Origin of the sequence: Clostridium sp. (assembly GCF_021372645.1) — a bacterium.
GTDB lineage: Bacteria > Bacillota > Clostridia > Clostridiales > Clostridiaceae > Clostridium.
The window spans coordinates 1-57,671 of the sequence record NZ_JAJFUC010000002.1 but is presented as its reverse complement, the minus strand read 5'-3'; the positions used below and the strand labels follow the sequence as shown (position 1 = coordinate 57,671).

Genomic DNA, 57,671 nt, shown 5'->3' with positions numbered 1-57,671 from the left:
ATTGTTTTTGTTTGCACTTTAATATTACTACAGAATGACCTCATTTTTTATATATTTTTATTTCTGTTTTTTGGTTAATCAACACTTATGGAAATAAACATGAGAAGAGTCATTATTTTTCGATTAGCAGATTTAAATATAAGATGGTACGTATTTATATCTTTGAGATAATATAATATTAAGCCTTACCTGTAAATGTTAGGTACAAGAGCACTACATTTAGTACTATTATCGATGTAGCTATTAGAACACCCAAGAATTGCACAGAGCGTTTATTAACTAAAATTCCCATTAAGTCTTTACGTTTAGCTATAGTCAACATTTGGATTATTGGGAATGGTAGAATAAAACTAAGTGCAACTTGACTTAAAACAAGAGCGTACATTGGATTAATTCCAAGTGCAATTATAACCAAGGCTGGAAGCATGGTTATAAGTCTTCTGGCATTTACAGGTATGCTCAAATTAACAAAACCCTTCATAATTGTTTGTCCTGCCAGTGTTCCAACTACAGAGGATGATAAACCTGATGCAAGTAATGCCATTCCAAAGGCGCCACTTGATAAAGATCCTAATAAAGGTTGTAGTGATTGATGAGCCTGTTCCATTGTATCTACTTCCATTCCGTTTTTATAAAATACTGCAGCGGATACTATAACCATTGCAGCATTAACAATAAAAGCAATATTCATAGCGATAGCGATATCTATCTTTTCCATTCTTAGATGTTTTAATTTTCCTTTATCTGATGAATCAGTACTTCTGTGCTGAACTAACTGCGAGTGAAAATATATTACATGAGGCATAACTGTTGCACCGAGCATCCCTACAGCAATTAATACAGCTTCTCCATCGGGTAGCATAGGAATTATTGTATGAATGCCTACTGCACTCCAATTTGGTTTAGCAAGAAATAATTCTATTATATATGCAATACCAATTACGGCAATAAGTATTGATATTATGATTTCAATAGTTTTCTGACCATACTTTTCCAAATAGCAAATTATAAATGTTATAAGTCCAGTAAGAAGTCCTGCATATATCATAGGTATATGAAACAATAAATATAATCCTAATGTTCCACCGAGGAACTCTGCCAAATCTGTTGCCATAGCGCCAATTTCAGCAACAATCCAAAATATCCAGTTTACGGACTTAGGGAATACCTTAGCGCACATTTCAGGGAGATTATGACCTGTAGCTATTCCGAGTTTTGCAGACATAGTCTGTAAGAATATCGCCATTAAGTTACTCCACAAAATTACCCAAATGAGTACATAGTTAAATTTTGACCCTCCACTAATATTAGTTGCAAAGTTACCTGGATCGATATATGCAACACTAACAACAAAAGCAGGTCCTAAAAACTTTAGTAATTCTTTTAATTTATTTGATTTTTTTATCAGATCATTTGTTTCTTTTTTCAAAGTAAGAAGTTTTTCTGAAGATACATCAATATCTCCTAAGCTTATTTCGTTTTTCATAAAATATATCACCTTTCATACTTAGTTCTTTTTAGCATACTTAAAATAGTTATTAATAGTTAAGATTGTTAGTCCAGACTAAATTTATTTTTCTAATTATAAGCTATGCAGTAATTAAAAAAAATGATACATTAAAGTAATTATTTAATTTACTGAAGCATATAATTTACTTAGCAGACTATAGCTTAAAGTAGGTGAGAATGTGACTAAAAATGATTTCTATACTTTATTGAGTTCAAAACCTACAGAAAGACTCTAAAGGGAGATAAATAAATTACTATTAGATTTAAAGATACTATTTATGAGTCTTTGTTTGAAAGCAAATATTATGTCAATCCTATAGACGTTTGTCACACCAACACCAATTACATATGTGAGTTTTATTTCTTTATAGAGAATCTTCATTAACCTTTGTTATCTAAGTTAAAAATTTGTGAATACAAGTAACTAAATTATCAAAATATTAACAACTTGCCTAATATTATAAGAATATGATAATATAATAATTGCTTTAGTATATTTTTAAAATTTCTAGTAAAATATAATAATATTCTAAAGAACTGGGATATTAAAATGGGAATTTTAACGAACAAATCAATAAATAGGAGGATATTATGAACATTTTCAAGAAAAAATCAGTAAATCAAATACTGGAAGGTGCACAGAAGACGGAATTAAAGAAAAATCTTAAAGCTAAGGACATTGCAGCATTTGGTATTGGCGCAGTGGTAGGAGTAGGTATCTTTGTTGCCACAGGGGAAGGGGCACATTTAGCAGGACCAGCAGTAATAATTTCATTCATTATCGCAGGTATAGTAGCTTGTCTTTGTGCGTTATGTTACTGTGAACTTTCAACCATGTTCCCAGTTGCAGGAAGTACGTATTCATATTCATACATAGTATTTGGTGAAATAATTGCAATGATAATTGGATGGTGCCTTACTGCAGAATACTTAGTTGCTTGTAGTGCTATTGCATCAGGATGGTCAGGCACTTTTGTTGGTATATTAAAGTCAATAGGAATAACACTACCGGAAGCATTTACTACATCACCAAGTAAAGGTGGGTTAGTAGATTTACCAGCTATATTAATAATAGCATTGATAACTTACATCTTATATTATGGTATGAAGGAAAGTGCGAAGATTAATAATATAATTGTAGGAATAAAAATAGCTATAATTATTATATTTGTAGTTCTTGGCGTATCACATATAAATCCATCTAACTATCAACCTTTTGCACCACATGGATTTAATGGGATTTTTGCAGCAACTGCAACTATATTCTTTTCTTTCATAGGCTTTGATGCTATATCTACAGCAGCAGAAGAAGCTGAAAATGCCAGTAGAGATATTCCGCTAGGACTTATAATTTGTTTAATAGTAGTCACAATACTTTATGTTTCTGTTGCATTTGTACTTACAGGGATGGTTCCTTATCAAGAAATAATTTCAGAAAATGCAGTACCAGGGTCTTTAGCAAGAGTAGGTATAAACTGGGGATCCGCGTTAGTTGGAACAGGAGCTGTACTTGGAATGATTTCTACAATCATGGTAGTGCTTTATGGTCAAGTTAGAATATTTATGGTTATGTCAAGAGATGGACTTTTACCAAAATTATTTTCAAAGGTACATTCTACACATAAAACACCATATATCTCAACTATAATTACTGGAAGTATGGCAGCAGTAATAGCAGGATTTTTACCACTAGATATTATTGTACAATTTTTAAGTATAGGAACATTATTAAGTTTCATAGCTGTTTCTGTTGCTGTTATAGTACTTAGAAAAACTATGCCAAATTTTAAGAGAATCTTTAAAACTCCTGGAGCACCATTTACTCCGGCGATAGCTGTAATATGTTGCATAGTTTTATTAAGTAGATTACAAATGAAAACTTGGATAGGTTTTTTAGTTTGGCTTATTATAGGAGTTTTAATATACGTTGTTTATGGAAGAAAACATAGTGTGCTTCAAAATGAAAAAAACTCAGATGATTCAGAGGAAGTTGTATAATAGAGTTTTTTTGAATATGCCTCCTTTGGAATGAAAATACATAAAAACATATTGATTAAAAAAACATAAATGATTTTTACATATTAAATTATAGAGTACAAGAAGTAATTAAGACTTATCTTAATTACTTCTTGTATTTATTTATAGAAAATTATATTGTTATGCCTCAAAAGCACCTATTGCAATAGAATTATCATTTGCAATTATCACAGTAACTAGATAGTCAAAAATTATTTATCATTAAGAAACCTGTAGATCCGCATAAAATGAAGGGTCTACCTGCTTAGTTTTAATTATGCTTAAACCTACATTTTTCGACACAGTGCAAATAATGTTTTTCGTAAGTAGTATGCTACTTACCTAAAAGGGTTAACTTTTTTTATAGAATTTTTGACTGTACAGTAAGTAACATATTAATACGAAAAAGTGAATAGAATTTTACTATGGGAAATAATACAGAGGTATTGAGTCCCATTTACTATTTACTTGATTAATTGTATAAAATCGTATTTTGAGAATTTTCTGGAAATAAAGTATAATGACAATAAGTAAATATGTACATCAATGTTATACTAGAAATTATATTAGTTATTTGCAAGCATGAAAAAAACATGCAGAGAGGAGTAAAAATGAATAGACTTGATATTACAACACCAAACAGGGCACAAACCGTGGTCGAAGGCCTTTATAAAGATTTAGAACGTCGAATTATTGCCAGCCCTCCAGGACTTTGTCCAGTTGACATGGCAGCTTCCTTTTTAAAACTGTGCCATGCACAAACTTGTGGAAAATGTGTCCCTTGCAGAGTTGGCTTAGCTCAATTAGAAAATTTGATTAATGATGTTTTAGATGGTAACGCAACACTAGATACCATTGATCTAATTGAAAAAACAGCAAGAGTGATTTCAAATTCTGCTGATTGTGCAATTGGGTATGAAGCAGCTAATATGGTGTTAAAAGGTGTTATAGGTTTTAAAAGTGATTATGTAGAACATATTATAAATGACAGATGTATTTGCAATTTGGATCAGCCTGTTCCATGTGTGGCATTATGTCCAGCAGGTGTAGATATTCCAGGTTATATTGCTTTGATATCAGAAGAAAGGTATGCTGATGCAGTTCGCCTTATTAGAAAAGATAATCCTTTTCCAACTGCTTGTGCTCTTATTTGTGAACATCCATGTGAGGCTAGATGTAGACGTAATATGATAGATGATTCAGTAAATATTCGCGGACTTAAACGTTATGCTGTTGATCATGCAGGAAAAGTGCCAGTACCAGTCTGTGCACCAGCCACTGGCAAGAATGTTGCCGTAATTGGAGGGGGGCCTGGTGGCTTAAGTGCAGCATATTTTCTTTCTCTTATGGGTCATCATGTAGTAATTTACGAAGAATACTCTAAACTAGGAGGGATGCTTCGATATGGTATTCCCAATTATCGTCTTCCAAGAGAAAAATTAGATGAAGATATTGAAGCTATTATTTCTACAGGTGTAGAAGTAAAGACTGGTATTACAGTCGGTACTGACATTTCTTTGATGGACCTTAAAAATAAATATGATGCACTTTATATTGCTATTGGTGCTCATACTGATAAAAAAATAGGTATAAAGGGAGAAGAGAGCAAAGGTGTCATTTCTGCAGTAGAAATGTTACGTGCTATTGGTGATAATAAACTACCTAATTTTATTGGGAAAACAGTTCTAGTAATTGGAGGCGGAAATGTGGCAATGGATGTTACAAGATCTGCGGTGCGTCTTGGCGCAAAAAAGGTATGTAATGTATATAGACGTAGAAAAGTTGATATGACAGCATTGCCAGATGAAGTAGAAGGTGCTATTGCTGAAGGTTGTGAAATATTAACACTTCAAGCACCCGTAAGAATTGAAAATGATAATGATGGAAATGTTACAGCATTATGGGTGAAGCCTCAAATAATTGGAAAGATTGATGCTGCAGGGCGTCCTACAGTAGTAGATTCGGAAGAAGAAGAAAATCGACTTCCTTGTGATGTGCTTATTATAGCAATTGGGCAAGGTATAGAATCTCAACACTTTGCTGAATATGGTGTACCCGTTAAAAGAGGAATTATTGAGGCACTAAGTTCTAGTGGTATTGAAAATAGCCCTGGAATATTTGCAGGTGGTGATTGTGTAACTGGTCCAGCTACTGTTATTCGCGCAATTGCTGCAGGTAAAGTAGCTGCAGCGAATATTGATAATTATCTAGGGTATAATCATATTATTAGTACAGATATAGAAATTCCAAATGCAAGGTTAGGTGATAGACCAGCATGTGGTAGAGTTAACATGCTAGAGCGAGATGCTATGGAGCGTAAAAATGATTTTGAACTTATAGAATATGGAATGACATGTTCAGAAGCACATCAAGAATCATTTAGATGTCTAAGATGTGATCACTTTGGATATGGAGTATTTAAGGGCGGGAGGATTAAAGAATGGTAAATTTTAAAATTGATAATATTGTAGTAGAAGTAAAAGAAGGTACTACCATTTTAGATGCAGCAGCACTTGCAGGTATTCCCATCCCAAGTCTTTGCTATTTGCGAGGAATAAATGAAATAGGCGCTTGTCGTGTTTGCGTTGTTGAAGTAAAAGGAAAAGATAAATTGCTTCCTGCTTGTAATAACATGGCAGAAGATAATATGGAGATATTCACAAATAGTCCTAGGGTTCGAGAAACTCGAAGAACAAATGTGGAACTTATTCTTTCACAACACGACTGTAATTGTGCATTCTGTATAAGAAGTGGTAATTGCAACTTACAAAAGATTGCTAATGATTTAGGAATAATAAAATTAAATTATGATAAGAATGTTCAACCATATATATGGAATGAGGATTTTCCATTAATACGTGATGCTGGAAAGTGTATTAAGTGTATGCGTTGTATTCAAGTTTGCGATAAAATACAAAGTCTCAATATTTGGGATGTTGCAAATACTGGTTCTAGAACAACGGTAGATGTTTCATATAATAGAAGAATAGAAAATTCAGATTGCTCTTTATGTGGACAATGTATTACTCACTGTCCTGTAGGAGCGCTTCGAGAGAGAGATGATACAGAAAAGGCTTTTTCAGCACTTGCAAATCCAGATAAAATTACAGTAGTACAAATAGCACCTGCTGTTAGAGCTGCGTGGGGGGAATCTCTTGGGCTTTCACAGGAAGAAGCAACAGTAGAACGTCTTGTAGCCGCACTAAGGAGAATGGGCTTTAACTATATTTTTGATACAAATTTTAGTGCAGACCTTACTATTATGGAAGAAGGTAGTGAATTTTTAGAAAAACTAAAGGATAGGAAAAATAATGTATTTCCTATGTTTACATCATGCTGTCCAGGTTGGGTACGTTTCTTAAAATCACAATATCCTGACATGGTAAATCAACTTTCAACAGCAAAATCACCACAACAAATGTTTGGTGCAGTAGCAAAGAGTTATTATGCTAAGCTTTTAAATGTAGATCCATCTATGATTTATTGTATTTCAATTATGCCATGTATTGCTAAAAAACATGAAAGTGAAATTTCTGGAATGAATGATGCAGGAGCAGGCCCTGATGTTGATTTGGTTCTTACAACACGGGAAGTTGATAGGATGATAAGAGCAGAACATATTATTCCTAAAGATTTAAAGGGCGAAGCATTTGATATGCCTTTTGGAGTTGGTTCAGGCGCAGGTGCAATTTTTGGTGCTACTGGTGGAGTTATGGAAGCAGCTCTTAGATCAGCATTCTTTTTAGCTACAGGTACAAATCCAGATCCAGATTCATTTAAGGAAGTAAGAGGCATGAATGGATGGAAGGAAAAAACTTTTGAAATTACAGGAATACCTATAAAAGTGGCAATAGTAAGTGGGCTTGGAAATACTAGAAAGTTAATTAAATCAATAAGAGCAGGAAAGGTTAACTATGATTTTGTAGAAGTCATGGCATGTCCAGGAGGATGCTCAGGTGGTGGTGGACAGCCAATTTCAGATGGTTTGGAACTAGCAAAGGTACGTGCAGATAACTTATATGGACTTGATAAAAAGTCTACACTTAGATTTTCACATGAAAATCCTTCTGTTATAAAGCTATATACTGATTATATTGAAAAACCACTATCACATAAGTCACACAAATTGCTCCATACAAATCATAAATGCTGGGATATGCCTATATCTCCAAGAAGAGAAATAAATGATGATGAGGAATAATGTAGATATAAGAACACATATTTACAAATTCTAATTTTAGATAAATAATAATATTTAATAATCACCCAAGATTTTTAAAATCTGGGTGATTTCATTGAGAATTCAATGGAAAAAATAATGGATTTAATACTTATGAAGTTTTTTTGGATGTCATATATGCACTGTGGATTTTATGCTATTAAATATAATTAAAGCAATAATAATTCTCCTATAATGAAAATGATGCTAAAAACATCATTTTTTTTCTTGCATTTTTTCAACAATAATGATATTCTTAATTATATGATAAGTATTTTCAATTAGGAGGTATCGCATGAGTATTTGTAGTTTGAATCCAGGAGAGAAAGGAACAATTTCATCAATTAAAGGAGATTCAAAGTTAATAAAAAGATTATTTGCATTAGGATGTATAGAGGGGACAGAAGTTGAACTTAGGAGAAGAGCACCTCTAGGAGATCCAATAATTATAAATTTTAGAGGATTTGATTTGGCTATTAGGAAAAAGGATGCTAAGTATATATTGTTAGAAAAATAAGTAAATTACATCTATACCACTTATATATAAGTGTAACTCATAGGAAATTAACTAAAGCTAATTAAAGCGAGAATTATTAGCAGAATAGAGGAGACTTGAATTTATGATAAATGTAGCTTTACTAGGTAATCCCAATGTAGGAAAAACCACATTATATAATGCACTTACAGGCTCAAATCAGTATGTTGGTAATTGGCCAGGTGTAACTGTAGATAAAAAAGAAGGATTTCTTTTAGGAGATATTAAAATTGTAGATTTACCAGGAATATATGCTATGGATACTTTCTCAAATGAAGAAAAGGTATCTAAAAAGTTTTTAGAAGAAGGAAATGTAGATTTAATATTAAATATTGTAGATGCATCAAATCTTAATAGAAATTTATATCTTACAACACAACTTAAACAATTTAATATACCAATAATATTAGCTTTAAATATGATTGATGTCAGTGAAAGTAAAGGAATAGTTATTGATTATAAAAGATTATCTAAAGAATTAAATGTAGAAGTTATTCCTATTGTTGCAGGAAAAAATAAAGGCATTGATAAAATTGAAGAAAGACTACAAAAGGGAAATTTCAAATCACCTTTAGATTCAGATACGTACAACTTTTCTTCTGAAAAAGAAGCTTATGAATTTATTGAAAAAATATTAAGTACAAGTATTACTAGACAGGAAAAAAAGGAAACAACTATAACTGAGAAAATGGACAAGTGGGTATTACATCCGGTTTTTGCTTATCCAATTTTTATAATGCTAATGGCTTTAATGTTCGAACTAACATTCTCTTTGGTTGGACAACCTCTATCAGATTTATTGGACGGATTTTTAAATGATATCTTAATACCATTTGTAGGTAATCTCCTTTTAACAACATCTCCTTGGTTTAAATCTCTTATTGTAGATGGAATAATTTCTGGGGTTGGAGGAATAATAGTACTATTACCAATAATTTTGGTGTTGTTCATGTGTATAACCATATTAGAAGATAGTGGTTACATGGCGAGAGTAGCCTTTATGATGGATAAGTTAATGAGAAAAATGGGACTTTCAGGTAAGGCATTTATACCTATGATAATAGGCTTTGGATGTACAGTTCCAGCAATAATGACTTCTAGAACTTTAGAAAGTGAAAAGGATCGGAAACTTACAGCGCTACTTGTACCGTTTATGTCCTGTAATGCAAGATTACCTGTTTATACAGTTTTTGCAGCAGTATTTTTTGAATCGCATAGAGGTCTTGTAGTATCCTCACTATATTTACTTGGAATAATAGTTGCATTTTTACTTGGAATATTATTTAAAAATACATATTTTAAAAAGGATGAGGAACCTTTTATAATTGAAATTCCTGAATATAAAATGCCAAAGGTTTCTTCAATATATAAACAAACAAAAGATAAAGCTATGAGCTTTTTAAAGAAAGCTGCAACTATTATATTTGCAATGAGTGTGGTAGTATGGTTTTTATCAAACTTTAATATTCATGGTATGGTAAATGAAGTTAATAATAGTATACTAGCATCTATAGGTAGCGTAATAGCACCACTATTTACACCACTAGGTTTCGGAAATTGGCAATCAGCTGTATCAATTCTTTCAGGTTTACTTGCTAAAGAATCAGTTCTAGCATCAATGCAAGTAATTTTTGCTGGAGATCTATCAGTTATTTTACCAGAACATTTTACAACTATTTCAGCTTATGCTTTTTTAGTATTCATATTACTTTATACTCCATGTATATCTGTAATTGGAACTATGAAAAAGGAATATGGAATCAAGCTAACTTTATTTTCAGTATTTTTTCAATTGTTTGTTGCATGGATTGCTGCCTTCTTAGTATTTAATATAGGTAGCTTAATATTCTAATAAATAATTTAAGTACAAATTTTAGTATTTGCCTTAAAAATTCGATATTATAGGTAGGTGAAGCTTAAATGATAGAAGTAATAATTACAACTATAATAATCTTTTTTGCTGGATTTATAATAGTCAAGTCTTTAAGAAATTCTTCGAAAGGAAAATGTAACTGTGGATGTAATGGGTGCAAATCTCAAAAAATTTGCTCTGGGAAAAATAATAATACTATAAAATAGTATTTAATCAGAAATATATATAATTATAGAGTAAAAGTTCTAAAATTCTTTAAAACTTACAAACTTAAGAATTAGCTTGAAAAATTTGAGTTAATACAAAATCTCATTAAAAACGTTAGTTTTTTAGTGAGATTTTTTTTACACATAAATCGGAAAAGGCGTATCTATATTATGAATTTATTATTTTTGACAGATGATAAATCTATAGTATAATAACACAATGACTAAATTCAATCAAAAGATAAAATAATATTAATAATAGGAGTATAAAAAATGAATTACAAAACACACATAAATGGTGGAATATTAGTAGGGCTATATGTAAACTTACAAATGACAAATATGCCTATAGTATCGAAGGGGATACTATTAGGCGGAGCACTAGTTGGAAGTATATTCCCTGATATTGATCATAAAAATAGTTATATTGGACACAAAGCAAAAACAGTTTCTAAAGCAATAAATAAATTTGCTGGACATAGAAAACTGTTCCATGCACCACTTATATACTTGCTTTTATATTCAATAAGCCTTGGAATAATTACCCATAAGATACTTATAGTTGGTGTAAAGGGATTATTTTTAGGAGTGTTATCACATTTAATTTTAGATAGTTTTACCATTGGAGGATTGTCTTGGTTTTATCCTTTGAGTAAAAAGAGATTTTCTTTGAGTAAGATAAAAACAAATGGCAAGTTAGAAGATATATTATGCGGGATTTTAACTTGTGTAAACATTGTTATAGTTCTTGATATACTTCATATTACTTCAGTATTTACATTTACTCAAAAATAAAAGACCAATATTACTGTTACCATCAAGGCGGTGTCGCTGAAGCAATCAATATCTAAATATATATGGTCATTCGAATAAAAAATGTATTCTGAATTCATTAGTGCAACTTATATAGATACCAAAAGAGAGTAGATTTTATAAAATCTACTCTTTTTAATGCCTAGAAAAATATACAAATAACTTGATTTCAAAAGTAAAATTAAATTTTTTCTAATTCAATTCTATTTCGTAAAATTTAAAGTAGATTTATCAATATTTTTGATTTCTTTAATAGCTAATCCACAGTAGATTAAAGCAACTATATAGAAAATAACAGAAAATTCAGGTAAATCTATTTCAGATATATTCAATAAAGATTCTAGTAAAAGTGGTAGTGTCATTGCATAAAAACTTAAAGTGCAGGTTTTAGAATACTTCAATTTCACACCCATTATAGAACTAATATTTAAACATAGGGGGCCTAGTATTAAAAATCCTGAAATTAAATTTAGTAAAAATGAAAATATTGGCTCAAAGATTAAGAGTATTATTGGAAAAATAGTTTTCAAGATAGATAAAGCACTTTGTAAAGTTTTGTTTGTTAAATTAAATTCAGTAAAATCTGTAAACTTTAGAGTTTGTAGTGTACTATAATTTTGCCTAATAGTAATTTCATCTGAATTTATATAGATAGCATCACTATAAGGGTCTAAAATTGACTTACTTGTTTTTCCGCTTGTATCAACAATAAGTTGTTCACCATTGTGTTTATAGTAAATAGGCGAATCTGATTCTACAGATAATAAACCATTTTTAAGTTCAAAGTTTGGTGCACTATGTATAAAGATTGCTTGCATACTAGATACTTCAGAGTTGAATTTACCTATTGTATTTATATTAGTTATAGTAGAAAATATTAAAGTAACAAGAAAAATATATAAAATTGATTTTCCAAGTCCTTGTACTAAAAATTCTTTATAGGCAGCAAAATCAAAAAAACTATATGCAAATTTATGCATAAATCCTATTTTGTTTTTCAAAGAAAGACCTCCTTAAGTTAAATATAAAATTATCTGATACTTACTAATTATATCACATTGAATTAAAATGTGACAGAAAGTTTGCCTATTTAAATGAAACATGTTATCATTATTATTATTAATTGAATAATGGACAGTTCGTTAGACCATCCTGTCCTTAAACAAAACTAGGCAATTTAATTTTAAATTAAGTAAAAGATTTAAGGTTAATTTTGTTGTGCTAGTTTTAGTTATAATAAAATTGACCTTTTTTAATGCATAAAAATATACACCGATGAAAAAAGTGCGAAGCGCAACCAAGAACTTATTAAACAAACATAAGAACAATTCACATATAAAAAGTACGCATTGCTGAAAAAAGTGCAAAGCGCAACTGAGACCTTATTAAGCACAATAAAGAACTATTATAGCAATTAAGTAAGGAGAATACTATGTTTAAGATAAAGAGCGAAATACAATTTGATATGGCACATTATTTAAGTGGATATAAAGGCAAATGTTCTAATATTCATGGACACAGATATAAGCTAATTGCAAAGCTAAAATCAGAAACTTTACATGGGGAAGGTCAACTTCGTGGTATGGTTGATGACTTCTCAAATTTTAAAGATTCTTTAAAAGAAATTGCAGATATCTTTGATCATAAGCTAATTATTGAAGATAACGAAGAAGGAAAAGCTTTAGGAAAGAAACTAGAAGAACTACCAAATAATTTTGATATATATTTTGTAGGTTATAGACCAACAGCAGAAGAAATGTCTAGAGATATTTTTAATAGATTAAAGAATAAGGGCTTATCAGTATGTGAAGTGGAACTATTCGAAACTCCTAATAATAGTTGCATATATACAGAAGATTAATTGGAGGATTTGAGATGTTTAATATAGTAGAAAAATTTTTATCAGTAGATGGGGAAGGTCCTAGTTCTGGTGAGCTTGCGACTTTTATAAGATTTCAAGGTTGTAATTTAAGATGTTCTTGGTGTGATACTACTTATTCATGGAATAAGGATAGTACATCTGAAGTATTAACTGCTAAAGAAATTTATAATTATATAAATGAAAATAGAGTAACAAATGTTACTTTGACGGGTGGAGAACCACTTATTCAAGAAAATATAGATGAACTTTTAGAACTTTTGAATTCAGATGATAATTTAAAGATTCATATAGAAACTAATGGAGCTGTAGATATAGAATCATTTAAGAAAAGACATACACATAATAATCTTCATTACATAGTAGATTTTAAATTGCCAAGTAGTAATATGACAAATAAAATGAATTTAAATAATTTAAATATTGTTGAAAAAAGTGATGTTTACAAGTTTGTTGTAGGGAGTAATGAAGATTTACAAATGGCATATGAGATCATAATCAAATACCATTTGACTTCTAAATGCTTAGTTTATTTAAGTCCTGTTTCGGGAAATATAGATATGCAAGAAATTGTTGAGTTTATGAAAGATAAAAAGTTAAGCAAAGTGAGGTTGCAAGCACAACTTCATAAGATTATTTGGAATAAGAATGCAAGAGGAGTTTAAGAACATAATTAAATTCTTTTTTATATGTATTAAAAAGAATTTAATATTAGAAAAAACTTAAAAATGTTGGGAGGATTGGATATGCCAAAGAAGATAGATACTAAAAAGATAGAGGAATGCATAAGAGAAATTATAATAGCTTTAGGTGATGATCCAGATAGAGAAGGATTATTAGATACACCTAAAAGAGTATCCAAAATGTATGAAGAGGTTTTTGAAGGAATGACACTTTCAAATGAAAAAATAGCAAAAATGTTCGGAACTACATTTGAAAATGAAGAATTCATGTCAGAATCTCATAAAAATATGGTTGTTGTTAGAGATATACCAATTCATAGTTATTGCGAACATCATTTAGCACTTATGTATAATATGAAGGTTACAGTGGTATATATACCAAAAGAAAAAATAATAGGTCTTAGTAAGATTTCAAGAATAGCTGATATGGTAGGAAGAAGACTTCAGCTCCAAGAAAGAATCGGTAGCGATATTGCAGAAATAGTTTCTATGGCAACAGAAAGTAGTGATGTTGGTGTTCTTATTACTGGAGAACATGGATGCATGACTTCAAGGGGAATAAAAAAACCTGGAACACTCACTACAACAACCACTTTTACTGGGCAATTTCAAACTAATGATATGTTAAGGCAAGAAGCTTTGTTAATTATGAAATAATTAGATCAGTTAAGAGTTAATAGTTCAGAATTTCTTATTTAGATAAATTTGTTTTATATATTTATTAAAGTAATTTTTGGAGGTTTAGATATGAATAAAAAAGCGATAGTTGTATTTAGCGGGGGGCAAGACTCTACTACATGTTTATTTTGGGCACTTAAGAAATTTGACGAAGTAATTGCAGTTACTTTTGATTATAATCAAAAACATAGAAAAGAAATAGAATGTGCAACTGATATAGCAAAAGAATTAGGTATAGAACACCATATATTAGATATGGCATTACTTAATCAGCTAGCACCTAATGCTCTTACAAGAGATGATATAGAAATAAAAATGGGTGAAAATGGTGAACTTCCATCAACATTTGTAGAAGGGCGTAATATGCTATTTTTAACTTTTGCAGGAGTACTAGCTAAGGTTAAAGGTGCAAAACATATTGTGACAGGAGTATGTGAAACAGATTTCAGTGGATATCCTGATTGCAGAGATGTATTTATAAAATCTCTTAATGTTACTTTGAATTTAGCAATGAATTATGATTTTGTAGTTCATACACCACTTATGTGGATAGATAAAGCTGAAACTTGGAAAATGGCAGATGGCTTTGGACAATTAGATTATATAAGAGAAAAAACCCTTACTTGCTATAATGGAATCGTTGGAGATGGATGTGGAACATGTCCGGCTTGTAATCTTAGAAAAAGAGGACTTGATAGTTATTTACTAAGTAAGAATGATACGAGTAAACAATAGTCTATGTAAGGAAGCCTGATTTTAGATTTTTTAATTCAAAATGTACTGTGAATTAAAAAAACGTGGCTTAGCCACTTATATTATTTATTTAAAAGGAGAAAAACAATGAACGAAAGTGGAAGAAAATCAAAAGAACTTGAAGGAATCACACATCTTGGAAATCAAGGAACAAAGTATGAGTTTGGATATAACCCTAAGGTATTAGAAGTTTTCGATAATAAACATCCTAATAATGATTATTTTGTAAAATTTAATTTTCCTGAATTTACTAGCCTTTGTCCGATTACAGGTCAACCAGACTTTGCTACAATTCATATAAGTTATATTCCCAATATAAAAATGGTAGAAAGTAAATCTTTAAAGTTATATTTATTTAGCTTTAGGAATCATGGTGATTTTCATGAAGATTGTATGAATATAATAATGAAAGATTTAATTAAACTTATGGATCCAAAGTATATAGAAGTATGGGGGAAGTTTACTCCAAGAGGTGGAATAAGCATAGATCCTTATTGTAACTATGGAATGAAGAATTCAAAGTTTGAAGAAATGGCAAATTACAGAATGATGAATCATGATATGTATCCAGAGAAAATAGATAACAGATAAGGTATATCTTAATTTAAAACAAACTAGTTTGTTTTCATTAAGATTCCTAATTTCTAAGCTAAGGAGCTGATTTATAAGTTGAGTAAAGTTATTGTTATAGGAGCAGGCCCATCAGGTATGATGGCTGCATTGCAGGCTGCAAAAAAACATGAGGTAATATTATTAGATGGTAATGAAAGAATTGGGAAAAAACTTTTTATTACTGGTAAGGGAAGATGCAATGTTACTAATGCAAAAGATATATCTGAGTTTTTTGAGTACATACCAGGTAATCCCCATTTTCTATATAGTTCATTATATAGTTTTACTAATGAGGATACTATGAATTTCTTTGAAGGTGAAGGAATTAAACTAAAGGTTGAAAGGGGAGATAGAGTTTTCCCAGAGTCTGATAAATCCTCAGATATAATAAGAGGTTTGTCTAATGCACTAAGTAGAACTAAGGTGAAAATAAGATTAAATTCTAAAGTTACAAATGTTAAATTTAAAGATAAAAAAATAACAGCTCTTGAAATAAATAATGAAGAAATTTTAAGTGGAGATTATTTTATTATAGCAACTGGTGGAGCAACATATCCTCTTACTGGTTCAAGAGGAGAAGGCCAAAAATTTGCAAATATGCTAGGTCATAAGATAGTTCCTTTAACGCCAGCACTTGTCCCAATGGAAGTTAAAGATGCAAAAACGAAAGAGCTTATGGGCTTATCTCTGAAAAATATAGAAGTCACAATAAAGGAAAATAATAAAGCAATAGTTTATAAGAATTTTGGAGAGATGTTATTCACGCATTTTGGCGTTTCAGGACCGCTTATATTAAGTGGGAGTAGATTTATAGAAAAAGGGAAAAGCTATAAATTGCATATAGATTTAAAACCTGCATTAAATTTAGGCGAATTAGATAAACGTATTCAAAAAGATTTCAACAAATACTTAAATAAAGATTTTAAAAATTCTTTAGATGAGTTATTACCACAAAAATTAATTCCCATGATTATTGAGATGTCTGGAATTTCAGAAAGTAAAAAGGTAAATGAAATAACAAAAGAAGAAAGAAAAAATTTAGTTAACGTAATTAAAAATTTTACTTTTGATATTAAGGGTTTAAGACCCTTAGATGAAGGTATTGTGACAGCTGGTGGAGTAGACATTAAAGAAATTGATCCTTCTACCATGAAGTCAAGAATAATAGATAATCTTTCATTTGCAGGAGAGGTAATGGATGTAGACGCTTTTACTGGAGGATATAATGTACAAATTGCATTTTCAACAGGCTTTATAGCTGGAAGTAATATTTAAAAGGACATATTCAAAAATAACGAATCATAATACCTAGTAAATAAATATTTTCTTGTTTGAAGTGATAAAAAATAATATAATCTTAAAGTAGGCATAAATTAATGGGGCAAAGAAATGAGGAGAAAATTTTGAGAATTTCAGTAGCAATAGATGGACCAGCAGGAGCAGGCAAAAGTACAATAGCAAAACTAGTTGGAGAAAAATATAATCTTATGTACATAAATACAGGGGCAATGTATAGAGCAGTAGCATTAAAAGCTAAGGAAAATAATTTATTACCAGAAAAAGTTGATGAAATCTGCAATCTAATAAGCAATATGGAAATGCATTTTGAAAATGATGACTTGATTTTAAATAATGAAAATATTCAAGAAAAAATAACGATGCCTGATATAAGCAGTATTGTATCTGGCTATGCTAGTATTCCAGAAGTTAGAGGTATACTTGTAAAGCTTCAAAGAGATATGTCAAGTAAGTTCGATGTAATCATGGATGGTAGAGATATTGGAACCGTTGTTCTTAAAGATGCAAAATTTAAATTCTTCTTAACAGCTAGTCCAGAAGAAAGAGCAAATAGAAGGTTTAATGAATTGCAAGAAAGAAGTTTAGAGTGTTCATATGACCAAATACTAAAAGATATAATAGATAGAGATCATAAAGATACTCATAGAGCTACAGATCCATTAAAGAAGGCGGATGATGCCATTGAAATTGATACAACTAATTTAGACATTAATGAAGTAGTAAATACAATTAATGAGTATATTGAAAAAGGAAAATAAGTCATACTACCTGTTACGTTTTTGAATATTCAGAGCAAGGAGATTATAATGAGTAAAGTTATTTTAGCAAAGAATGCAGGTTTTTGTTTTGGTGTTCAAAGAGCTGTAAATGAAGCTCTTAAAATTCAAAAAGAACATAATACAAGAATTTATACTTTAGGACCTTTAATACATAATAATGATGTAGTAAAATTTTTAGAAGAAAATAATATCTTTTCTATAGAATTAGAGAATATAGATAAATTAAGCAAAGGTGATGTAATAGTTATACGATCTCATGGTGTTTCAGAAGCCGTTTTAGATAAACTTGAGAAAAAACAATTAACAGTTTTAAATGCAACATGCCCTTTTGTAACCAATATTCAAAAGAAGGTTAAGAAATATTCAAAAGAAGAATATCATATAGTAATATTAGGAGATGAAAATCATCCGGAGGTAATAGGTATCAATGGGTGGTGTGAAGACAAAGCTATTATTACTAAAGATGGTAGATTTAAAGAAGACTTACCACAAAAAGTATGTGTAGTAACTCAAACAACTGAAAAAATGAAGAATTGGGAAAATACATTGAAGAACTTAAGTTCTGTAAAAGAGGTATTAGCTTTTAATACCATTTGTTCAGCTACAGATGCTAGACAAAGAAGTACGAATAAAATATCTAAAGAAACAGATGCTATGATAGTTATTGGTGGAAAAAACAGTTCTAATACTACTAAGTTATATGAAATTGCTAAAGGAAATTGCATTAACACAATTCATATAGAAAATGTTAAAGAACTGCCAATGAATTTTATTAAAAATAATAATATAGAAAAAATAGGAGTTACAGCTGGTGCATCCACACCAGATTGGATTATTAGGGAGGTACTTAATATTATGAATACAGAAAATAATAATTTTGAAGATCAACTGTCATTAATGAATGAATTAGATAAAAAATTTGCCATAGGTGATGAAGTACAAGGAGAAATACTTTCAAAAACTAGAGATTCTATTTTAGTTTCACTTGTAGGGTATAAAGCTGATGGCGTTATTCCCTATACAGAATTATCAGCTAAAGAAGAGCCAATAGCATTTTCAGAAAAACTTAATGTAGGAGATTCTATTAAAGCTAAGGTTATAAAATTACAAAATAGTGATGGATATGTAGTTTTATCAAGATTAGAATATGAGAGAGAAGAAACTTTTAAGGAACTTGAAGAACTTTTTACTGAGGGAAAGACTTTTGAAATAACTGTTAAAGAAGCTAAAGAAAAAGGATTAGTTGCAGATTATAAAGGTGTTAGAGTTTTTATACCAGGCTCGCAAATCGATACGAAATTCACTAAAGACAAAAGTGAATATGTAGGAAAAAATTTAAGAGTTAAATTAATTGATTTTTCTTTAAGAAATCCTGTGAAAATAGTAGCATCAAGAAGAATGTTATTAGAAGATATTAAAAATGCAGAAGATGCAAAATCTTGGGAAAACTTTAATCTTGAAGATGTTGTAAAAGGTGTAGTGAAGAGATTTACAAGCTTTGGTGCTTTTGTTGAAATTAATGGCATAGATGGGTTATTACATTTATCACAAATTTCTTGGAATCATATTAAAAATGCAAGAGATGTGTTAAAAGAAGGTCAAACTGTTGATGTTAAAATTATAGGACTTGATAAAGAAGCTAAGAGATTATCTTTAAGTATTAAAGAACTTATGGATAAACCTTGGGATAATGCTAAGGAAAAATATCCAGAGGATTCGATAGTACTTGGTAAAGTTGTAAGACTTAATGATTTTGGTGCTTTCATTGAATTAGAACCAGGAGTAGATGGGCTAGTACACATTTCAAAGATATCACATAACAGAATAGAACATCCATCAGAAGTCTTAAAAGTTGGAGAAGAAATTAAAGCCAAAATTTTAAGTGTTGATGAAGAAAATAAAAGAATAAGCTTAAGTATAAAAGATATCTAATAAACCACTGAAATCAAGGGTACTCTGTTGTAACACTACACAAGAGTACCCTTGATTTCTATTTAAACAGTTTTATACTTTTTTATATAATGCATGAAATATCAATTTGAAGTATAATTTTATTGAAAGTAAAAAATGATTAATATTATAGAAAAACTAAATTGTAAACTAATTATATTTTATATATGCTAGGAGGAATATGGACGTATGAAACAAAATAAAGTCACTAATTTAAAAGCTTTAGTAGAAACTAAATATTTAAGCTTATATGAAGTGGAGTATGAAAATAAAGTAGGGAACATGAGAACATGGACAGTAGCATCTAGAAAAGATAATGATACTCTTCAAAAGCAATTCTTTGAAAATAAAGAAGATACTACTGATGGGGTAATAATCGCTGCATACCACAAAGAAAAAAAGAAACTTGTTATAATAAAACAATTTAGAATTCCACTTAATGATTATGTGTACGAATTAACGGCAGGCCTTATTGATCCAGGTGAAGATGCAAAAAGCACAATCGGAAGAGAATTAATGGAAGAGACAGGACTTAAAATAGTAGATATTATTGAAAATAGAGGAACCGATAAAGTATATGTTTCGGCAGGCATGACAGATGAATCTTTAGCCTTCGTTTATTGTACTTGTGAAGGCAAAATAAGCGATGAACATCTTGAAGACGACGAATGTATTGAAGTAATATTAGTGTCTCAAAAAGAAGCAATAGAGCTTGTACAAAGCAAAAAGAAATTTGATATTAAATGCTTTTTAGTCCTTCAAAGTTTTGCATTGCTTGGAGAAAAATTATTTATTCAACAATAATAATTTAAAGGAAGACACATATTCAGTAATAGCAATTAAAAGTAAGCACATTTAAACAATAACAGATAATTATGATTGTCAGTTATTTTTTGAATGTGCTTAGTTGTTTCTAAACTAAAGAAATATACTTCCTTACATTTTAATTGAAAAGTATCAATTTGATAATTAAGCTTAGAAAAATAATAGTAAAAAGTCAAAATTAGTAGTAATATATTATTAAATGTAATATTTATAGGGGGCAATATATATGTATACAGAATCTGAACAAATAAAAAAAGCAAATGTACTGATAAATTCATTATGCATCTTTACAAATATAAAAGAGGATAATGTATTAAAAAAATACAAATCATTATTAAAATACTTGAATAAAGAAGAGATTTCTATAGAAAAAGGAATTAGTTTATATAATGATTTTGTTTATGAAATTTTAAATAAGGATAATGAAGTTTCTTTAAAAAAATACATAATTGATATGATATTTTTAGACAATAATTCTTTTACAAGTATGATTGATCGTGGAGATTTAAGCAATAAACATATTATAAAGCAAGTTAAATATGAACTTAAAGCACTTGAATACATAGCAAGTATAACATCTGAAGAACTTAAAGAAACTATAATACATAAAGGTTATGCAAAGGACTTTGAAGTAGAGGTAATAAATTCTCTTATAGACTTTGAAGTTGATTCATATGAAGATTATGATTCATATAAAGCTATAGATAAATTGAAATTAAATATTTTAAGTTGTGATAATTGGGGCAATTCTTTAGAAAACATTATAGAGTTCTATAAACAATATGGTACTGGAATATTTGGAGAATATAGAGCATTTGTTTGGGAACATGAAGAAGATAATGCATATCTAAGAGGAATAGACACACCAGACCCAGTTAAATTGAAGGATTTAGTTGGATATGAGGATCAAAAGGAAACAATAATTGATAATACAAAGCAGTTCTTAAATGGATATCCAGCTAATAATCTCTTATTATATGGTTCAAGAGGAACTGGTAAGTCTTCAACAGTTAAAGCTATCATAAATGAATATTATACTGAAGGATTAAGACTTATTGAAGTAGATAAAGATAAACTTGTTGATTTTACAAAGATAATAAGAATTCTTAAAAATAAGAATTTGAAATTTATAATATTTGTTGATGATTTAGTCTTTGAAGAAGGAGAGGCAAGCTATTCTGCATTAAAAACAATATTAGAAGGTGGAGTTGAAAACAGCTCAAGTAATATGCTAATTTATGCAACAACAAATAGAAGACATTTAGTTAAGGAAACATTTAGCGAAAGATCTGGAGATGATGTACACGCTAGTGATGCAATAGAAGAAAAATTATCTTTATCAGATAGATTTGGAATAACTGTATCATTCTACTCACCAGATCAAAAAGAATATTTGAAGATAATTGATGGAATAACTGAATCTAAAGGACTTGAAGTTGATACACAATATCTTCATGCAGAAGCACTAAAGTGGGTAAGGTGGCATAATGCACGTTCTCCAAGGACAGCAAAACAATTTATAAACTGGCTTGAAGGAAATCTAAAAAAATAAAATTAAAGAAATAGAAGGGTTATTTACCCTTCTATTTCTTTATTTAGGAGTAATGACTGGTATTACATCTTATGCTATAACTTATCAAGTTATATATCAAAATTATATACATAACTTTAAATAAAACTCTAATAATATAAAGTGAAGCCTTGTCAGATAAATTATGAGGAGATGATTTGAGTGTCAAAAAATAAAAAGGATAAACTTATTCTACAGACCGGTAGTATGTCACAATCAAAAGTTAAGTCTTATATGGAAAGAGAAGATGCTATAGATAAACCTGTGTCTAGAGGTAAAGATATTACAATTAATCACAAGCGCTAAAATTAAAATTAGGAATATCTCAAAATAGAAAGTATATAAAATAAGGCATATTTGATATACCTTAAACTACTTAACAGTTTTGAGATAATCCTATTTTTTTGTCTATACATAAAGTTTTATCTAGCAATATGTAATTAAATTAGATATAATGGTTAATTGAGCAGGGAATAAAGAAAATAGTTTAATAGGAGTAAAAAATAATTTTATAAAATATAGAGGTGGTATAATTATTATCCTAGATATTATCAGTTTATTAAAGTATATATAATTATTGATAAATGTGATAATATAAATAAATGAATAATATTTTACAATGGAAAGGATGCTAATTATGGCTATAAATAGGAGTGCACCAGAAAATTTTTATTATGATAATGCAGAAAAAACTAATAAAAATTTTATTTATAAAAATCTTAATAGAAGTAAATGTTATAACTGCAATTTTTCAAACTCAAATTTTGATTATGCAAGTTTAAGAGGAGCTCATTTTAAAAAATGTAATTTTTTTAGATGCAGTTTTAAAGGATCAGAATTTATAGGCTCAAATTTAAAAGGATGCAAATTCAAAGAAGCTAAATTTGAAGATACAATATTTGAAGGAGCAAATTTAGATGCTGTAGATTTTATTGATGCAAAATTTAAAAATACAATCTTCGTAGGTTGTGATGTAACTAAAGCTAAAAATTTAAAAGAAAATGATAAGAACATAAGGTTTTTTGATACAATGCCTGAATTTGAAATTAGTGAGAACTTAGAAAAAGTAGTATTAAATGTAATGGAAAATCCATTTGTTAAGAAATCAAGAGTTTTTGATACTAAGGATGGAAAGATAAATACATTAACACTTTTGATTTTAAGTGAAAAATTTGATGAAGAAACTTTATTAGAAGGGCTTCATTATATTAGATATGAAGTTGATAGAGAGTTTCATACGTTAAGTTATATTATTAGACTTATACAAAATATGCACATATAAAAAAAGTGCGAAGCACAATTAAAAACTTATTACCTTTAAAAAAAGCGCGTTAGCGCAACCAAGAACTTATCACATATAAAAAAAGCACGAAGTTCAACCAAAAACTTTAATATTCAAAATGATATAATTAAAACTATAACAAATTATTAATAGTTATAATGATGTATTATAGTCAAAAAAATTTATTATAAAAATAGAGCTACTTAAAATAATCATCTTATGTTGAGTTTTTTTGTGGCTTTATTTTTTATTATTTAAAAAAAGTTAGTTGCAATCTTTTGAGGTCATTTGAATATTTTATAATAATAAAATAAACTTAATTAAATTATTAATCTTAAATTTCGGAGGAAATATTTTAATGGAAAGTAATAAAATTGCAAAATTAGCCAATAAACATCATAATGAAAATAATAGTAATAAAAAATTATGTATATCAGAACAGTGGATTAAAAACAAAGTTCCTAAAAATTACAAAATATATACTCCAGAAATTATAATAAAATACAACAATTCATTTAAAACATTACTTAAACTTACTAATGATAAGACTAAAACTAAATTTATAATGTATAATAAAGTTTGCAAATGGTATGAAAATGAAGAAAGTATTAATTTTAGTATGGAAAAAATTTATATAAAAACTAAACTTGGTTCATATACTAGCGGTGGATGTGGAATTATAGCATCACTTTTTGCAGGACTCACAGCAAGTGGCATTTTTTCTTATATGGATAATTATATAAAAAGGCTTGGACCGTTTTTTTTAGAAATATATGTTATAGCAGTTTTATTCTTTGGAGTTAAAATTCTTACTAATGAAGATAAGAAGGTAGAAATGTATAATATGTTTTTGGTAGCATTAAATAACCTTGAGAATGATAAAAATGAGAAATGAGGATAATTATAATACGGATAAAACTAAGCTTTAGTGCACAATATAATCTTGTAGAAAGGAAGTGTTTATTATGAATAATGAATCTAAAACTAAATCTAATAATCTTCAAAGTTTTTCAAGTGTAAATTCTGAAAATAGTAAAAAACAAAATGACTTTAATATTAATAACAATATATATAGCAAAGAGAAAAAGAATGAGAAAAATGTAGGCTCTAACGATTGGAACTCTGTACCTCGTACTTATGATAAAGAAGAATCTATGCATGAACATGAAAAAACTGCTACAAATAATCAATGGTGTTCTACATCTAAATAAAAATTTTACTATAATATAGCTACTGCTATACACGATATTAAGTGAAGAAGGAGTGATTATTATGAGTAAAGAACATAAAGCATATTCTAATGAAAACTATAGAAATGATGGTTATTATAATTTTAAAGGTGGATATATTTCATATGATCCATCCCAATTAACAGAATATTATACAATTAAGGGATTTGAAGGGAAGATTAAAAATCCACAAATAACAAAAAGTAAATGGAGCTAGATGAATAAAAGTATAAAATAAGTATATATTATTATTAGGAGCTAAAATATTTTATGTTTCCTTCAGATAGATAAAATCATAAAGTATCAATATGAAGGAAACAATTTTCATGTTAAAATTAAATGTGATTTTATCAAATTATTAAAAGTTGACTATAATATTCAGAAGAATTATAATTTATTTATCAATGGGGAAACGGGGAATTTTTATGGTTTTTTTTGAAAAACTATCATTATTTAATATTGAACATTTTAGAAAATTATACAACAAAAATGAAAATGCTTATATTTGTGATAAAAGTTTCTTTGATATTTATGATGAAGAATCTTTTATAATGAAATATATTATAAGAAAACAAATTAAATTATTTAAAGTAAAAAATGAATATGTTGGATATATTTGGTATGAATGTCCATCAAATCAAGGTTTTAGTAATATTTATGCAATATATTTGAAAGATGAGTATATTGAATTACTTAATTCAAAAATATTATCTTTTTTTAATATTAATAACTTTAAATTTGATATGTCAGCTAATTCTAAGGCTTCTCGTATTATGAAAAAGTTAAATTTTAATGTAAATTCTAAAAATATATTGATGAAGATGAAAACAATTAACTTTAATAATAAATTTAATGAAAATAAAGTAATATTTAAACATTTTAAAGAAGGACAAGATGAAGAATTAAGATGTAAAATTCAAAATTTAGTTTTCAATGAAAAAAATAGAATTCCAATAACTGTGGGGGATATTTGTTGTGAGCAAAATGAAGAATATTATATAAAAAATTTTGGGGTTTTTATATGTAAGGACAATGGACAAGCTATGGGCTATGGTCAAATTATTTTTAATAAGGGAACTTATACAATAGTTAACCTTGGAATACTTAGTGAATATAGGAACCAAGGATATGGAGAAATGTTAGTTAAATACTTGATTGAACTTTGTTTTAAAAATTCTATACAAAATGTTTATATAAGAGTTGATAAGAATAATCATAAAGCATTATCACTATATAACAAAATTGGATTTAGGGAATATGAATCTTTTATTACTTGGTATAAAAATATAGACTAATGCTAGTCTTTTATTTGTAAGCATTATTTGTTATAATACTATGGACATTGTATTTTAAAACGGAGGAACAATAATGAATTTTGATATAAAAACATTAGATAATGAAAAGGTTACTGGAGAAAAGAAATTATTCTGTATCTCTACATTTGGTTGTCAAATGAACGAAGAAGACTCTGAAAAACTTTCAGGCATGCTTAAGAATATCGGGTATGAACGAACTGAAAATAAAGAAGAAGCATCTATAATAATATTTAATACTTGTTGTGTTAGAGAAAATGCAGAAAATAAGGTTTATGGTAATCTTGGAAGGCTAAAAAAGCAAAAAGAGAAAAATCCTGATTTAATAATTGCAATATGTGGATGTATGATGCAACAAAAAGGGAAAGCAGATGAAATGTTAAAAAGATTCCCTTATGTGGATATAATATTTGGTACACATAATTCATATAAGTTTCCTGAATACTTAAATAGAGTTAAAACTGAAGGTGTTCAAATCAAAGAAATTATGGATAAAGAAACAGAAATAGTAGAAGGACTTCCAATAGATAGAAAGAGTGATGCAAAAGCTTTTGTAACTATAATGTATGGATGTAATAATTTTTGTACATACTGTATAGTACCTTATGTTAGAGGTAGAGAAAGAAGTAGAAAACCAGAAGATATAGAAAATGAAATTAAAGAATTAGTAAATAAGGGATATAAAGAAGTAACTCTTTTAGGTCAAAATGTTAATTCTTATGGAAAGGGATTAGAAGAAGATATAACTTTTGCACAGCTTTTAAGAAAAATAAATGAAATAAAAGGACTTGAAAGAATTAGATTTATGACATCTCATCCTAAAGACTTAACTTTAGATGTTGTTTATGCTATAAGAGACTGTGATAAGGTATGTGAACAAATTCATTTGCCAGTGCAAAGTGGATCAAATAGAATTTTAAAAGAAATGAATAGACATTATACTAAAGAACAATATTTAGAATTAGCCAAGAAGATAAGAAGTGAAATTCCAGATGTAACATTTTCTACAGATATAATTGTAGGCTTTCCTGGAGAAACTGAAGAAGACTTTAATGAAACTTTAGAATTAGTTAAAGAAGTTCAATATGATGCAGCCTTTACTTATTTATATTCAAGAAGAAATTATACACCAGCTGATAAAATGGAAAATCAAATTTCAGATGAAGTTAAACATGAAAGATTTAATAGATTAGTTGAAATAGTAAATACTGGCATAGCTAAAGGCAATAAAGAAGCAGAAGGAAAGATATATGAAGTTTTAGTTGAAGGTTACAGTAAAAATAATGAGTTAAAGTTAACTGGTAGAACTAGAAATGCAAGGCTTGTAAATTTTGAAGGTGGGGAAGAACTAATAGGAACTTTAGTAAATGTAAAAATCGTTAAAGCAAATTCATTCTCGTTAATTGGAGAAGTGGTTAAATAATATTTACTATGATTTTAAAAAAATGAATCTATACGTATCATAGCTATAGATTCATTTTTTCTATATGTATAATAAATTTAGGATATTGTCATTTAATTATATCTTTAAATGAACACTTTATTGCTTTTTCAAGATCATTTGGATTCATTTCGATTTGAACTCCTATTTTGCCACCACTAAATACTATGGTATCAAATAGTAAAGCTTCTTCTTGAATAAATGTCTTAAAAACTTTTTTCATACCAAGTGGGGAACAACCACCTCTAATATAACCAGTAATCGCATTTATATCCTTAACAGGTATCATTTCTATGCTTTTTTCACTAGCTATTTTGCTAGCTTTTTTCAAATCTAATTCTTCAGCTACTGGAATTACAAAAACATAAAATTCTTTAGAGTGACCTTGAGTTACTAAAGTCTTAAAAACAGAGTCAACCTCTTTACCTATCTTATGCGCAACGGCAACCCCGTCAATTTTATTATCTTTATTTTCATAACTATGAGCAGTATATTCAATTTTGTTACTATCTAAAATCCTCATAGCATTTGTTTTAATTTCTTTTGCCATAATTCTAAATTTCCCTCCCTAAGTTTTAAAAGTTAATCAATATAATGTAATAATACATATTACATTATATCATAAAATCATACGATTATTTTTAGGATAAAATTATAAAGAGTGCTATGTATTAATTTATACTTCAAATTTAAATTTCTAGCTAAAACTTGAGTTTATTTATTACGAATTTGAGTTTTTATCAAATGTAGACTTTGTAGAACTTAAGCGCGTTCAAATTTAAAATTTTGTCACAATCGAAATTGAAAATAATATAAAATAAGTATAACTTTAACTTAGAGTGGCAGTCGATAATAAATAAATTGATAATTATTATCAATTAAAAACATTAAATATAATACTAAATGAAATTCAAATTCAAACATTTTTAGTATTTAATGCAAATCTTAGAAAAATAATTTTTAATAAAAATCACTTTATATTCTATATTTTATAAATTTAAATATAGAATCTGAAACAAAGATGATTTGAATAAATGAATAGATAATTGATTTACAATAATAAAGGTATAAAAATTATTATAAATAGCAATAAAATTACTTTAAATACTGAAAAAACACCTATAAATCATTTCGGGAAATATACATTTCCCGAAATAAATTGACTAAAAACATAATTATTGGTATAATCATATTAAATCTTATTTAAGATTTAATATGATTATAGGAATTGATAAATATGAATTATGATTTTGATATATTTAATAATAGCAAATTACCCGATTCGATGGTAGATTTTTTAACGTATTTAGAAACCATTAAAAACAAATCTGAAAATACTATTGATGCATATAAAAAAGATTTAATAATTTTTTTTAGATTTATGGTTAAATATAGAGGCCTTATAAAGGATGATAAAATAGAATTTGAGGAAATAGAAATTAATTCTATTGATGATGATTTTATAAAGTCAATCAAATTGAGAGATCTTTATGCATTTATGTCATTTGTAGAAAAATACAGAGGAAATAGTTCTTATGCAAGAGCTAGAAAGGTTGCTACATTAAAATCTTACTTTAAGTTTTTGCAAGGAAAAGCCAAAATAATAGTTGATAATCCAACCACAGAACTTGAATCTCCTAAGGTGAATAAAAGGCATCCGGTTTACCTTACGTTAAATCAAAGCTTGCATTTATTAGAATCACTAGATAAAAAAAATAAAAATTATGACCGAGACTATTGTATCTTAACTTTATTTTTAAATTGTGGAATGAGGCTCTCAGAACTATGCAATATTCAAATCAACAAATTTAAAAATGATACTTTAACTATAATAGGTAAAGGTGATAAAGAAAGAACTGTATATTTGAATGAAGCATGCCTTAAAGCTATAGATAACTATTTAAAAGTTAGAAATGATTCTAAGGCTTTGCCCCAAGATAAAAGATTTTTATTTTTATCATCTAGAAATTCTCCTATAAATCAAAGAACGGTTGAAATAATGATAAAGAAACATATAACAAATGCGGGGTTAACTGATGAGAAATATACCCCACATAAATTACGTCATACTGCTGCTACCCTTATGTATAAATATGGGGATGTAGATATAAGAAGTCTCCAAAGCATATTGGGACACGAAAATATATCAACTACTCAGATTTATACTCATGTAGATGATGATTCCTTGAGGGAAGCAGTAAAATCAAATCCTCTTTCAAAGTTATAAATTTGCACCCTCCTACTGCATTAAAAAATAATGTTTTAGTAATATTATGAAAGGTTACTAGTTTTATTTTATACTAGTAACCTTTGTATGATTTAAATAAGTTCTTAAATACATATATTATCATAATCTAAGGTATCAACGTATTTCCATACATGGTTTTAAAATGATCAATATATGCCGGCTCATTGCCTTCATACATTATAAGTGAATTGCCCTTTGTGTAAAAATAAGGCTTTCTAGTATAATTTGCATCTGTTCCACTTATAGTTAATCCATTTTGCGAAATTCTGCTTATATCTCTTTTTAAATCATTAACAGAATTGTATTCATAAACTCTAACAATATCATTTCCCATTAGATAGTCTGTTTCATTTCCACTAAAGTAGTTTTTCTTAGTATTAGTTGATTCTTTAAGTTTATATCCAGCATTTACAACGTCATCTTTGAAATTCGCTGCAGTATATCTTAAAGCATTTGCAGCAGATCCTGTAGAGTTAGTCAGATCATTATCTGTGCTGCCGGTAGCATTATTCGCTGTATTGGGATTATCAATAGCATTATTCCCTGTCTTTGAATTTGCACTACAACCAACTAATGATATTGCTACTACAATAATTGCAACTAAAATAGATTTCCGTTTCATAATAACTCACCCTTTCTTTCGAAATATATTACGATATTATTATGTGAACTATAACAAAATCTATGCACTACTTTTATAGCCTATATTATTGTTTTTTTAATTTTCTAATTCCTGGATAAATTTCTTCTGTCATTTCATCAAGATCAAAATCATTTGTTAGACCAACTTCATCTAAATATTCTATGTGTTCAAAAGCATCTTCATAATCATGGTTTTGAGAATAAGAATCATCTAATATATCTAATGATTTTCCGAATTTACTATATATATCTTTTAAATCAAGATTATCTTCAAATATTTCATGAAGTTCATCTTCATCTAAAGAAGATTTCAGATCATTTAAAAATTCTTCTTCTAATAATGCATTTTCTTCTTTTGTTTCCGCAATATCTTCTATTTTAATAGCTTTGGTATCTATACCACTTATTTCTAAACATCTTCCACAGTTGTCACAAATTTTATTTTCATAGATATCACAATAATCATCGTCTGTATATTTATATGTCATCTAAAGCACCTCATTTTTTTTATTGTAGAACTATAATTGTATCAAAAATAATTAACTAAATCAAACTTTATATTAATTTAAAAGTAAATCTTCTCCATATTGCATTAATCCTTCAAGTATTATAAGCATATTATCGAATTTACTTTCTATACCCAGATTGTCAAAGACTTTCATATTAAACATTTTATCACCTTAGGCATATGAAATAAAATAACAAATCTATGATTCGATGTACATTTTGCGTCAGGCAAGGAAGTGAGTTTCGTTCATAGCGTGCTATTAGTGGAGCTTACAGATGAAGTATCACGCAAAGTAGACTAGCATGCTGACTTGTTATTTTTTTGATTATGCCTTATCTTTCAATTATTTAAGTTGTAATAGAAAAATAGCGATTAATTATTTAGCACTTTAATATAATATCATAAATATGATACTATTTTTTTATTAATATGGAAAGAATAATATATAAATATTAAATTATAGCAGATAAGAAATAACTGAATAAGTTTATTTGTATTTTAAAATTATAAATAGACTTTTCTTTAGCTTTTTTAGTTTTAGAACATAGGTTTGCTATGTAGTATAGTATATGCTATACTAATTAGAAGAATAGTGAGGTGTTTGTAATGACAGACGTAAAAGATAAGCAATCAGAAATATATGAATTTTTAAAAACTTATACAGAAAGTAAAGGTTATCCACCTTCAGTAAGAGAAATTTGTGAAGCTGTATCTTTAAGATCAACTTCAACTGTTCATGGCCATTTAAAAAGATTAGAGAAGAAAGGCATGATCAAAAGAGATCCATCTAAACCAAGAGCTTTAGAAATAGCTGAACTTTCAGCGCCAAAGAAAGAAATGATTAATATTCCTATTATAGGCAAAATCACAGCAGGACTTCCAATACTTGCAACAGAGAACATTGAAGATACATTCCCAATACCATTAGATTATATAAAACATGATAAAGAACTTTTTATGCTTCGAGTTTCTGGTCAAAGTATGGTTAACGTAGGTATTAGAGATAATGATTTAGCTATTATAGAAAGTGCACAAAATGCAATTAATGGTGATATAGTAGTTGCTTTAATAGATGATAGTGCTACAATAAAGAGATTTTTTAAAGAAAAGGATCACATTAGGCTTCAACCTGAAAATGATACTATGGATCCAATTTTAGTAGATGATTGTAAAATATTAGGTAAGCTTGTCGGAATATTTAGATCTTTTAAATAAAAGTTTATCTATTTCGTAATTAGAATCAGGTAAATAAAAGGCTTAACAAATTAATGGACTATTTAAATTTATCAAAACCATTCTGGCGGAATTTGATAATTTAAATAGTCTATTTTAATTTATACTTCTAATGTAGCACAATAAAAAACTATACATTTTCTTAGTTGAAAAGGTTATTTCAATTCCAACACTTTACTTAATCCGATAAGTACTCCTATCTTACCATGATCAAAGTTTAATCCACCTTGGATATAAGCTATATAAGGTTCCCTTACAGGCCCATCTGCTGATAATTCAATAGTTGATCCAGAAATAAACGCACCGGCTGCCATAACAATTTCATTATCATATCCAGGCATAGCCCATGGTTCGCATACTGCAAAAGCATCTATTGGTGATCCGGCTTGTATTCCACTACAAAAGTTAATTAATTTTTTAGGATCTCCAAATTCTATTGCTTGAATTATATCTGTTCTTTTATCACTTGATGCCGGGAATACTTTAAAGCCTGCGATTTCCATTACACGAGCACAAAAGATTGCAGTTTTTACAGCTTCTATAGCTACATGAGGTGCTGAGAATAATCCTTGATAAAAGCTTCTCATCAATCCATAAGTAGCTCCATACTCGCCTCCTACACCTGGAACAGTTAATCTATTAGCGGATGCATCTACATATTCTTTTTTTCCTACAACATATCCACCACCCGGTGCAATTCCACCACCAATGTTTTTCATAAGTGAGCCAGCCATAATGTCAGCTCCAAATTCTGTTGGTTCCATAGTTTCAATAAATTCACCATAACAGTTATCTATAAATATTATTACATCACTGTGAACTTCTCTTATATGTTTAATTACTTCTGCTATTTCTGAAACTAAAAATGATTTTCTAGAAGCATAACCTGTGCTTCTTTGAATATGTACAAGCTTTATGCTATGATCGGAATTTAGAGTTTCTTTAATTTTATCAAATTGGAATTTTCCTTCATTATCTAAGTTTACTATATCGGTTTTAATTCCATATTGATCTAAGGAACCAGGATTTTTCTTTTTTGATAATCCAAGAACTCCAAGTAAAGTATCATAAGGTAGTCCTGAAGCACAAAGTATTTTATCACCTGGTTTTACATTGCCGGCAATAGCACAACCAATAGCGTGAGTACCACTGACAAAATGTGGACGAACAAGTCCAGCTTCAGTATTGAAAATTCTAGCATATACTTTGTCTAATGCATCACGTCCTAAATCATCAAGTCCATATCCAGTAGTATTAGTAAAGTGAGAATCACTTATTTTTTCTGACTGAAAGGCTCTTAGAACTTTAAGTTGATTAAATTCTCTAATTTCATCATATTCTTTAAATTGAGCTTCTGTATCAGAAATAGCCTGTCTATATATTTCAAATGTCTTTTCACTTATGTTATAGTTTTTAATTAAAAATTCTTCTGTTTTTTTTAGCATATCTAATTTTCATCCTTCCAAATGTATAAATTGTATTTTATATAAAATTTTTATCTAACTCAAAAATAAGGCATAATCAAAAAAATAACAAGTCAATATACTAATCTATTTCGTGTCATACTTCGTCAGCATGTTCACCTAATAGCCCGCTATGAGGTAAACATACTTCCTCGTCTGACGCAAAATATACATCGCATTTTGGACTTGTTATTTTCTTTCATATGCCTAAATAGGCAAAATTAATGCCTATTTACTAATTATTTTCGTATTCATTGTTTGCAAATAAAATTGGCTGAATTGGCGTTATAGTTGATATTGAATGTTTATATATAAGCATTTGTTTATTATCACATTCTAAAATAACAGTAAAATTATCAAAACCCCTTACAATACCTTTTAATTGAAATCCATTTAGCAAATGGATAGTTAATTGTATTTTTTCTTTTCTTGCATTGTTTAAAAAAATATCTTGCAAATTACTTTGTTGTTTATTAACCAAAATATAACACCTCCATAAATAACTTTACAAATACTATTATAACGCTAGTTGTTTTTTATGTCATTAATAACTTTATCTAAAATTTCATCATCACTCATTTTATCTTTATCTAAAAATACACATCGTGTATCACGTCTAAACCATGTTAATTGTCTTTTAGCGTAATTTCTTGATCCCTGCTTTATCATATCAATAGCTTCATCTAACGCAATTTTACCTTCCAAATAATATAAAATTTCTTTATACCCTATTCCTTGCATTGATTGGATGTCTGAAGTATATCCCATTTCTTTTAATCTTATACACTCTTCTAAAAGTCCTTTTTCCATCATAATATCTACTCTTTTATTGATTCTCGCATATAACTTTTCCCTATCCATAATTAAAACATAATAATATACATCATAATTGCTATTATAAAAATCTTCTCCAGCGTTATAAGAACTAAAAGGCTTCTTTGTAAGTTTAAATACTTCTAGAGCTCTAATAACTCTTTTTCTGTTGTTAGGGTGTATTTCTTCATAGCTTTTAGGATCACATTCTTTTAACATCTCATGTACATAGTCATTACCTTTTTCTATTGCTAAATTTTCTAAGCACTTTCTATAGTGTTCATCTTTTTCTGCTTCTGTAAAAGTCATATTGCAAGTTAATGAATTAATATAAAGTCCTGTTCCGCCACAGATTATTGGTAAATTTCCTTTAGATATAATCTCATTTAATGCTTTCTCACCATATTCCTTAAAATCAGCTACTGAAAATGGAATATCAGGAGTTATAGTATCAATTAGATAATGTTTGATTCCATCCATTTCATCTATTGTTACTTTTGCAGAACCGATATCCATGTATTTATAAATCTGCATAGAGTCAGCTGAAATAATTTCTCCATTTAAATTTTTTGCGAGCTTTATAGAAAGGTCCGTCTTCCCCACTGCAGTTGGACCACCAATTACTAATAATTTTTGTTTCATTATCGTATCCCTTCAAATCACTTCTCTAATATGAATTTTCAACATTAAGATTTAGTGTTTATTTATATTATTCTCCTGAATTTCTTATCAATATCCGTACTTGTAAATTTTATTATTACAGGCCTTCCGTGTGGACAGTGAAAAGGATCTTCAATATACATTAAGTCTTCAACAAGCTTTATCATTTCATTTATTTCTAACTTATCATTTCCTTTAATAGCTGATTTACATGCTTTACTAGCTATAGTGTTATGTTTAACTTCACTTGTCTTTCCATTACCTAAATTTTTAAGATTATCAAGGATATCTAAAAATAAATTTTTAGGATTTAGCTTCCCTAAAAAATATGGAACTTCTTTTAAGGATAATGAATTCCCACCAAACTCTTGTATTAAAAAGCCTGCATCTTTAAATACCTCTTTATTTTCTTCAAAATAAGAATAATCATCTATACTTAAATCAATTATACTTGGAACCATAAGAGGTTGAATTATAATATTTCCATCTTCAATTTCTTTTAAATATTTCTCAAATAGTATCTTTTCATGAGCTGCATGTTGATCAATCATATACAATGTTCCTTCATATTCGCCTAATATATAAGTCTTATTATACTGACCAATTATAGTGATTGGTGGAAACTTAGCTATCGATTTTACACTATTATTTCCTTTAAACTTTTGTAAATTATTAACAGACTTAGTGATAGCCTCATCGAATGAGGTTTTTAGTATGTTAGAACATTTGTTCGAGAATGTTACTTCATTCCTATTCTCATTTGTAATTTCTGAATTTAAATTATTAATTAACCCTATTGAATTTTTATTTTCTATATTTATTAAAGTATCTCTTTCTGTTAGTTTAAGATCTACAGGTATATCAATTATAGTCTTATTAAATTCATCATAAGTACTGTTTTTAAGGCCTAAATTATCCTCATAATCTGAATTTGAAACATATGTACTTGTAGCTTTATATTCATTTAAAGAAGAATTATCTACTTTTAAATCTTTTCCTTGCTCCATCATAGTTTTTGCTGCTGAATTTGCAAATTTAACTTTTTCTTCTTCTTCTTTTATTTTAAAGGTTATTTCTTCAAAGCTTGGAATTGTAGAACTCTCAATGTTTTCTTTCGCTTCTTTTATTGCAAAGGATTCAAACACCTCATTTTTTAAGGCGGTATGAACTGCTCCAAAAATCTTTTTAAATATCATTCTCTCATCATTAAATTTTACTTCTGCTTTAGTTGGATGAATATTAACATCTACATATTCTGGATATACTTCTATAAATAATATAAAGAAAGGAAATTTATTTACTGTTGAAAAAGATTTAAATGCTTGCTCAACAGCTATTCCTAATGATCTATTTTTTATATATCTTTTATTCACAAAAATACTTTGATTATTCCTAGAACCTCTAGCTATCTCTTCGTTGCCCACATAGCCATAAACGGTTATGAGATCAGAAGTATCATCATAATATAGCATATTATCAGTTATAGACTTTCCATATATAGTTCTTATAACATCTTTAAGATCTCCATTTCCGAAAGTGTGAAGAATTTTCTTATGATTATTGTATAATTTAAAGCTAATTTTGGGATTAGCTAAGGCAAGTCTAGTTATTATATCATTTATTAAAGAACCTTCTTTAGATACAGACTTTAAGAATTTTTTCCTGGCCGGTACATTAAAGAATAAATCACGAACTTCTATTATAGTACCTTTATTTACCCCACATTCTGTAACGCATGATGGCTTGCCACCTTCAATAGATATTTCATATCCGAATTCTTGATTTTCTTGTTTAGATTTTAAATTAACTTTAGCTACAGAGGCTATAGATGGAAGTGCTTCTCCTCGAAAGCCCAAAGTATGTATATTATAGATGTCTTCTGATTTATTAATCTTACTAGTAGCATGAGGAAGAAAAGCCTTATCTATGTCATCTTTATAAATCCCATCACCATCATCAATAATTCTTATTAGTGATGTTCCACCCTCTTCTATTTCAATTACTATGTTTTTAGAATTGGCATCTATAGAATTCTCAACTAATTCTTTAACTACTGAAGAGGGTCTTTCAACAACTTCTCCAGCTGCAATTTTATTTGCAGTATCTTGATTTAAAATATTAATTCTTTTCAAATTAAGTTCTCCTCCTTTCAGTTTTATATAAAATTTTGAATTAGTCAAATTATTTTAAAAAGTCTATTTTTCTTTCAAATGTATTATATCTAATTTACATAAGAATAACAATTTAAATTATAATTGGTGACTTCAAAAATAACTAGTAAATATAAGATAAATAATATTTTTTAATAATATGGATAAGCTAATATAGAAATCTAATTATATGAGGAGGATTAATATGAATAACAAACGTACTGATAATTCATGGAAAAAAAATACATACGATCCATCATCACGAGATTATGCTAAAGTCGTAAAGAATAAAGCAAATGAAAAAAGTCCTTATGGAGAAAATGAACCTTCACTACGTCCTAATTATAAATAGTTCATATCCTTAAGCGCTAAAAAATAACCACTCGCTTAGCGTGTGGTTATTTATTTTATCTACTACACCATCTAGTTTAGTCTCTGACCTTGGGTAAAATCCTAAATTAAATTATCTTCTTTTAGCAAATTAAATAATGTAGGATTAAGATTAAATTGATTTATTAAATTTTTAACTTCATCTAACGCCTTTTCCTTTTGATCTTTAGATATATTAGACTTTGATGCTCTAATTAATATATTTTTAGGGGAATGTGCTATATCTATAAATTCTAAAAGCTGAGTTTTATAACCTACACTTTCTAAAAGATTTGCACGAACTGAATCTGTCATAAGTGCTGCAATTCTTTCTTGTACTATTCCATACTTTGTTAATATAGATAATGATTCTGTTTTTATTTGATGATTGAATTCATGTTGGCAACAAGGAACAGAGAAAATCATTTTAGTATTCCATTTTATTGCATTATATAAAGCATAATCAGTAGCAGTATCACATGCATGTAATGTAATTACCATATCAACCTTATTATTATATTTGAAACCATTTATATCTCCAAGTTCGAAATGTAAGTTTTCATAATTATAGTGCTTTGCTATGTCATTACATTTCTTTATTACATCTTCTTTAAGATCTAAACCTATCATCTTTACGTTGATTTTCTTAATTTCTACAAAGTAATAATATAGTACGAAGGTTAAATAAGATTTTCCACATCCAAAATCCAGAATCGTTAAGTCTGTATAATCATTTTTTTTAATTTCATCATCAATTATTTCTACAAATCTGTTTATCTGCTTATATTTATCATATTTAGAATTAACAACTTTTCCTTCTTTAGTAAAGATACCTAAATCTATAAGAGGTTCAATTATCATTCCTTCTCTTAAAATATAATTCTTTTCTTTGTTATGACTTTTATTAACCATTTTTGTATTATCATTTTTTTTCTTGCTTAATAAAACCTTGCCTTTTTTAGATATTTTCACATCAAAGGTAATCGAATTTGACCAAGCTGAAATTTGTTTATAATTTGCAGCTACGTATTCAAGAACTTTATCGCCTAAGCTTTCTACATCAATATTTTCATGAAATACTTGCTTATCAGTATATTTTTCTATTTGATAATATTGTTTATTATTATTTTCTTTAAGAACAAAGGTTATTTTGTTATATTCCACATCTTTATTAATTTTATTGCTAATTACTAATTTTATAATTTCATCTTGTATAATTTCTTCTATTGCTTTTTTTATATCTTCCATATTTAACACACCTTATTTTCTATTTTAAAATTAAATGAGTATATATAATAATACCATTTATAACACTTAGTTCTGGTTATATTTGATGTTATTATTGAAATAGATATTAAATTAATTTTCTAATATTCCTTTATGAAGTAACTCCTTGAAGATGTCCCATTCTACAAATTTTCCCCCCATACTTTCTAAATGGTCTGTATGCATTTGACAATCTATAAATATAAAACCTTCACTTGCTAATTTTTCTGCTAGCTTAATCAATGCGATTTTAGATCCATTGCTTACCTTTGAAAACATACTTTCTCCAAAAAAGCATTTACCTATTTTAACTCCATACAAACCTCCAACTAGTTCATCCTTAAGATATGTCTCAACACTTATTGCATAACCATTATTATAAAGATTTATATATGCATTTTTCATATCATCGCTAATCCAAGTTCCTTCATTGTTATTTTCTCTCAGAGACTTGCAATTACTTATTACACCATTAAAATCATTATTAAAGGTTATTTTGAAATTTTCTTTTTCAATTATTTTCTTCATTGATTTAGAAATTTTAATTTCTTTAGGTATTATTATAAATCTAGGTTTAGGGCACCACCAAAGAATTGCCTCTCCATCATTATACCATGGGAATATACCGTTACAATAAGCTAAAATTAACCTTTCTAAAGATAAATCTCCGCCAATCGCCAAAAGTCCATCTTTCTCAGAAAGTTCTGGATTTGGAAAGATATTTTCTTTTGTCAATTTAAAAATAGGCATTGTCTCACTTCCTTATATTCTAACTATATTTAATAATTATTTTAACATAATATATAGAGATTTGTTATATTTTAAATAAAAGAGTAAATAAAAGAGAGGAAATATTAAATGAAACAAATGTAGACCTTGTAGACATTGGTAAAGGAGTTCTTATAAATCCTAATTGGGCAAATGATGCTAGAGAAGGTAAAGATACCAGTAAATGCTTAAGCTGCGCAAAATGTATGTGATTGGGTCAATCTAAGGCTTGCCCTGGAAAAGTTATGTTTGAGAGAAATAATAATCAAAAATAATATATCATTTAAATAGTACTTATTTTTTCTGTCCTGTTAAAAATAATCAATTGTAAGTGTTTTTTCTTACAATTGATTATCCTAATTTTATTCATTATTTAATTTTTTATATTTACTTAGACGATCTCCTGTTCAGCTACTTATTAGTGTTCTTAAAGTTTTTATTCTAGTCTTCGAATAAAATCTTTTCTATTTTATCAATGAAAAGATTATAGATTTTTTCTTCATTAAATTTTGTGGTATCTTTTATTACCCCACCAGCCATGTCTGCATGCCCGCCTCCAAATCCAATTCCCTTTAACACATCTTGAATAATAGCGGCTGCACTTGCTTCACGTTTTTCGTTCCTTATAGAAAAATTTATTACTCCATCATTTTTAGCACATAGAATTACGAAATCAATTTCCTCAAGTGACAATACAAAATCACCAAGAATTCCAAGTAAGTTTTGATCGCAGCCATCCTCGAAATAGCAAAAAGCAACTGCTGAATCAATTTTTATATTATTGAGCAAAAACTTATAGAAATTTAAATCCTTGGTTTTAATATAATTTCTAAGTATTGAATTAACTAAGGGGATATTGGCTTGTATATATAAATAATGAAAAGCATTAACATCTTCCTCTGACACACCTCTTGTAAGTTGAGCTGTGTCCATGTTTAGTCCAATCATAAGTGCAGTGGCTACGTCCTTTGGTATATTTTTTTTTAGTTGTTTGTAGTATGTATAAATGATGGTTGAGCATGCTCCGTAGCTGCTTCTTATATCAACATATCTAACCTCTTCTGGCTTATTTACATCATGATGATCTATTACTAATATTTCATCTCCATCCAAGTCCTCAACATTACTGTTTCCCTTACAACCATCTACTACAATTATTTTATCTTCATCTCTTATATCAAATTCTTCATATTTGCTAATGTTTATGTTGAGACTTTCTATCATTTTAATGAGTGAATCCCTTTGGATTTCACCCTTATATATGATATGAGTCTTTATTCCAAATCCGAACAAAAACTTACTTAATCCATATGCTGAAGCTACTGCATCATGATCTGGAAAATTATGAGTTTGTATAAAAATTCTTTTTTCATTTTTTAATTCATTAATTACATCCAAAATTCTAAACATATTAACACCATTCCTTATAACTAAATCTTTTAAAATGCTCTATCTAGTATTTCATAAAACAAACTTTTATAATCATACTACTTAGCTAAAAGACTTCAAATTTTAATATTTTTCGCAAAGTGTGAAATATCTTTTAATAGAATCTCTAAATTAGATCATTTTAAATAAGGCATTCCTATCTCCCAAAAGTATTCCTTTATAATCTTCATAAATTTTATCATGAAAGTCTTTATCACTAATTATTCCAGGATTATAAAAATGTCACAATTATAATATAGGAGGAAATATTACCTTATATATTATACTTTATTGTCACTTATTATTTCAAATCTATTTCCGCTAAAAAGTGTACACCTCTAAATAAAAATGCATATCTCTAATTTCAAATTAAAACAATCCATCAAATATCATATCAATGCTCAATTGAGTTTAAAATTATTATCTCAGTATTCTTCATTAGTTGTTGTGGTTTTTCGATAATTTAAATGTTACAAAAACATATTCCTCTGCATATATTAAAATTATGATTATTTTTTAAATAGGTGATCAACATTAAGCAAAATATAGATATAAATATAAGAGATTTGGAATTTATAGGGAGAGGTACCCAAGGTAAAGTATATCGAATAGATTCTCAAAAGTGCATAAAAGTTTTTAAAAGAAAAAAAGAATGCAAGAATGAACTAAAAACTTTATTAATGGCTCAAGGAGATGTACATTTTCCTAGACTTTATGAATCAGGTGTAAACTACATCATAAGGGAATATGTTAATGGTATTGAATTAAACGAATACTTATCAAATCAAAAATTAACTCCTGAAATCTCAAAGAAACTGATAGAACTATATGAGTCTATGGTTAATATTGGTTATTTGAGGCAAGATACAGCAATATTTCATATCTTTGTAGTGTCTTCTGGTGAACTTAAGCTTATAGATACTGCTAAGGCAATGAAAAAGAAATCATCAATTCCAAATTTACTTATTAGTGGTTTGGAGGATGTTGGATGCAAAGAAGATTTTTTTAATTTTTTAAAAAGTAATAGACCAGATTTATATATTCAATGGGTAAATTACTCCAAGAAAAAATATAAAAAAATCTGCTAAAAGCTTGATTTACTTTAACTTTAAAAAGATTTTCTGAATTATATATAACTGTTTTGGTGGTGATATAAAAAATGAGATTTATAATTTTAAGTGACTCTAAAGGAAAAGAAAATGGTATAAACCAAAAAATACTAATAAAACTTTTAAAAGAATCTTACAAATTAACACCTAATCCTGAGTGTATTGTATTATGCGGAGATAATGTTGCAGGCAGCAACATAGTAGACATATTAGCTGATCAACTTCAAAGTCTAAGAAATTTAATAGAAAAATATTATTATGGTAATCTTTTAATTCCTGTAATCGGCAACCATGAAGTCAATAACCAACCTGAAGATGATAGATATGAAAGAATCTTCAGCAGAATTTATGATGATATGCTACCTAGCATGTATCTTGATGGTTATAACAAAACCGTATTTTATGTAGACTATGAAAATGTTAGATTTATAATACTAAATGCTTTTCACTTTGAAGAAATAAACAGAATAGGGAAAAAACAGCTTTCGTGGTTTGAAGAAGCAGCTTCTGCAAATATAAAAAATAAGATTGTTTTTGTTCACTCTCCTGCTTTTCCTACTGGGGCCCATTTAGGTCATTGCCTGGACTTATATCCCAAGGATAGAAATGCTTTCTGGGAGATTGTTGAGAACTGCAATATAGATATAGTTTTCTCAGGCCATGAACATAATTATTCAAGACGAAAAATAGAGTATAAAAAAGGTATCTATCAAGTTATCACTGGTGGTAGTGGAGAAAAACTTAGAGATAAGTTTAAAGATAAGAAAGGAGTTGTAATAGCTCCTATCCCTAAATATCATTTCGTTATAGTTGATGTAATTTCAAGTGGCATTGAAGTCTCTGCCATCAGTTCTAAAGGAAAACTTCTTGATAAATTTAAAATAGATAAATTCTGATATCTGATAAATGAACTGCCACTTGTCAGTAGACATTCACAAAGGAGTTATAAATTTAAAGCCTTGCTCTAAATATGTATAAATTAAAATTACCCATGGAATCCAAATTTTAGATTACGTGGGTTTCATTTTGGAGGCGAAGCACGACCTTTAAAGTCCACTAACTTTTAGAAAAGCTTATTATAATAAAATAAAATTATAAAACACAAATATCTAATTTCTAAAACAGTCTCACCAAAGCCATCTCTAAAAAATTCTATAACTGCTTCAGTATTATTACCAATAATTCTTGAAAAAACTACAATATAATCTTTTACGTCTTGAGAATTTATTTCTTTATTTGTAACTAATGCAGTTATAATTATACCCTTAATAACTTTATTTTTCCATAAAATGCAATAATTTATTAGAAAGTTCTTCTAGATTTATCTTCATTATTTATTCTAAATTTGTTCTAACTAAAGATGCAAAAACTAAACAAATACGCAAATATCCTTAGTTCTGGGTAAAAGTTATACCCCCTAGAACAAAAATTTCCCAAAACGATCGTCTTGGGAAACATAAAACACACTTCAATATTTACTTTAAAACCATATAAACTTTGATATTAGCCCATTTCCGTTCTATTCTCGCAACACACTCCACATGTGTTGTGATAGAAAAATGATGCTAATACGCATTAATATTGATTTTGCGTAAAGATGTACCCCCTAAAATACGGGGGTTATTTAATTGACGGATATTCTAATTTTAAAAAATTTTTTTCTTTAGTCTATTGCACTCCTATTTATTATGACACCCGTTCTAAACATTCAGCATATAATAATAAATAACAAATTAGAGGAATGAACAATATGTACAATACTGATAGAACTTGCCCGTATCTAAATCGGGTTGATACACTAGGGGATGAATACTATTTTGACAAGAACGCAAGCATAAAATGGGCAGACACCTCCCCTGTCAGTTTACTTTAGTTTAATTCTTCATTTGCATATCATACATTAAAGTAAAAGGGAGTGAAAAAATGGATAAAAACTATGATTATTGTAATTGTGATGAGAACAATGAGAAAAAAGTGAAAGAATTTATTAATTCATTAGAACATCAAGGTTGCATAGTACAAGAAGGAGAATTAAGATATATTAAAATATTGTAGTGAAGGTATAGTCAATAGTGCTTTGGGTAATAATGCGGGTGCTCCATATGCTGTTGTACTTGTCCCACCTTCTCCAAATCAAGAGTTTACTATAGAATTTATAACAGAAGGACTTCCCTACAAATTACGTCCGGATGAAGCTATTGTTTTAATTGGAAAAACACCACCTAAAGCATATTACTACAGTTTCAGAAGTTTCCTTTTCTTTGTACAGAACAAAATTGGAAAAGATTATAGTGATAATCCTACCGTAGGTAATAATCAAACAGGAAAATACCATATGATATTTGGCAGCCTAGGTGATACTATTAACAACTATAATATTAATACCCAAAATACACCTGACGGGACACTAGGATATCTGTATGATAGTTCTACAATTATTATTACAACTGCTGACCAATATATTAATCACCAAGTGCGAAAGGCTTTAATTAATGCAGGATTTAGCTCTGATATCATGAATAATGATAATATACCAAAGGGACTCGTCAACATGGGACTCGAAAAAGGTAAAGACACCTTTGTTATGCTCATGAGAGCATCAATTTGGGAGAATGGGGAGATTGGGCAAGAGTATTTGGATAATTTGGATAAATATTGGCATGTGCTTCGTATTACACCTAAAAAACCAACTAAAACGAACCATCCTTGGCCAATACCTATCCTTAAAATGCGTGAAAAGGAATTAGAGAAAAAAATTTATAGAGCTACTTGTGATCAATCATGCGAAGTTATGAAACAAATACTTGAAAGTTTAGATGAAATGCTTATGAAAACGGAACTTTGAAAGGCAATATGGAAGTTCCAGTGCTCTTTCAAGAGCAAGATGGAATTTGGCTACCTATTCAAGGTAAAGATAAACCTACAGGATATACATTTTCAACTTGACCCGTTTCACATTAGCCAAGCAATTATCCGCAATGTAAAAGATATGGAACATAATATTTGTGATGTACTTGCTCAAAGAATGAAAGGAAGGAAAATGAGTTGGTCTGTTAATGGTGCCGATAATTTAGCCAAGATATTTTACTTGACTCAATCTTGGCTTTTTTTACAGATACTACTAGGTTCAAACTTGTGTTATAATATTAAATATAATAGATTTTATTTTGTTCAAAGGGGGTTAGTGTAATGAAAAATTTAATAAATAAACTATTAGGTGCTGCTAAAAAGTATACTGTTTTAGATTATGGCTTTTTAAAAATAACTCTTATTTCTTTTGGAATACTTATTGGAACCTATTTTTCAAACTTTTTCTCTAATTATACTTCTTTGCTTTGGATAATTTTTCTTATTTCATACATTTGGATTATATATAGAACTTTTATTAAACATAGAAATTGAAGATTCATCAAACAAAAATATTACCTTTTAAACACTTACACTGTATTATATTTAACATAACTTGAGGATGCTGTATCCCAGTGCTTAATATCACTTTCATCCTGACTTACGGACAGTAAAAAGAGCAAGTTATCCAAAGATTAAATTACCAGGAAAAAAGTATAGAAAAAAAACATAGCCATCCCCTATCATATAAGTGTATCAGTAAATACTTATATGATAGGGGAAATTGGCTATGCTAAACAATCAAGAATATACTCCCAAACCGCTTAGCACATGTCCCTAAATATTCATTATAATTTTCGGCATCTTCATTTAAACTGTTTATTTTTACAACATCATTACTTGTTAATGAATGAACATAATTTCCATCTTCTAAATACATTGCCACATGTCCTGGGAAGAATATTAAATCTCCTTTTTTTATATTTTCAAAAGGTATTTCTTTTATTGGAAAGCCTTCTTTTATATCTGCATCTCTATAAATTAATATTCCATTTAACATATATGCCATTGAACAAAGACCTGAACAATCTATTCCAAGTGGTGATTTTCCACCCCATCTATATTGAGTTCCAAGATAGCTTAGAGCTGATTTTGCTAAATTTTCTCTAAGCTTTTCTTCATTTTTTATTTCATAGTCTGTTATTAAATTTGATGTAAAACTCTTTCTTATCCATCCTTTTTCACCACTAGGTAACTTCACTTTTAGAAATCTTTCATTTTCACTTATTTCATCTGTTGAAATTAAATTAGCGCCTCTTGTTACACTTGCAATTTCATATCCAGATGCTTCTGCTTTATTAAGTACATCTGCAAAAGAATTAATCACCACAATATTTTTATCTTTTTTCCATTTCTTTGAAAGTTCATCATTAATTATTAAATTATCTCCCTTTATATAACCTTCATAATTATAATGAGTTCTTACATAAAACCAATTATTTTCTGTTTCTTTAATTATTTCAACATTCATTCCAAATAAAACTTCATCAGCATTTTCTGAAACTTCTTTAGGTTCACTTTTTAATACTCCAATATCCTTATTTACTATTGCATACTTCATTGAATAACCCCCTATGATTTCTATTTCTAAAGTACAATGATCTCACCCCTATCTCCATTAATCTTCACCTTTACACCTAAAGGAATGCTCATAGTAGGCATACAGTGTCCACAAGCCAAGTTATAAATTGTAGGTTTGTTTTCTGTTTTTATAAGTTCTTCAAATACCTCCATTAAAGTTAAGCTATTATCGCCTTCATTTGCTTTACAATCTGTCCATGCACCTAAAATAATTCCTGCTGCATCTTTAAATTTTCCGCATTGTTTTAATTGCAATAACATTCTATCTATTCTATATGGATATTCATCTACATCTTCTAGAAATAATATTTTGTCCTTTGTGTCAAGCTCATATGCAGTTCCCATTGAAGAAACTACTAAAGAAAGATTCCCTCCAACTAATTTTCCTTTTGCCTTTCCTCCAACTAATGTTTTAATTTCTTGCCCTTCTGGATTTTTAAGTATTCCTAAAGGCTCATCACTAAATATATTTTTCCTAAAATAATTGATTGTATAATCATCTACGCCTTTATAAAATTCTGTTGATGCCATTGGTGTGTGAAAAGTTATAAGTTCGCATTTTTCATTAAACACATTGTGAAGAGCCGTTACATCACTATATCCTGCAAATACCTTTGGATTTTTCTTAATCATATTATAATCTAGCACATCTAAAAGTCTAGCAGCACCATATCCACCTCTTATGGCAAAAATTCCTTTAATGCTTTTATCCTCAAACATGTTATTTATATCCTTTGCTCTAAGTTCATCACTTCCAGATAAGAATCCATGATGTCCTCTGCAGCTTTCTCCAAGTATAACTTCAAAGCCTAAGTCTTCCATAGCTTTAATAGAAGGTTCTATTCTATCTTTAGGTATTGGACTTGAAGCGCCAATTAATCCTATCCTATCTCCTTTTTTTAAAGGTTTTGGTCTTATCATTTACAACACTCCCCTATTCGATTAATAAAAAGGTCACCACATTTTATTTATGCAAAATGTAGTGACTTCATCATCAATATATTCATAATTTAGTATTTATTATAAGATCTATAATAGCTATTGTGAATATTATAGTTGATTGGAATTATGCTATATCTTCTATATAATTTTTACAGAACAAAAAGGAGAAATTATACATTCAATTTTGAATAATACGGTTTTTTAATAAGATATCTAAGGCACATAAAAAAATAACTATCACTTTAAAGTCCTCTAATTACTCCATGTCTTCATTTTTTTGTTTCTTTATAAAATTAGTAACATCAGAAAGAATACTTTCCCAAACATCACCCAATTTTTTAATACTCGAATCTTTAATCTGCTGCTTAAGATCTTCAGGAAATATTTCTGCAATTTCAAATAAATCTTCTTTAGATTTAATTGAAAACTCAATATATAATTCTAAATTTTTATTATTTATATTTATAGATTTGAGCTTTATATTGTCAGGTAAATGAATATTTAATATAATACATTTATTTTCTTCGTCAATATTAATATACTGGCTCGAGAATTCTCTAATACTTTTTAGTCCTGATGATATAGGAATACTTACAAATCCAGTTTTAATTTTATCTATCCATAAAACCACTTTATTATTGTTGATGCCTGCTATTGATTCTACAATAAACTTAACAGGAACAAGCTTAAACATGTTATTTAAAACATGTATTTGAATTTTACCATTTATAATTTCAACCTCAATGTTGCTTTTTAAAGCTGGGTTGTCATCTTCTAGGTATTTTTTGCTCAATTCTATGAGCTCATTGATTTCTTTTTCAGAAAAAATTATTGGAGTAATGCTTTTGCTTGCTATAATTTCTCTGGCAAAGTTCATTAACTTATTGGATATAAACTCTTCAATAGAAGAATATCCATCTAAATTATCCATACTATTTCTCCTTCATACCTTAAAATTGATTGGAACTATGCTAGAGTCCCTACATTATTATTCTATGTATTAGTAGACTCACAAATAACTAACGAGATTATTTTTTTAATTCTTCCTTATTTCTAGGTCGAATTCAAACGACACTAATTATAAAATAACACACTTCCCATTGATTTATTTTCAGATAATCTATATGTTACAATTTTACTTACAACACAAAAAGTAGTCTGTAAAATTTCTACTACAAACTACTTTTTACTATTTTTTACCAAAATCATTTTAACTCTTATATAAATAAATTCAATCCAGACCCTTCTGTTGACCCTAAGTATGAAGCAACTCCGCCTATTTCAACTCCACCTATAAATTCTTCTTTTTTTATTCCCATTAAGTCCATGCTCATAGCACAGGCAACTACTTTAACTCCCATATCTATTGCATTTTTTATTAAAGTTTCTAAATCATCAACATTATGCTTTTTCATTATTTGCTTTATCATTGCAGGTCCCATTCCCATCATATTCATTTGTGATAATGGTAATTTTCCTGGATGTGCTGGTAACATAACATCAAACATTTTTTCCATAGTATCCTTAGCTACACTAGGTTTGTCTTTGCTCTTTAATATATTAAGTCCCCAGAATGTAAAGAACATAGTTACTTCTTTACCCATAGATGCTGCACCTGTTGCTATTATAAATGAAGCAATTGCCTTATCTAAATCTCCACTAAATACTACTAAGGTTGCCCCATTTTTTTCTGCAACTTCTGGTGAAGAGGTTTTTTTAATTGATACTACTCCTGTTCCCTTTTGTATATAAGCTACACACGCTTTTTCTTTATTATTAAATTGTGATTTTAATAAAGTGTTTCCAGTTGAATCACACCATGATTTTATATCCTTGCTAAACCCTGGATCACTTGCTTTTACTTCTAAAACATTTCCATCTTCCATTTTTTTAATTTCTTCAAATACTCTTTTTATTGGCCCTGGACATTGAAGCCCACATGCATTTAAAGTCATATTAGCATTTATTTGTGATAAATTAAAATTTTCTATTTTCATTGCAGCTACCTCATTTTTTATTTCTTTGTTCTTTTTATATTGATTTTTGATGCTTTCTTCTGCCCTTTTTATATATAGATATGTCTTCATGCCTCCATCTATATTTGTACACTTGATTCCATTTTGTTCAAGGACTCTGCAAGCAATATATCCTCTAAGCCCAACTTGGCATGTAGCATATATGTTTTTATCTTTTGGTATTTCATTTAATCTATCTCTTAATTCTTCAAGGGGAATATGAATAGAATTTTCTAATTTACCTGTAACTAATTCAAATTCTTCTCTTATATCTATAATTATTGAGTTATCTTTATCTAATTTATCTATTTCATACCACTGAATTATTTCAGTAATACCTTCTATAATGTTAGAAGCATAGTATCCAAGCATATTTACTGGATCTTTAGCTGAATTATATGGAGGTGCATAGCAAGGCTCAATGTCTTGTAAATCAAAAACTGTGAGATTAGCTTTTATGGCAGTAGCTAGTACATCTATACGTTTTTCTACTCCATCAATACCAACACCTTGAGCACCAAATATTTTCCCTGACTTTGGATCAAATAACATCTTTAATGTTATAGGAAAAGAACCTGGGTAATATCCTGCATGAGAACCTGGATGAATATGAATTGCCTCATATTTTATGCCTAATCTTTTTAATATCTTCTCATTATTTCCAGTTGTTGCAACTGTATAATCAAATACCTTTGCAACTGATGATCCAAGAATACCCTTATATTCTACATTTCTTCCACATATATTATCTGCAACTATTCTTCCTTGTCTATTAGCAGTCCATGCAAGTGGAATCATTGTAGGCTTTTTATTTACAAAATCCATTACTTCAACTGCATCCCCTAAAGCATATATATTAGGATCAGAAGTTTTCATGAATTTATCAATAACAATAGCTCCTCTTTCATTTAACTTAAGATTAGCTTCTTTTGCAATTGTAGTTTCTGGTTTCACTCCAATTGATAATATAATCATATCAGTTGAAATTTCTTTTCCACTATTTAGAACTATCTTTTTTCCTTTGTTTTTAAATCCTGCTACTCCATCTCTCAATATTAGCTCTACATTTTTGTCTATTAAATGCTCATGCACTATACTTGCCATCTCTATATCAAGTGGAGCCATTACTTGCTCACTTGCTTCTACAAGAGTAATTTCTATGCCTCTAGCATGAAGATTTTCAGCCATTTCAAGACCTATAAACCCTCCCCCTATTACAGTTGCATGTTTAGGCTTTACATTATCTACATAATATTTAATTTTATCTGTATCAGGTATATTTCTAAGAGTAAATAAATTGTCACACTCATTTATTCCAAGTATTTGTGGTTTTAATGGAGTTGCCCCTGGAGATAAAACTAAAACATCATAATTTTCTTCATATTCTTCTTCTGTCTTATGATTTTTAATTTTAACTTTCTTATTTTCTTTATCTACACTTAAAACTTCATTTAGATTTCTTATATCTAAATGAAATTTTTCGCTCATTTCTTCAACTGTTTGAACAATTAATTTTCCTCTTTCATCAATAGTTTTCCCTATATAATAAGGAAGTCCACAGTTAGCAAAAGATATATATTCACCTTTTTCCACCATAATTATTTCAGCATTTTCATCTAATCTTCTAAGTCTAGCTGCTGTAGATGCACCACCTGCAACCCCACCAACAATAATAATCTTTTTATTCATAAGAATCTCTCCCTTGTAATTTATCTATTTTTTCAATTATTCCTAATTTATCAATTAATATTACAAAGATATGAAATTACCATTTCGAAAATATTTTTAATATATATAAGCTATATAAGTTGTGATAATGAAATTATATTGTAGAGAGCAACTTCAATCTTAAAAAGTTAATGCTACTATAAACTCTTTACTGCAACTTATATAGTTACATAACATATACTAATTTAGTATTACATAATATAATCGCAACGTAAAGATACCTTTATTTAATTATTATTAAAATTATTGTAATCAATGTTAAATAATTGGAGGGAAAAATGAGTTTGTGTAGAATAAATATTAAGTATAACAAACTATAAGTATATCAAATAAAAAATGGGGTGGAATAAATGGGATAAGTAAAAAAATATTGTTTAAATGGATATGAGAATTTAATATAAATCAATAAACTTCCTTTACATGACAACGTTAACATGCAAAATTATGCAACATAACTATGTAATAGAATGTTTAGGTAAGTAGATTTATACACGCATGAATAATTGAGATACTAATTATAAGACATTTAAATAAATGTGATGGTGTAATTAATTATATGTTAAAGGGGAGAGTTAGATGGGTAAAAAATATATTATGTTTGTTGATGAGAGAGGTTTTTTAAGTACAGACACAATTAACAATTTTTCAATGGTTGGAATAATATTTGAATATGATTATTGTATTGATTTAAAAGATAAAAAATGTGATTTAAAAACGAAATTAAATAAATATAAGAAAGAAGTATTTAACAACAGTTATAATACTTTTTTAGATGATATTATGCTTAGAAAATTGGTTTTGAACAAAAATGATGAAGAGAAAAGAAAAGAATTTATAAATGAACTACCCTCGCTATTTAAAAGTTTAGAATTTACTATAATATCAAGTACAATAAAACAAGATATTAATGATGTAAAAGGTTCATATTATATAGCAATTAGGAATTTATTAAAAAGTTTTTACTCATTCATTATAAATAAAAATGCAGAATGCGGTGGAATAATTATGGAATCTAGGAAAGATAAGGATAGCTATATAATGCAACAAAGTTTTTTTGATGTATATAATGAAAGAAGTAGAATTTTGAGTAGGTTAGAGGATATCCAAGCTAAAATTAATACATTTATTGTCTCTGAAAAGGATAATGAAACATATGGGTTAGGTATAGAAGTATCAAATATATTAAATAATATACTATTTAGAGTCTCAAATGGGTTAAGAGAAATTGATAGTAAACTAATACCATATGTTGAATATGGTGATACAAATGAAATATTCAATGCAATAGAGTATAAAATTTATAAAGATACACCAATAGGGATAGTCAATAAACAATTAGAAAAGATTTCTTATAATAGTATGGAAATATTCAACAAAGAATTAAAAAAATTAAAAGGAGAAGTAAAACTTAAAGATACGAAAATCAATGAAAAACAAAAAGAAATTAATGAGTTAGCTAATGAAATTCAATTGTTGAATCAGCAATTAGAAGAAGCTTTGTTGAGTAGGAAAAGTGATAATATAATATTCAAAATTCTTTCAGATATAGATTTTAAAATGAAAGGAATTGAGAAGAAGGCAAGGGTTGCAGAGAATTAAATGATTATACAAAGTTATTATGGTAGAAATAGCTAATTTCTATAAACCAAAAGAGCTGTCTAATAATACAAATTATTTTAAGATAGCTCTTTTGTTTTATGTAAAAAATCACTAGGAGATTTATGAAAAGTATAACCAGTTAAGGATAAGTATACATAATTATATAATTATAAATCCTAATAAATACAATTATGTTATAATAAAGGGACAGTATTTGCTACAGAATAGTAGAATTAAGAGTAGCAATTGTTACAAATGCTTAGAATTATTTATAATTATACGAGGAGAAAAAGAATGAAATTAAAAGTATTAGTAGATAATAATACATATATTGATCAGTATTACTGTGGTGAACCTGCTGTTTCGTATTACATAGAGGATGAAGATGTTAGTTTGTTATTCGATGTAGGATATTCTGATTTGTTTTTGAAGAATCTAGTGGCATTTAATATAGACTTAGATAAAATAAAAACTATTGCTATTTCTCATGGACATGATGATCACACAAAAGGATTGAAATATTATTTTAGCAAACAACATAAAAACAGAATATCAATTTTAGCTCATCCAGATGCATTTAAGGAAAAAGCTGTTGATAATTTCAAAATTTGTTCTCCTATATTAGAGGAAGAACTAAAAGAAAAGTGTAACTTAATTTTATCAAAGGAACCTGTTAAACTTAGTGAAAATATAATATTCTTAGGTGAGATACCACAAGTTAAAGACTTTGAAAAGAGAAAACCTATTGGTAAGCAAATAGATGATAAAACTTGGATTGATGATTATGTAAGGGATGATACAGCACTTGTATATAAAAGTGAAAAAGGTATTTATATTATTTCAGGATGTTCTCATAGTGGAATTTGTAATATAGTAGAATATGCTAAAGAGGTATGTAATGATAATAGAGTACTTGGAATTATAGGTGGTTTTCATTTATTTGAGGTATCTGAGCAAGTAAGTAAGACTATTGAGTATTTTAAGGAGAACGATGTAAAAGAATTATATCCTTGTCATTGCACTTCATTTACTGTTAAAGCGGAAATCCATAAGACTTTGCCTATAAAAGAAGTTGGAGTGGGTTTAGAAATACAATGGTAATTATATAAGAATTAATAAAAGAGATATAATATAAAGCTATCTATATAACGTAAATCATGTTATACTTAGGAAAATAGATTTAAGTATTATTAAAAATGGCTATTAATCATGGCCATTTTTGTTGTGCTAAAGAAAAAGAGGGAAGATATATAATATATGAAATTTGAAGAATTAAACATAATAGAACCAATATTAAAAGCATTGAAAGACGAAAATTACAAAGAAGCAAGTAAAATACAAGAAGAAGCGATTCCATCGATTTTACTTGGAAAAGATCTACTTGGATGTGCACAAACTGGAACAGGAAAAACTGCTGCTTTTGCAATACCTACACTACAGCTATTACATAATTCAAGTAAGAATGTAAAGAAGAAAAAAATACAATCGCTAATTTTAACACCAACTAGAGAACTAGCTATACAAATATATGATAATTTTCAATCATATGGTAAGAATTTAAACTTAAAGTATGCAGTAATATTTGGTGGAGTATCACAAAAACCACAAGAAGAAGTATTGAGAAACGGTGTAGATATATTAATAGCAACACCAGGAAGATTAAATGATTTAGTGAATCAAAAAATTATAGATTTAAGTGAAATAGAAATATTCATATTAGATGAAGCTGATAGAATGTTAGATATGGGATTTATAAATGATGTGAAAAAAATTATAAGATATATTCCTAAACAAAGACAAACGTTATTCTTTTCAGCAACTATGCCTACTGAAATTAAAAAATTAGTAAGTACACTTTTGGTAGACCCAGTTGTAGTAGAGGTAGCACCTGTATCATCGACAGCTGATAAGATTAAACAATCACTTTACTATGTAGATAAAACTAACAAGAAAAAGTTATTAATAAGTTTGTTAAAAACAGATGAAATTAAATCAGCATTAGTTTTCACAAGAACTAAAAGTGATGCTAATAGATTAGTAAAGTATTTAGAAGATGCACAAATAGGAGCAAAAGCAATTCATGGAAATAAATCTCAAAATGCTAGACAAGAAGCACTACAAAGCTTTAAAGATAAAAAAATACAAGTGTTAATAGCTACAGATATAGCAGCAAGAGGAATTGACATTGATGAATTGTCACATGTAATTAATTATGGTTTACCTAATATACCAGAAACTTATGTACATAGAATTGGAAGAACAGGTAGAGCAGGGCAATGTGGAATAGCTATATCATTTAGTGATGTAGATGAAATACCTTATGTAAAAGATATAGAAAAATTGATTAAAAAGAAAATAGATGTAATTGAAGCACATAAATTTCCAATGGTAAATCTAACACCAAGTCCTAAGACTAAAGCTACTGGGAATAGAGCTAGATCTGGCTATACTCCTAAGGCTAGAGGTACAGGAAGTCAAAATACATCTAAAACTACAACAACAGGAAATGCAAATGCAAATAAGGCTGCAACAACAGGAAATACAAACAAACCTAAAACAACAACATCAGGAAATAAAAGTACATTTAAAACTGGAGCAACAGGAAATCTAAATGCACGTAAAACTACAGTTGGACCAAAGAAGAATTCAACTAGAAGAACAAGTTTTAAATAGAATTTATATAAGTTTTATAAACATCGACAGTATTAGAAATAATATTGTAGGTGTTTTTTTATTATAAAGTTAGATATTTAAGAGTAAAGTTTTACTTTAGCTAAATTTATATAAATCAAAAAAATAAAGTTTCTATATAAGCTAATGAAATTAATGTAATATAGTAATTATAAAGTTATATGAATAATTGAGAAAATAAAAGGATGGTGCAACATTGAAAAAAAGTTTTAACATAGATGAATTTCTATTAAAGTATCCACAATCTAAGGAAATAATTACTGGAAATAATATTAATATTGATAATCTTAAAGAAATTTATGAAGATTATATTGAATATAAAAACTCATATGAAAATCAAGCAGAGTTTATAGCGAATATTTTACGTTCACAAGAAATGGTACATTCAGTTAAGTCTAGAATTAAAGAGCCAGATAGATTAATAGAAAAGGTTATAAGAAAGACCACTGACAGAAAAAGTAAATATGGTGATGAATTTGAATTTACAGTAGATAACTATAAAAATGAAATAAATGATTTGATAGGAATAAGGGTTATACATATATTTAAAGATCAATGGCAAGAAATACATGAATTTATTTCAAAAACTTGGAAGGTTATAGAGATAACTGCAAATGTTAGAGATGGAGATAATATAGAGGTTTTTGAAACTCAAAGCATTGAGGTAAGGTCAAAAGCTTCGGGATATCGTTCCGTACATTATTTGGTAGAATTTTATCCAACTAGCCAAAAGGTTATTGCAGAAATACAAGTTAGAACAATTTTTGAAGAAGGTTATGGGGAAATAGACCATAGACTTAGGTATTCACATAATGAAATTCCTGAACTTCTTCAATCTAATTTGTTATTATTCAATAGAATAGTAGGAAGTGCAGATGAAATGGCATCACTAATTAATAATCTAAGTAAGGAATGGGGAGATAAAGAGCTAAATTATAAAAAAGTAATAGAAGAACAGGAAGCAGAGATAGTTAAATTAAAAAAACAAGTCAACAAAAATGATATAGAAAACAATCTATAATGTAAATTAGTAATAATTATTTTTTATTGTTGCTACAAAATAAGATTTATTCGTATAGTAAATTTTAATTTTAGCTTAAAAGGGCAAAATAATAGACTATTCTTCTAAATAATTCATAGGAGTATTAAAAAAGATTTCTTTTGTGATTTTCCTGTTGTTTTCGTTCGTAGGATTTAAATATATATTCATCTATGCTAAATAAGCTGAAAGATAAAATCAATACTATTACAGCAAACCATATTGATTTAACTCCAAATTGTGAAGTTAATATTCCAGAAAAACAACATCCAATTATAAAAGAAACTATTACCATTGCGTAGCGAACAGTTTTAGTGGCTGAGTTACTGTCTTTTTTTACAAAAGCTTTATAAGCGGATTGTGAAGCAAATCTCAAATTGCCTGTACACATGGTGGTGCTATAAGGTGAATCAACCAATTTTGCAAATGAAGCAATTTGAACTGAAGAAACAAATGAAATTGGGATGGTCACAAATGCATCTGGTACAGTGGTTGGTATAAATCCTATAACAAAAAGAACTAGGATTTCAATGAGTAAAATAATACGATCTGAATATGTAACGGAAGTAGATGATGGGAATTTAAAGTCTTTTATTTTTTCAGTTACTAATATTCCGATTATAAAAGCTAAAATTGGTAGGAAAGCCATAAAAGCTTGTTTGAAATTTCCTTTTGTAGCTTCTACACCAAATAGCACAATATTTCCAGTTTGAGCATTAGCAAAAACACCACCTCTACAGATAAAAGTATAAGCATCTAAAAAGCCTCCAACTATGGCAAGAAGAACTCCGAGCTGAACAGATTCAGAAGTTTTAGGTGGTACTTGAATTGTTTTTTTAATTTTCTTAACTATATTCATGTCTTTAATAATCAATATTAAAAAGTCTCCTTTCAATTTAACATTTATTTAGGCGTTTGCGAAACGCCGAAACCCGCATAAATGCGGGATATTTTTTTAACAGAATAAAATAACTCCTCACTGATTTATGGTAAAATTGAATTGCCTAAAAACAAAACCACCATATACCTCAGAAAGGAGTTATATACA

At 28.3% G+C, this 57,671-nt stretch carries 53 protein-coding genes; 36 read left to right on the top strand and 17 right to left on the bottom strand.

Annotated features, from left to right (window positions below; all coding sequences use genetic code 11):
- Positions 1-178: 178 nt before the first annotated feature.
- On the bottom strand, positions 179-1,486 hold the full coding sequence (locus tag LLF98_RS00345; RefSeq protein ID WP_291699695.1) for an Nramp family divalent metal transporter: 1,308 nt from the start codon (positions 1,484-1,486) through the stop codon (positions 179-181).
- A 614-nt stretch (positions 1,487-2,100) separates the two neighbouring features.
- Here LLF98_RS00345 and LLF98_RS00340 point away from each other — a divergent pair.
- The 7 genes from LLF98_RS00340 (at position 2,101) to LLF98_RS00310 (ending at position 11,153) form a co-directional block, all read left to right on the top strand.
- On the top strand, positions 2,101-3,507 hold the full coding sequence (locus LLF98_RS00340) for an amino acid permease (protein WP_291699693.1): 1,407 nt from the start codon (positions 2,101-2,103) through the stop codon (positions 3,505-3,507).
- A gap of 629 nt (positions 3,508-4,136) precedes the next feature.
- Positions 4,137-5,972: an NAD(P)-binding protein gene (locus tag LLF98_RS00335; protein ID WP_291699691.1), complete on the top strand. Its 1,836-nt coding sequence runs from the start codon at positions 4,137-4,139 to the stop codon at positions 5,970-5,972.
- The gene (locus tag LLF98_RS00330) at positions 5,966-7,726 is read left to right on the top strand and encodes a [FeFe] hydrogenase, group A (protein WP_291699688.1); all 1,761 of its coding nucleotides are present in this window, start codon (positions 5,966-5,968) and stop codon (positions 7,724-7,726) included. The genes LLF98_RS00335 and LLF98_RS00330 overlap by 7 nt, the downstream gene beginning before the upstream one ends.
- Positions 7,727-8,039: 313 nt before the next feature.
- A complete protein-coding gene (locus LLF98_RS00325) occupies positions 8,040-8,261 on the top strand; it encodes a FeoA family protein (RefSeq protein WP_291699686.1) in 222 nt (73 codons plus the stop codon).
- A 103-nt stretch (positions 8,262-8,364) separates the two neighbouring features.
- Complete coding sequence (feoB, locus tag LLF98_RS00320) at positions 8,365-10,131, top strand: ferrous iron transport protein B (protein ID WP_291699684.1); 1,767 nt, start codon at positions 8,365-8,367, stop codon at positions 10,129-10,131.
- Positions 10,132-10,199: 68 nt separating this feature from the next.
- Positions 10,200-10,358 carry a FeoB-associated Cys-rich membrane protein gene (locus LLF98_RS00315; protein WP_291699682.1) on the top strand — a complete coding sequence of 53 codons (159 nt, stop codon included), beginning with the start codon at positions 10,200-10,202 and terminating at the stop codon, positions 10,356-10,358.
- A 273-nt stretch (positions 10,359-10,631) separates the two neighbouring features.
- Positions 10,632-11,153, top strand: coding sequence for a metal-dependent hydrolase (locus LLF98_RS00310; protein ID WP_291699680.1), 522 nt, complete (start codon positions 10,632-10,634; stop codon positions 11,151-11,153).
- Positions 11,154-11,374: 221 nt separating this feature from the next.
- Here the strand turns inward: LLF98_RS00310 and LLF98_RS00305 are convergent, their stop codons facing one another.
- Complete coding sequence (locus LLF98_RS00305; RefSeq protein ID WP_291699678.1) at positions 11,375-12,172, bottom strand: DUF1189 domain-containing protein; 798 nt, start codon at positions 12,170-12,172, stop codon at positions 11,375-11,377.
- Between the two features lie 431 nt (positions 12,173-12,603).
- On the opposite strand from LLF98_RS00305, the gene LLF98_RS00300 reads away from it, so the two are divergent.
- The 17 genes from LLF98_RS00300 (at position 12,604) to miaB (ending at position 27,446) form a co-directional block, all read left to right on the top strand.
- Positions 12,604-13,032: a 6-carboxytetrahydropterin synthase gene (locus tag LLF98_RS00300; RefSeq protein WP_291699676.1), complete on the top strand. Its 429-nt coding sequence runs from the start codon at positions 12,604-12,606 to the stop codon at positions 13,030-13,032.
- 14 nt (positions 13,033-13,046) lie between these two features.
- Positions 13,047-13,715 carry a putative 7-carboxy-7-deazaguanine synthase QueE gene (gene queE, locus LLF98_RS00295; protein WP_291699674.1) on the top strand — a complete coding sequence of 223 codons (669 nt, stop codon included), beginning with the start codon at positions 13,047-13,049 and terminating at the stop codon, positions 13,713-13,715.
- Positions 13,716-13,796: 81 nt separating this feature from the next.
- The gene (gene folE, locus LLF98_RS00290; protein WP_291699672.1) at positions 13,797-14,390 is read left to right on the top strand and encodes a GTP cyclohydrolase I FolE; all 594 of its coding nucleotides are present in this window, start codon (positions 13,797-13,799) and stop codon (positions 14,388-14,390) included.
- 90 nt (positions 14,391-14,480) lie between these two features.
- Positions 14,481-15,146 carry a 7-cyano-7-deazaguanine synthase QueC gene (gene queC, locus LLF98_RS00285; protein ID WP_291699670.1) on the top strand — a complete coding sequence of 222 codons (666 nt, stop codon included), beginning with the start codon at positions 14,481-14,483 and terminating at the stop codon, positions 15,144-15,146.
- A 105-nt stretch (positions 15,147-15,251) separates the two neighbouring features.
- Complete coding sequence (gene queF / locus LLF98_RS00280) at positions 15,252-15,755, top strand: preQ(1) synthase (protein WP_291699668.1); 504 nt, start codon at positions 15,252-15,254, stop codon at positions 15,753-15,755.
- Between the two features lie 78 nt (positions 15,756-15,833).
- Positions 15,834-17,051, top strand: coding sequence for an NAD(P)/FAD-dependent oxidoreductase (locus tag LLF98_RS00275; RefSeq protein WP_291699666.1), 1,218 nt, complete (start codon positions 15,834-15,836; stop codon positions 17,049-17,051).
- A 128-nt stretch (positions 17,052-17,179) separates the two neighbouring features.
- A complete protein-coding gene (gene cmk / locus LLF98_RS00270) occupies positions 17,180-17,833 on the top strand; it encodes a (d)CMP kinase (RefSeq protein ID WP_291699712.1) in 654 nt (217 codons plus the stop codon).
- A gap of 48 nt (positions 17,834-17,881) precedes the next feature.
- Positions 17,882-19,786 (top strand): bifunctional 4-hydroxy-3-methylbut-2-enyl diphosphate reductase/30S ribosomal protein S1, encoded by a 1,905-nt coding sequence (locus LLF98_RS00265; RefSeq protein ID WP_291699664.1) that lies wholly within the window; start codon positions 17,882-17,884, stop codon positions 19,784-19,786.
- A gap of 207 nt (positions 19,787-19,993) precedes the next feature.
- Positions 19,994-20,608, top strand: coding sequence for an NUDIX hydrolase (locus LLF98_RS00260; RefSeq protein WP_291699662.1), 615 nt, complete (start codon positions 19,994-19,996; stop codon positions 20,606-20,608).
- 247 nt (positions 20,609-20,855) lie between these two features.
- Entirely contained in the window at positions 20,856-22,181 is a 1,326-nt protein-coding gene (locus LLF98_RS00255; protein WP_291699660.1) for an ATP-binding protein, read from the top strand.
- A 180-nt stretch (positions 22,182-22,361) separates the two neighbouring features.
- Entirely contained in the window at positions 22,362-22,505 is a 144-nt protein-coding gene (locus LLF98_RS00250; RefSeq protein ID WP_291699658.1) for a hypothetical protein, read from the top strand.
- Positions 22,506-22,836: 331 nt separating this feature from the next.
- Complete coding sequence (locus tag LLF98_RS00245; RefSeq protein ID WP_291699656.1) at positions 22,837-23,481, top strand: pentapeptide repeat-containing protein; 645 nt, start codon at positions 22,837-22,839, stop codon at positions 23,479-23,481.
- Between the two features lie 358 nt (positions 23,482-23,839).
- Positions 23,840-24,376 (top strand): hypothetical protein, encoded by a 537-nt coding sequence (locus LLF98_RS00240; RefSeq protein WP_291699654.1) that lies wholly within the window; start codon positions 23,840-23,842, stop codon positions 24,374-24,376.
- 70 nt (positions 24,377-24,446) lie between these two features.
- Entirely contained in the window at positions 24,447-24,692 is a 246-nt protein-coding gene (locus LLF98_RS00235; RefSeq protein ID WP_291699652.1) for a hypothetical protein, read from the top strand.
- Between the two features lie 61 nt (positions 24,693-24,753).
- On the top strand, positions 24,754-24,927 hold the full coding sequence (locus tag LLF98_RS00230; protein WP_291699650.1) for a hypothetical protein: 174 nt from the start codon (positions 24,754-24,756) through the stop codon (positions 24,925-24,927).
- Positions 24,928-25,135: 208 nt separating this feature from the next.
- Entirely contained in the window at positions 25,136-26,005 is an 870-nt protein-coding gene (locus LLF98_RS00225) for a GNAT family N-acetyltransferase (protein ID WP_291699648.1), read from the top strand.
- A gap of 73 nt (positions 26,006-26,078) precedes the next feature.
- Complete coding sequence (gene miaB / locus LLF98_RS00220; protein ID WP_291699646.1) at positions 26,079-27,446, top strand: tRNA (N6-isopentenyl adenosine(37)-C2)-methylthiotransferase MiaB; 1,368 nt, start codon at positions 26,079-26,081, stop codon at positions 27,444-27,446.
- An 88-nt stretch (positions 27,447-27,534) separates the two neighbouring features.
- Here the strand turns inward: miaB and ybaK are convergent, their stop codons facing one another.
- On the bottom strand, positions 27,535-28,014 hold the full coding sequence (gene ybaK / locus LLF98_RS00215; protein ID WP_291699644.1) for a Cys-tRNA(Pro) deacylase: 480 nt from the start codon (positions 28,012-28,014) through the stop codon (positions 27,535-27,537).
- Between the two features lie 687 nt (positions 28,015-28,701).
- Here ybaK and LLF98_RS00210 point away from each other — a divergent pair.
- Positions 28,702-29,691, top strand: a complete 990-nt coding sequence (locus LLF98_RS00210) for a tyrosine recombinase XerC (RefSeq protein WP_291699642.1) — start codon at positions 28,702-28,704, stop codon at positions 29,689-29,691.
- Between the two features lie 127 nt (positions 29,692-29,818).
- Here LLF98_RS00210 and LLF98_RS00205 read toward each other — a convergent pair whose 3' ends face one another.
- Together LLF98_RS00205 and LLF98_RS00200 are read right to left on the bottom strand one after the other, a co-directional pair.
- A complete protein-coding gene (locus LLF98_RS00205; protein WP_291699640.1) occupies positions 29,819-30,334 on the bottom strand; it encodes a YtxH domain-containing protein in 516 nt (171 codons plus the stop codon).
- A gap of 85 nt (positions 30,335-30,419) precedes the next feature.
- Complete coding sequence (locus LLF98_RS00200) at positions 30,420-30,842, bottom strand: hypothetical protein (RefSeq protein ID WP_291699638.1); 423 nt, start codon at positions 30,840-30,842, stop codon at positions 30,420-30,422.
- Positions 30,843-31,468: 626 nt separating this feature from the next.
- Here LLF98_RS00200 and lexA point away from each other — a divergent pair.
- Positions 31,469-32,077, top strand: a complete 609-nt coding sequence (lexA, locus tag LLF98_RS00195; RefSeq protein ID WP_291699636.1) for a transcriptional repressor LexA — start codon at positions 31,469-31,471, stop codon at positions 32,075-32,077.
- Positions 32,078-32,250: 173 nt separating this feature from the next.
- On the opposite strand, the gene LLF98_RS00190 is transcribed toward lexA, so the two are convergent.
- From LLF98_RS00190 to mutL, 4 genes are all read right to left on the bottom strand, one after another.
- Positions 32,251-33,540: a methionine gamma-lyase family protein gene (locus LLF98_RS00190; protein ID WP_291699634.1), complete on the bottom strand. Its 1,290-nt coding sequence runs from the start codon at positions 33,538-33,540 to the stop codon at positions 32,251-32,253.
- A 253-nt stretch (positions 33,541-33,793) separates the two neighbouring features.
- On the bottom strand, positions 33,794-34,039 hold the full coding sequence (gene hfq / locus LLF98_RS00185) for an RNA chaperone Hfq (RefSeq protein ID WP_291699632.1): 246 nt from the start codon (positions 34,037-34,039) through the stop codon (positions 33,794-33,796).
- 44 nt (positions 34,040-34,083) lie between these two features.
- Positions 34,084-35,013 (bottom strand): tRNA (adenosine(37)-N6)-dimethylallyltransferase MiaA, encoded by a 930-nt coding sequence (gene miaA, locus LLF98_RS00180; RefSeq protein WP_291699630.1) that lies wholly within the window; start codon positions 35,011-35,013, stop codon positions 34,084-34,086.
- A 62-nt stretch (positions 35,014-35,075) separates the two neighbouring features.
- On the bottom strand, positions 35,076-37,163 hold the full coding sequence (gene mutL / locus LLF98_RS00175; protein WP_291699628.1) for a DNA mismatch repair endonuclease MutL: 2,088 nt from the start codon (positions 37,161-37,163) through the stop codon (positions 35,076-35,078).
- Between the two features lie 223 nt (positions 37,164-37,386).
- On the opposite strand from mutL, the gene LLF98_RS00170 reads away from it, so the two are divergent.
- Complete coding sequence (locus LLF98_RS00170) at positions 37,387-37,533, top strand: hypothetical protein (RefSeq protein ID WP_291699626.1); 147 nt, start codon at positions 37,387-37,389, stop codon at positions 37,531-37,533.
- A 101-nt stretch (positions 37,534-37,634) separates the two neighbouring features.
- Here LLF98_RS00170 and LLF98_RS00165 read toward each other — a convergent pair whose 3' ends face one another.
- From LLF98_RS00165 to LLF98_RS00155, 3 genes are all read right to left on the bottom strand, one after another.
- Positions 37,635-38,798: an SAM-dependent methyltransferase gene (locus LLF98_RS00165; protein ID WP_291699624.1), complete on the bottom strand. Its 1,164-nt coding sequence runs from the start codon at positions 38,796-38,798 to the stop codon at positions 37,635-37,637.
- Positions 38,799-38,909: 111 nt separating this feature from the next.
- On the bottom strand, positions 38,910-39,566 hold the full coding sequence (gene aat / locus LLF98_RS00160) for a leucyl/phenylalanyl-tRNA--protein transferase (protein WP_291699623.1): 657 nt from the start codon (positions 39,564-39,566) through the stop codon (positions 38,910-38,912).
- 459 nt (positions 39,567-40,025) lie between these two features.
- Positions 40,026-40,994 carry a DHH family phosphoesterase gene (locus tag LLF98_RS00155; RefSeq protein ID WP_291699621.1) on the bottom strand — a complete coding sequence of 323 codons (969 nt, stop codon included), beginning with the start codon at positions 40,992-40,994 and terminating at the stop codon, positions 40,026-40,028.
- Between the two features lie 584 nt (positions 40,995-41,578).
- Here LLF98_RS00155 and LLF98_RS00150 point away from each other — a divergent pair.
- From LLF98_RS00150 to LLF98_RS00130, 5 genes are all read left to right on the top strand, one after another.
- Positions 41,579-42,100 (top strand): hypothetical protein, encoded by a 522-nt coding sequence (locus LLF98_RS00150; protein ID WP_291699619.1) that lies wholly within the window; start codon positions 41,579-41,581, stop codon positions 42,098-42,100.
- Between the two features lie 71 nt (positions 42,101-42,171).
- The gene (locus LLF98_RS00145) at positions 42,172-43,017 is read left to right on the top strand and encodes a metallophosphoesterase (RefSeq protein WP_291699616.1); all 846 of its coding nucleotides are present in this window, start codon (positions 42,172-42,174) and stop codon (positions 43,015-43,017) included.
- Positions 43,018-44,044: 1,027 nt separating this feature from the next.
- On the top strand, positions 44,045-44,176 hold the full coding sequence (locus LLF98_RS00140; RefSeq protein WP_291699614.1) for a hypothetical protein: 132 nt from the start codon (positions 44,045-44,047) through the stop codon (positions 44,174-44,176).
- Positions 44,177-44,198: 22 nt separating this feature from the next.
- On the top strand, positions 44,199-44,966 hold the full coding sequence (locus tag LLF98_RS00135) for a hypothetical protein (protein WP_291699611.1): 768 nt from the start codon (positions 44,199-44,201) through the stop codon (positions 44,964-44,966).
- 344 nt (positions 44,967-45,310) lie between these two features.
- A complete protein-coding gene (locus LLF98_RS00130; RefSeq protein WP_291699610.1) occupies positions 45,311-45,523 on the top strand; it encodes a hypothetical protein in 213 nt (70 codons plus the stop codon).
- Between the two features lie 238 nt (positions 45,524-45,761).
- Here LLF98_RS00130 and LLF98_RS00125 read toward each other — a convergent pair whose 3' ends face one another.
- The 4 genes from LLF98_RS00125 to LLF98_RS00110 form a co-directional block, all read right to left on the bottom strand.
- The gene (locus tag LLF98_RS00125; protein ID WP_291699608.1) at positions 45,762-46,589 is read right to left on the bottom strand and encodes an SH3 domain-containing C40 family peptidase; all 828 of its coding nucleotides are present in this window, start codon (positions 46,587-46,589) and stop codon (positions 45,762-45,764) included.
- Between the two features lie 26 nt (positions 46,590-46,615).
- Positions 46,616-47,530: an LD-carboxypeptidase gene (locus LLF98_RS00120; protein ID WP_291699605.1), complete on the bottom strand. Its 915-nt coding sequence runs from the start codon at positions 47,528-47,530 to the stop codon at positions 46,616-46,618.
- Positions 47,531-47,807: 277 nt separating this feature from the next.
- Complete coding sequence (locus tag LLF98_RS00115) at positions 47,808-48,482, bottom strand: hypothetical protein (protein ID WP_291699604.1); 675 nt, start codon at positions 48,480-48,482, stop codon at positions 47,808-47,810.
- A gap of 286 nt (positions 48,483-48,768) precedes the next feature.
- Positions 48,769-51,255 carry a CoA-disulfide reductase gene (locus LLF98_RS00110; protein WP_291699602.1) on the bottom strand — a complete coding sequence of 829 codons (2,487 nt, stop codon included), beginning with the start codon at positions 51,253-51,255 and terminating at the stop codon, positions 48,769-48,771.
- A 615-nt stretch (positions 51,256-51,870) separates the two neighbouring features.
- Here LLF98_RS00110 and LLF98_RS00105 point away from each other — a divergent pair.
- From LLF98_RS00105 to LLF98_RS00090, 4 genes are all read left to right on the top strand, one after another.
- Entirely contained in the window at positions 51,871-52,893 is a 1,023-nt protein-coding gene (locus tag LLF98_RS00105; RefSeq protein ID WP_291699600.1) for a DUF3800 domain-containing protein, read from the top strand.
- A 294-nt stretch (positions 52,894-53,187) separates the two neighbouring features.
- Positions 53,188-53,994, top strand: coding sequence for an MBL fold metallo-hydrolase (locus LLF98_RS00100; RefSeq protein ID WP_291699598.1), 807 nt, complete (start codon positions 53,188-53,190; stop codon positions 53,992-53,994).
- A gap of 156 nt (positions 53,995-54,150) precedes the next feature.
- The gene (locus LLF98_RS00095; protein ID WP_291699596.1) at positions 54,151-55,566 is read left to right on the top strand and encodes a DEAD/DEAH box helicase; all 1,416 of its coding nucleotides are present in this window, start codon (positions 54,151-54,153) and stop codon (positions 55,564-55,566) included.
- Between the two features lie 214 nt (positions 55,567-55,780).
- Positions 55,781-56,605 (top strand): RelA/SpoT domain-containing protein, encoded by an 825-nt coding sequence (locus LLF98_RS00090; RefSeq protein ID WP_291699594.1) that lies wholly within the window; start codon positions 55,781-55,783, stop codon positions 56,603-56,605.
- A 124-nt stretch (positions 56,606-56,729) separates the two neighbouring features.
- On the opposite strand, the gene LLF98_RS00085 is transcribed toward LLF98_RS00090, so the two are convergent.
- Positions 56,730-57,482, bottom strand: a complete 753-nt coding sequence (locus LLF98_RS00085) for a YoaK family protein (RefSeq protein WP_291699710.1) — start codon at positions 57,480-57,482, stop codon at positions 56,730-56,732.
- Positions 57,483-57,671: the final 189 nt, after the last annotated feature.

Coding starts and splice junctions, on each gene's coding strand:
- LLF98_RS00345 (WP_291699695.1), bottom strand. CDS start 1,486: ATGAAAAACGAAATAAGCTTAGGAGATATTGATGTATCTTCAGAAAAA.
- LLF98_RS00340 (WP_291699693.1), top strand. CDS start 2,101: ATGAACATTTTCAAGAAAAAATCAGTAAATCAAATACTGGAAGGTGCA.
- LLF98_RS00335 (WP_291699691.1), top strand. CDS start 4,137: ATGAATAGACTTGATATTACAACACCAAACAGGGCACAAACCGTGGTC.
- LLF98_RS00330 (WP_291699688.1), top strand. CDS start 5,966: ATGGTAAATTTTAAAATTGATAATATTGTAGTAGAAGTAAAAGAAGGT.
- LLF98_RS00325 (WP_291699686.1), top strand. CDS start 8,040: ATGAGTATTTGTAGTTTGAATCCAGGAGAGAAAGGAACAATTTCATCA.
- feoB (WP_291699684.1), top strand. CDS start 8,365: ATGATAAATGTAGCTTTACTAGGTAATCCCAATGTAGGAAAAACCACA.
- LLF98_RS00315 (WP_291699682.1), top strand. CDS start 10,200: ATGATAGAAGTAATAATTACAACTATAATAATCTTTTTTGCTGGATTT.
- LLF98_RS00310 (WP_291699680.1), top strand. CDS start 10,632: ATGAATTACAAAACACACATAAATGGTGGAATATTAGTAGGGCTATAT.
- LLF98_RS00300 (WP_291699676.1), top strand. CDS start 12,604: ATGTTTAAGATAAAGAGCGAAATACAATTTGATATGGCACATTATTTA.
- queE (WP_291699674.1), top strand. CDS start 13,047: ATGTTTAATATAGTAGAAAAATTTTTATCAGTAGATGGGGAAGGTCCT.
- folE (WP_291699672.1), top strand. CDS start 13,797: ATGCCAAAGAAGATAGATACTAAAAAGATAGAGGAATGCATAAGAGAA.
- queC (WP_291699670.1), top strand. CDS start 14,481: ATGAATAAAAAAGCGATAGTTGTATTTAGCGGGGGGCAAGACTCTACT.
- queF (WP_291699668.1), top strand. CDS start 15,252: ATGAACGAAAGTGGAAGAAAATCAAAAGAACTTGAAGGAATCACACAT.
- LLF98_RS00265 (WP_291699664.1), top strand. CDS start 17,882: ATGAGTAAAGTTATTTTAGCAAAGAATGCAGGTTTTTGTTTTGGTGTT.
- LLF98_RS00260 (WP_291699662.1), top strand. CDS start 19,994: ATGAAACAAAATAAAGTCACTAATTTAAAAGCTTTAGTAGAAACTAAA.
- LLF98_RS00255 (WP_291699660.1), top strand. CDS start 20,856: ATGTATACAGAATCTGAACAAATAAAAAAAGCAAATGTACTGATAAAT.
- LLF98_RS00245 (WP_291699656.1), top strand. CDS start 22,837: ATGGCTATAAATAGGAGTGCACCAGAAAATTTTTATTATGATAATGCA.
- LLF98_RS00240 (WP_291699654.1), top strand. CDS start 23,840: ATGGAAAGTAATAAAATTGCAAAATTAGCCAATAAACATCATAATGAA.
- LLF98_RS00235 (WP_291699652.1), top strand. CDS start 24,447: ATGAATAATGAATCTAAAACTAAATCTAATAATCTTCAAAGTTTTTCA.
- LLF98_RS00230 (WP_291699650.1), top strand. CDS start 24,754: ATGAGTAAAGAACATAAAGCATATTCTAATGAAAACTATAGAAATGAT.
- LLF98_RS00225 (WP_291699648.1), top strand. CDS start 25,136: ATGGTTTTTTTTGAAAAACTATCATTATTTAATATTGAACATTTTAGA.
- miaB (WP_291699646.1), top strand. CDS start 26,079: ATGAATTTTGATATAAAAACATTAGATAATGAAAAGGTTACTGGAGAA.
- ybaK (WP_291699644.1), bottom strand. CDS start 28,014: ATGGCAAAAGAAATTAAAACAAATGCTATGAGGATTTTAGATAGTAAC.
- LLF98_RS00210 (WP_291699642.1), top strand. CDS start 28,702: ATGAATTATGATTTTGATATATTTAATAATAGCAAATTACCCGATTCG.
- LLF98_RS00205 (WP_291699640.1), bottom strand. CDS start 30,334: ATGAAACGGAAATCTATTTTAGTTGCAATTATTGTAGTAGCAATATCA.
- LLF98_RS00200 (WP_291699638.1), bottom strand. CDS start 30,842: ATGACATATAAATATACAGACGATGATTATTGTGATATCTATGAAAAT.
- lexA (WP_291699636.1), top strand. CDS start 31,469: ATGACAGACGTAAAAGATAAGCAATCAGAAATATATGAATTTTTAAAA.
- LLF98_RS00190 (WP_291699634.1), bottom strand. CDS start 33,540: ATGCTAAAAAAAACAGAAGAATTTTTAATTAAAAACTATAACATAAGT.
- miaA (WP_291699630.1), bottom strand. CDS start 35,013: ATGAAACAAAAATTATTAGTAATTGGTGGTCCAACTGCAGTGGGGAAG.
- LLF98_RS00170 (WP_291699626.1), top strand. CDS start 37,387: ATGAATAACAAACGTACTGATAATTCATGGAAAAAAAATACATACGAT.
- LLF98_RS00165 (WP_291699624.1), bottom strand. CDS start 38,798: ATGGAAGATATAAAAAAAGCAATAGAAGAAATTATACAAGATGAAATT.
- aat (WP_291699623.1), bottom strand. CDS start 39,566: ATGCCTATTTTTAAATTGACAAAAGAAAATATCTTTCCAAATCCAGAA.
- LLF98_RS00155 (WP_291699621.1), bottom strand. CDS start 40,994: ATGTTTAGAATTTTGGATGTAATTAATGAATTAAAAAATGAAAAAAGA.
- LLF98_RS00145 (WP_291699616.1), top strand. CDS start 42,172: ATGAGATTTATAATTTTAAGTGACTCTAAAGGAAAAGAAAATGGTATA.
- LLF98_RS00140 (WP_291699614.1), top strand. CDS start 44,045: ATGGATAAAAACTATGATTATTGTAATTGTGATGAGAACAATGAGAAA.
- LLF98_RS00130 (WP_291699610.1), top strand. CDS start 45,311: ATGAAAAATTTAATAAATAAACTATTAGGTGCTGCTAAAAAGTATACT.
- LLF98_RS00125 (WP_291699608.1), bottom strand. CDS start 46,589: ATGAAGTATGCAATAGTAAATAAGGATATTGGAGTATTAAAAAGTGAA.
- LLF98_RS00120 (WP_291699605.1), bottom strand. CDS start 47,530: ATGATAAGACCAAAACCTTTAAAAAAAGGAGATAGGATAGGATTAATT.
- LLF98_RS00115 (WP_291699604.1), bottom strand. CDS start 48,482: ATGGATAATTTAGATGGATATTCTTCTATTGAAGAGTTTATATCCAAT.
- LLF98_RS00110 (WP_291699602.1), bottom strand. CDS start 51,255: ATGAATAAAAAGATTATTATTGTTGGTGGGGTTGCAGGTGGTGCATCT.
- LLF98_RS00105 (WP_291699600.1), top strand. CDS start 51,871: ATGGGTAAAAAATATATTATGTTTGTTGATGAGAGAGGTTTTTTAAGT.
- LLF98_RS00100 (WP_291699598.1), top strand. CDS start 53,188: ATGAAATTAAAAGTATTAGTAGATAATAATACATATATTGATCAGTAT.
- LLF98_RS00095 (WP_291699596.1), top strand. CDS start 54,151: ATGAAATTTGAAGAATTAAACATAATAGAACCAATATTAAAAGCATTG.
- LLF98_RS00085 (WP_291699710.1), bottom strand. CDS start 57,482: ATGAATATAGTTAAGAAAATTAAAAAAACAATTCAAGTACCACCTAAA.